At 58.9% G+C, this 56,984-nt stretch carries 49 protein-coding genes and 4 tRNA genes (2 of these 53 cut by a window edge); 18 read left to right on the top strand and 35 right to left on the bottom strand.

Annotated features, from left to right (window positions below):
• From typA to OJHNALOF_RS00790, 7 genes are all read left to right on the top strand, one after another.
• On the top strand, positions 1-935 hold the 3' portion of the coding sequence (gene typA / locus OJHNALOF_RS00820) for a translational GTPase TypA (protein ID WP_094200993.1). Its footprint begins 901 nt before the window's first position; 935 of the gene's 1,836 nt are visible here — the last part of the coding sequence; its start codon lies off the left edge, out of view; it ends in the stop codon at positions 933-935.
• 231 nt (positions 936-1,166) lie between these two features.
• Positions 1,167-1,688: a cytochrome b gene (locus OJHNALOF_RS00815; RefSeq protein ID WP_240919604.1), complete on the top strand. Its 522-nt coding sequence runs from the start codon at positions 1,167-1,169 to the stop codon at positions 1,686-1,688.
• A gap of 24 nt (positions 1,689-1,712) precedes the next feature.
• Positions 1,713-2,291, top strand: a complete 579-nt coding sequence (locus OJHNALOF_RS00810; protein ID WP_094200992.1) for a YceI family protein — start codon at positions 1,713-1,715, stop codon at positions 2,289-2,291.
• A 149-nt stretch (positions 2,292-2,440) separates the two neighbouring features.
• Positions 2,441-3,337 (top strand): virulence factor BrkB family protein, encoded by an 897-nt coding sequence (locus OJHNALOF_RS00805; RefSeq protein ID WP_094200991.1) that lies wholly within the window; start codon positions 2,441-2,443, stop codon positions 3,335-3,337.
• Complete coding sequence (gene pip, locus OJHNALOF_RS00800; RefSeq protein WP_165660852.1) at positions 3,337-4,296, top strand: prolyl aminopeptidase; 960 nt, start codon at positions 3,337-3,339, stop codon at positions 4,294-4,296. Before OJHNALOF_RS00805 ends, pip begins: the two co-directional genes overlap by 1 nt.
• The gene (gene dtd, locus OJHNALOF_RS00795) at positions 4,293-4,730 is read left to right on the top strand and encodes a D-aminoacyl-tRNA deacylase (RefSeq protein WP_165660851.1); all 438 of its coding nucleotides are present in this window, start codon (positions 4,293-4,295) and stop codon (positions 4,728-4,730) included. Before pip ends, dtd begins: the two co-directional genes overlap by 4 nt.
• 131 nt (positions 4,731-4,861) lie before the next feature.
• Entirely contained in the window at positions 4,862-5,752 is an 891-nt protein-coding gene (locus OJHNALOF_RS00790; RefSeq protein WP_094200988.1) for a bifunctional GNAT family N-acetyltransferase/hotdog fold thioesterase, read from the top strand.
• Positions 5,753-6,078: 326 nt separating this feature from the next.
• Here OJHNALOF_RS00790 and OJHNALOF_RS00785 read toward each other — a convergent pair whose 3' ends face one another.
• From OJHNALOF_RS00785 to OJHNALOF_RS00760, 6 genes are all read right to left on the bottom strand, one after another.
• On the bottom strand, positions 6,079-6,831 hold the full coding sequence (locus OJHNALOF_RS00785; protein ID WP_165660850.1) for an alpha/beta fold hydrolase: 753 nt from the start codon (positions 6,829-6,831) through the stop codon (positions 6,079-6,081).
• Between the two features lie 9 nt (positions 6,832-6,840).
• Complete coding sequence (locus OJHNALOF_RS00780; protein ID WP_165660849.1) at positions 6,841-8,142, bottom strand: TRAP transporter large permease; 1,302 nt, start codon at positions 8,140-8,142, stop codon at positions 6,841-6,843.
• Entirely contained in the window at positions 8,142-8,675 is a 534-nt protein-coding gene (locus OJHNALOF_RS00775) for a TRAP transporter small permease (protein ID WP_165660848.1), read from the bottom strand. The genes OJHNALOF_RS00780 and OJHNALOF_RS00775 overlap by 1 nt, the downstream gene beginning before the upstream one ends.
• A 36-nt stretch (positions 8,676-8,711) precedes the next feature.
• The gene (dctP, locus tag OJHNALOF_RS00770; protein WP_206063499.1) at positions 8,712-9,707 is read right to left on the bottom strand and encodes a TRAP transporter substrate-binding protein DctP; all 996 of its coding nucleotides are present in this window, start codon (positions 9,705-9,707) and stop codon (positions 8,712-8,714) included.
• 104 nt (positions 9,708-9,811) lie between these two features.
• Positions 9,812-11,125 (bottom strand): histidinol dehydrogenase, encoded by a 1,314-nt coding sequence (hisD, locus tag OJHNALOF_RS00765; protein WP_165660846.1) that lies wholly within the window; start codon positions 11,123-11,125, stop codon positions 9,812-9,814.
• A gap of 88 nt (positions 11,126-11,213) precedes the next feature.
• The gene (locus OJHNALOF_RS00760; RefSeq protein ID WP_165660845.1) at positions 11,214-12,224 is read right to left on the bottom strand and encodes a D-cysteine desulfhydrase; all 1,011 of its coding nucleotides are present in this window, start codon (positions 12,222-12,224) and stop codon (positions 11,214-11,216) included.
• A 154-nt stretch (positions 12,225-12,378) separates the two neighbouring features.
• Between OJHNALOF_RS00760 and OJHNALOF_RS00755 the strand changes: the two genes are divergently transcribed.
• On the top strand, positions 12,379-13,317 hold the full coding sequence (locus tag OJHNALOF_RS00755) for a LysR family transcriptional regulator (RefSeq protein WP_165660844.1): 939 nt from the start codon (positions 12,379-12,381) through the stop codon (positions 13,315-13,317).
• 7 nt (positions 13,318-13,324) lie between these two features.
• Here the strand turns inward: OJHNALOF_RS00755 and OJHNALOF_RS00750 are convergent, their stop codons facing one another.
• From OJHNALOF_RS00750 to OJHNALOF_RS00710, 9 genes are all read right to left on the bottom strand, one after another.
• Complete coding sequence (locus tag OJHNALOF_RS00750; RefSeq protein WP_165660843.1) at positions 13,325-15,355, bottom strand: AsmA-like C-terminal region-containing protein; 2,031 nt, start codon at positions 15,353-15,355, stop codon at positions 13,325-13,327.
• A gap of 86 nt (positions 15,356-15,441) precedes the next feature.
• Entirely contained in the window at positions 15,442-17,514 is a 2,073-nt protein-coding gene (gene recG, locus OJHNALOF_RS00745) for an ATP-dependent DNA helicase RecG (protein ID WP_165660842.1), read from the bottom strand.
• Between the two features lie 129 nt (positions 17,515-17,643).
• A complete protein-coding gene (gene pssA / locus OJHNALOF_RS00740; RefSeq protein ID WP_165660841.1) occupies positions 17,644-18,993 on the bottom strand; it encodes a CDP-diacylglycerol--serine O-phosphatidyltransferase in 1,350 nt (449 codons plus the stop codon).
• Positions 18,994-19,210: 217 nt separating this feature from the next.
• Positions 19,211-21,001 (bottom strand): aminopeptidase P family protein, encoded by a 1,791-nt coding sequence (locus OJHNALOF_RS00735; RefSeq protein WP_165660840.1) that lies wholly within the window; start codon positions 20,999-21,001, stop codon positions 19,211-19,213.
• A 79-nt stretch (positions 21,002-21,080) separates the two neighbouring features.
• Positions 21,081-21,989, bottom strand: a complete 909-nt coding sequence (locus OJHNALOF_RS00730) for a DMT family transporter (protein WP_094200975.1) — start codon at positions 21,987-21,989, stop codon at positions 21,081-21,083.
• A gap of 104 nt (positions 21,990-22,093) precedes the next feature.
• Positions 22,094-22,285 carry a hypothetical protein gene (locus OJHNALOF_RS00725; RefSeq protein ID WP_094200974.1) on the bottom strand — a complete coding sequence of 64 codons (192 nt, stop codon included), beginning with the start codon at positions 22,283-22,285 and terminating at the stop codon, positions 22,094-22,096.
• 93 nt (positions 22,286-22,378) lie between these two features.
• A complete protein-coding gene (locus OJHNALOF_RS00720; RefSeq protein WP_165660839.1) occupies positions 22,379-25,456 on the bottom strand; it encodes a multidrug efflux RND transporter permease subunit in 3,078 nt (1,025 codons plus the stop codon).
• Positions 25,457-25,468: 12 nt separating this feature from the next.
• Positions 25,469-26,590: an efflux RND transporter periplasmic adaptor subunit gene (locus OJHNALOF_RS00715; protein WP_165660838.1), complete on the bottom strand. Its 1,122-nt coding sequence runs from the start codon at positions 26,588-26,590 to the stop codon at positions 25,469-25,471.
• A 25-nt stretch (positions 26,591-26,615) separates the two neighbouring features.
• A complete protein-coding gene (locus OJHNALOF_RS00710) occupies positions 26,616-27,182 on the bottom strand; it encodes a TetR/AcrR family transcriptional regulator (RefSeq protein ID WP_094200971.1) in 567 nt (188 codons plus the stop codon).
• Between the two features lie 224 nt (positions 27,183-27,406).
• Between OJHNALOF_RS00710 and OJHNALOF_RS00705 the strand changes: the two genes are divergently transcribed.
• The 6 genes from OJHNALOF_RS00705 (at position 27,407) to OJHNALOF_RS00680 (ending at position 31,210) form a co-directional block, all read left to right on the top strand.
• A tRNA-Arg gene (locus OJHNALOF_RS00705) sits at positions 27,407-27,483 on the top strand.
• 29 nt (positions 27,484-27,512) lie between these two features.
• Positions 27,513-27,588: transfer RNA gene (locus OJHNALOF_RS00700), tRNA-His, on the top strand.
• A 32-nt stretch (positions 27,589-27,620) separates the two neighbouring features.
• Positions 27,621-27,706: transfer RNA gene (locus OJHNALOF_RS00695), tRNA-Leu, on the top strand.
• 33 nt (positions 27,707-27,739) lie between these two features.
• Positions 27,740-27,816: transfer RNA gene (locus OJHNALOF_RS00690), tRNA-Pro, on the top strand.
• Between the two features lie 756 nt (positions 27,817-28,572).
• Positions 28,573-30,024 carry a YfcC family protein gene (locus OJHNALOF_RS00685; protein WP_240919603.1) on the top strand — a complete coding sequence of 484 codons (1,452 nt, stop codon included), beginning with the start codon at positions 28,573-28,575 and terminating at the stop codon, positions 30,022-30,024.
• 355 nt (positions 30,025-30,379) lie between these two features.
• The gene (locus tag OJHNALOF_RS00680) at positions 30,380-31,210 is read left to right on the top strand and encodes an IclR family transcriptional regulator (protein WP_094200970.1); all 831 of its coding nucleotides are present in this window, start codon (positions 30,380-30,382) and stop codon (positions 31,208-31,210) included.
• Between the two features lie 191 nt (positions 31,211-31,401).
• Here the strand turns inward: OJHNALOF_RS00680 and OJHNALOF_RS00675 are convergent, their stop codons facing one another.
• From OJHNALOF_RS00675 to gcl, 6 genes are all read right to left on the bottom strand, one after another.
• Positions 31,402-32,640, bottom strand: coding sequence for a saccharopine dehydrogenase family protein (locus OJHNALOF_RS00675; protein WP_094200969.1), 1,239 nt, complete (start codon positions 32,638-32,640; stop codon positions 31,402-31,404).
• 52 nt (positions 32,641-32,692) lie between these two features.
• Complete coding sequence (locus OJHNALOF_RS00670; protein ID WP_206063498.1) at positions 32,693-33,805, bottom strand: carboxynorspermidine decarboxylase; 1,113 nt, start codon at positions 33,803-33,805, stop codon at positions 32,693-32,695.
• Positions 33,806-34,006: 201 nt separating this feature from the next.
• Complete coding sequence (locus tag OJHNALOF_RS00665) at positions 34,007-35,275, bottom strand: glycerate kinase (RefSeq protein ID WP_094200958.1); 1,269 nt, start codon at positions 35,273-35,275, stop codon at positions 34,007-34,009.
• Positions 35,276-35,461: 186 nt separating this feature from the next.
• Positions 35,462-36,358: a 2-hydroxy-3-oxopropionate reductase gene (locus tag OJHNALOF_RS00660; RefSeq protein WP_370462285.1), complete on the bottom strand. Its 897-nt coding sequence runs from the start codon at positions 36,356-36,358 to the stop codon at positions 35,462-35,464.
• A 60-nt stretch (positions 36,359-36,418) separates the two neighbouring features.
• On the bottom strand, positions 36,419-37,201 hold the full coding sequence (hyi, locus tag OJHNALOF_RS00655; RefSeq protein ID WP_094200956.1) for a hydroxypyruvate isomerase: 783 nt from the start codon (positions 37,199-37,201) through the stop codon (positions 36,419-36,421).
• Between the two features lie 68 nt (positions 37,202-37,269).
• Positions 37,270-39,045 carry a glyoxylate carboligase gene (gene gcl / locus OJHNALOF_RS00650; RefSeq protein ID WP_165660836.1) on the bottom strand — a complete coding sequence of 592 codons (1,776 nt, stop codon included), beginning with the start codon at positions 39,043-39,045 and terminating at the stop codon, positions 37,270-37,272.
• Positions 39,046-39,733: 688 nt separating this feature from the next.
• Here gcl and phaP point away from each other — a divergent pair.
• Entirely contained in the window at positions 39,734-40,375 is a 642-nt protein-coding gene (phaP, locus tag OJHNALOF_RS00645; RefSeq protein ID WP_165660835.1) for a TIGR01841 family phasin, read from the top strand.
• A gap of 136 nt (positions 40,376-40,511) precedes the next feature.
• Positions 40,512-40,994 (top strand): peptidylprolyl isomerase, encoded by a 483-nt coding sequence (locus OJHNALOF_RS00640; protein ID WP_094200952.1) that lies wholly within the window; start codon positions 40,512-40,514, stop codon positions 40,992-40,994.
• A gap of 170 nt (positions 40,995-41,164) precedes the next feature.
• On the opposite strand, the gene phaR is transcribed toward OJHNALOF_RS00640, so the two are convergent.
• The 13 genes from phaR to OJHNALOF_RS00575 all read right to left on the bottom strand — a co-directional run bounded on the left by phaR (position 41,165) and on the right by OJHNALOF_RS00575 (position 54,461).
• Positions 41,165-41,689 (bottom strand): polyhydroxyalkanoate synthesis repressor PhaR, encoded by a 525-nt coding sequence (gene phaR / locus OJHNALOF_RS00635; RefSeq protein ID WP_094200951.1) that lies wholly within the window; start codon positions 41,687-41,689, stop codon positions 41,165-41,167.
• Between the two features lie 95 nt (positions 41,690-41,784).
• The gene (locus OJHNALOF_RS00630) at positions 41,785-42,063 is read right to left on the bottom strand and encodes a DUF2218 domain-containing protein (protein ID WP_094200950.1); all 279 of its coding nucleotides are present in this window, start codon (positions 42,061-42,063) and stop codon (positions 41,785-41,787) included.
• Positions 42,056-42,850, bottom strand: coding sequence for an ABC transporter ATP-binding protein (locus OJHNALOF_RS00625; RefSeq protein WP_165660834.1), 795 nt, complete (start codon positions 42,848-42,850; stop codon positions 42,056-42,058). The genes OJHNALOF_RS00630 and OJHNALOF_RS00625 overlap by 8 nt, the downstream gene beginning before the upstream one ends.
• Complete coding sequence (locus OJHNALOF_RS00620; protein ID WP_165660833.1) at positions 42,850-43,926, bottom strand: iron ABC transporter permease; 1,077 nt, start codon at positions 43,924-43,926, stop codon at positions 42,850-42,852. The genes OJHNALOF_RS00625 and OJHNALOF_RS00620 overlap by 1 nt, the downstream gene beginning before the upstream one ends.
• 1 nt (position 43,927) lies before the next feature.
• Entirely contained in the window at positions 43,928-45,070 is a 1,143-nt protein-coding gene (locus OJHNALOF_RS00615; protein WP_165660832.1) for an ABC transporter substrate-binding protein, read from the bottom strand.
• Between the two features lie 52 nt (positions 45,071-45,122).
• On the bottom strand, positions 45,123-47,102 hold the full coding sequence (locus OJHNALOF_RS00610) for a TonB-dependent receptor domain-containing protein (RefSeq protein ID WP_370462283.1): 1,980 nt from the start codon (positions 47,100-47,102) through the stop codon (positions 45,123-45,125).
• A 119-nt stretch (positions 47,103-47,221) separates the two neighbouring features.
• Positions 47,222-48,571 carry a cell wall metabolism sensor histidine kinase WalK gene (locus OJHNALOF_RS00605; protein ID WP_165660831.1) on the bottom strand — a complete coding sequence of 450 codons (1,350 nt, stop codon included), beginning with the start codon at positions 48,569-48,571 and terminating at the stop codon, positions 47,222-47,224.
• Entirely contained in the window at positions 48,568-49,260 is a 693-nt protein-coding gene (locus OJHNALOF_RS00600) for a response regulator transcription factor (protein WP_165660830.1), read from the bottom strand. Before OJHNALOF_RS00600 ends, OJHNALOF_RS00605 begins: the two co-directional genes overlap by 4 nt.
• 233 nt (positions 49,261-49,493) lie before the next feature.
• Positions 49,494-49,949, bottom strand: coding sequence for an aminoacyl-tRNA deacylase (locus OJHNALOF_RS00595; protein WP_094200944.1), 456 nt, complete (start codon positions 49,947-49,949; stop codon positions 49,494-49,496).
• Positions 49,950-50,272: 323 nt separating this feature from the next.
• Positions 50,273-51,034: a malonate transporter subunit MadM gene (gene madM / locus OJHNALOF_RS00590; RefSeq protein WP_165660829.1), complete on the bottom strand. Its 762-nt coding sequence runs from the start codon at positions 51,032-51,034 to the stop codon at positions 50,273-50,275.
• A 14-nt stretch (positions 51,035-51,048) separates the two neighbouring features.
• Complete coding sequence (gene madL, locus OJHNALOF_RS00585; RefSeq protein WP_165660828.1) at positions 51,049-51,477, bottom strand: malonate transporter subunit MadL; 429 nt, start codon at positions 51,475-51,477, stop codon at positions 51,049-51,051.
• Between the two features lie 72 nt (positions 51,478-51,549).
• Positions 51,550-53,079 carry a malonyl-CoA synthase gene (locus OJHNALOF_RS00580; protein WP_165660827.1) on the bottom strand — a complete coding sequence of 510 codons (1,530 nt, stop codon included), beginning with the start codon at positions 53,077-53,079 and terminating at the stop codon, positions 51,550-51,552.
• A 35-nt stretch (positions 53,080-53,114) separates the two neighbouring features.
• Positions 53,115-54,461: a malonyl-CoA decarboxylase gene (locus tag OJHNALOF_RS00575; RefSeq protein WP_206063497.1), complete on the bottom strand. Its 1,347-nt coding sequence runs from the start codon at positions 54,459-54,461 to the stop codon at positions 53,115-53,117.
• Positions 54,462-54,656: 195 nt separating this feature from the next.
• Here OJHNALOF_RS00575 and OJHNALOF_RS00570 point away from each other — a divergent pair, with 195 nt between their 5' ends.
• Complete coding sequence (locus OJHNALOF_RS00570; RefSeq protein ID WP_165660826.1) at positions 54,657-55,319, top strand: GntR family transcriptional regulator; 663 nt, start codon at positions 54,657-54,659, stop codon at positions 55,317-55,319.
• A 47-nt stretch (positions 55,320-55,366) separates the two neighbouring features.
• Here the strand turns inward: OJHNALOF_RS00570 and gorA are convergent, their stop codons facing one another.
• On the bottom strand, positions 55,367-56,719 hold the full coding sequence (gene gorA / locus OJHNALOF_RS00565) for a glutathione-disulfide reductase (RefSeq protein WP_165660825.1): 1,353 nt from the start codon (positions 56,717-56,719) through the stop codon (positions 55,367-55,369).
• Between the two features lie 216 nt (positions 56,720-56,935).
• On the opposite strand from gorA, the gene prlC reads away from it, so the two are divergent.
• On the top strand, positions 56,936-56,984 hold the 5' end (the start) of the coding sequence (gene prlC, locus OJHNALOF_RS00560) for an oligopeptidase A (protein ID WP_165660824.1). 1,994 nt of this gene lie beyond the right edge of the window; only the first 49 of its 2,043 coding nucleotides appear in the window; it begins with the start codon at positions 56,936-56,938; its stop codon lies off the right edge, out of view.

Raw genomic sequence — 56,984 nt, 5'->3', positions numbered from 1 at the left:
CCGTGGAAGCGCTGCCGCCGCTGTCGGTAGACGAGCCCACCGTGACCATGACCTTCCAGGTCAACACCTCTCCCTTTGCCGGCCTCGACGGCAAGTTCGTGACCTCGCGCAACATTCTCGAGCGTCTGCAGCAGGAGCTGGTACACAACGTGGCCCTGCGGGTGGAAGAAACCGGTGATCCCGACAAATTCCGCGTATCCGGCCGGGGTGAGCTGCACCTGGGCATTCTGATCGAGAACATGCGTCGGGAAGGCTTTGAACTGGCGGTGTCTCGCCCGGAAGTTATTCTGAAGGAAGAAGACGGCCAGCTGATGGAACCGTTCGAAACCTTGACCGTGGACGTGGAAGAAGACTGCCAGGGCTCCATCATGGAGAAACTGGGTGAGCGCAAGGCCGAGATGACCGACATGGTGCCGGACGGCAAGGGCCGCGTGCGCATCGACTTCATCATTCCGGCTCGTGGCCTGATCGGCTTCCAGACCGAGTTCATGACCCTGACTTCCGGCTCCGGCCTGATGTACCACACCTTTGACCACTACGGTCCGCACAAGGGTGGCAACATTGGCCAGCGCAACAACGGCGTGCTGATCTCAAACGGCAAGGGCAAAGCCCTGGCCTACGCCCTGTTCAACCTGCAGGAGCGTGGCCGCCTGTTTATCGAGCACGCCACCGAGGTGTATGAGGGCATGGTGATCGGCATTCACAGCCGCTCCAACGACCTGACCGTAAACTGCCTCAAGGGCAAGCAGCTGACCAACATTCGTGCCGCCGGCACCGATGAGGCGCTGACCCTGGTGCCGCCGATCAAAATGACCCTGGAGCGCGCGCTGGAGTTCATTGACGACGACGAGCTGGTGGAAGTGACCCCCAACCACATTCGTATTCGCAAGAAGCTGCTGGCCGAAAACGATCGCAAGCGCGCCAGCCGCGCCTGATCGTCTTCACCCGCAGTATAAAAGGGGCGCCTCGGCGCCCCTTTTTCGATCGCGTGGCAGGCAAGACGGACAATGTCTCACCTCTCACGCCCCTCCTCACATTCAAATTATTTGAATTATTAGGCCAGTAAAGGTTGCTTTGATTTACCGGCAAAGGCATTAAACTTGAAACTGATAATCATGCACAGTTGCAAGCGCTGCTTTTTCAAGCGGCTGCGGGAGAGCCGTATTATGCAGAAATATTCAATCACGATGCGCCTGTTTCACTGGAGTACCGCCCTGCTGGTATTCGGCCTGTTTGGCGTGGGACTGTGGATGCGCAGCCTGGGCTATTATGATCCGCTCTATCAGGTGTTGCCCTACTGGCACAAGAGCGTGGGCTTTTTGCTGGCCGGGCTGGTGGTGATTCGCCTGCTGGGGCGCTGGTTGTTTACTCAGCCGGGACCGCTGGCCAGCCATCAGCCCTGGGAGCGCCGGCTGGCGCACCTGATGCACTGGCTGCTGTATGGTCTGCTGTTCGGGCTTTTTGTCAGCGGCTACCTGATCGCCACCGCCGACAACAGACCCGCGTCCTTTTTTGGCTGGTTCGACATTCCGGCCCTGTTTACCGCCTTTGACAACCAGGAAGATGTAGCCGGGCTGATCCACGAAATTTTTGCCTGGTCGCTGATCGGGCTGGTGGCGCTACACGCCCTGGCCGCCCTCAAGCACCACTGGCTTGATAAGGATGACACCCTTAAACGCATGCTCTGATTTTGTCCACCAAGGAGAGATGAAATGAAAAAAACCATGATTGCCGCCGCCCTGATGGCCGTGTCCGCGTCACCGGCCTTTGCCGCCGTGGAAAATTACACCGTCGACACCGACGGCATGCACGCCTCGGTTAACTTTAAAATCAATCACCTGGGTTACAGCTGGATCGTGGGCCGCTTCAACGACTTCAAGGGCAGCTTTGCCTTTGACGAGGACAATGCCGCCAATAACAGCGTGCAGGTGACCGTGAATACCGCCAGCGTCGACACCAATCACGGCGAGCGCGACCGCCACCTGCGCAGCGACGACTTTCTGGACGTGAGCAAATTTCCCGAAGCCAGCTTCAAGAGCACCAGCGTCACCAAAGACGACGACGAGGGGGAATATGTCGTGAAAGGGGATCTCACCCTGCACGGTGTGACCAAACCGGTAGAGTTTGAAATCGAGCAGGTAGGCGCCGGTGAGGACCCCTGGGGCGGTTTCCGTCGCGGCTTTGAAGGCGAGCTGGAGCTGAAGCTCGCCGATTTCGGCATCGACTACGATCTGGGCCCGGCCTCGGCCACCGTGTATCTGGAAATGCACCTGGAAGGCGTGCGTCAGTAAGACGCAGATGCCTGTCCCGTGAATACGCCGCCCGGGCTCAGGCTCGGGCGGCTTTTTTGTTTGAGTCCTTTTTGCGAGTGGTCGCGCTGGCCCCCGGGGCGTGAAATTTGCCACAATAACCATTCACTTGCCGTTACACAGGATGTGCCATGACCCAGATTGTCGCCCGCATCGGACACCGTTTGCGCTTTTTGCGCGACCATGGAGCGGACTTTGGCCGCTTTGTGCTGAAACGCGTGCAACAGGACCGGCTCAAGGTAACCGCCGGCTATCTTACCTACATCAGCCTGTTGTCGCTGGTGCCCATGCTGGCGGTGGTGTTTGCCATGATGTCGGCCTTTCCCATGTTTGCCGAGCTGCGCGATACCATTCAGAACTTTGTGTTCAGCAACTTTGTGCCGGCGGCGGGGGACGTGGTGCAGAAGAACATTCAGGGCTTTATCGACAATGCCTCAAAGACCACCGCCATCGGCGTGGCGGCGCTGGCGGTGACCGCCATGATGCTGATCTCGGCCATCGACGAGAACTTCAACCATATCTGGCGGGTTAGTCAGAAGCGGCGCTGGTCGGTGGCCTTTTCCACCTACTGGATGATCCTCACCCTGGGGCCGATTCTGGCCGGGGCCAGCCTGGCGATAACCTCCTACGTCACCTCGATGCGCATTTTCCAGGGCGACAGCTTCTTTGGCGTGGGCGCCGTGCTGCTGAGCCTGCTGCCGTTTCTGCTGTCTACCCTGATGTTCGTGGTGTTCTACATGGTGGTGCCCAACAAGCGGGTGCGCTTCGGCCACGCCATTGTCGGCGGCCTGGTGGCGGCGGTGCTGTTTGAAATCGCCAAGCGCGGCTTTGCCTTTTACATCACCCAGTTTCCGTCCTACCAGGCCATTTACGGCGCCCTGGCGACCGTACCCATCCTGTTTGTATGGGTCTATCTGAGTTGGATGATCGCCCTGTTCGGCGCCGAAATCACCGCCAGCCTGGGGGATTATGAGCACAGCCACGGGCTAAGCTTTGAAGACGACAACGACGACGAGGACCCGGCCTGATGCGCACCCTTTATCCGGCGATTGCCGCCAACCGGCAGCAGTGGTTGCAGGTGTCCGACCTGCATCGAATTTATGTGGAAGAGAGCGGCAATCCGCTGGGTATTCCGGTGGTGCTGGTGCATGGCGGGCCGGGGGCCGGCATCAGCCCCGAGCATCGGCGTTTTTTCGATCCGGAGTGTTACCGCATCATACTGTTCGACCAGCGCGGCACCGGCCAGTCGACCCCCCATGCCGAGCTGACCGACAACAGCACGCAGGCGCTGATCGCCGACATGGAGCACATTCGCACCACTCTGGGCATTGACCGCTGGCTGGTGTTTGGCGGCTCCTGGGGATCCACCCTGGCACTGTGCTATGCCATTGCGCATTCCGAGCGAGTACTGGGGCTGGTGCTGCGCGGCCTGTTTCTGGGGCGGCAGCAGGATCTGGACTGGCTCTATCAGCCCGAGGGCGGTGCCGCCCAGCTGTTTCCCGACTATTACCGGGAGTTTCTGGCGCCCCTGGACGGCGATGCCCGGGATCTGCTCAACCGCTATTACCGGTTGCTGACCAGCGACAATGAGCTGGCCCGGCTCAATGCCGCCCGGGCCTGGGCCATTTGGGAGGGGCGCATCTCCACCCTGTTGCCGAGAAACGATGCCGACAGCCATTACGGCGAGGCCCACAGTGCCCTGGCGCTGGCCCGGCTGGAGTGTCACTACTTCGTCAATCACTGTTTCTTTGAGGAAAATCACATCATCAAGGCCATTGAACGAGTGCGTTCGCTGCCCGCCATTCTGGTGCACGGCCGTTATGATGCCATCTGCAAGCCCGCCGCCGCCCTTGCCCTGGCCGATCACTTGCCCGAACTGCGCCTGCAAATTGTGCCCGGCGCCGGACATTCGGCCTTTGAACCGGGTATTATGGACGCCTTGGTCAAGGCGACCGATCATATGGCGAAGGAGCTCAACAAGACATGATAGCCCTGATACAGCGGGTGACCGAGGCAAGGGTCACCGTGAGCGGCGAGCAGGTGGGCGCCATTGGCCCCGGCCTGCTGGTGCTGCTGGGGGTGGAACGGGAAGACGATCAGGCCAAAGCCGACAAGCTGCTGGCCAAGGTGCTCGGTTATCGCGTGTTTTCCGATGAAAATGGTAAAATGAACCTCAATCTGCGCCAGGCCGGCGGTAGCCTGCTGGTGGTGTCCCAGTTTACCCTGGCCGCCGATACCAACAGTGGCCTGCGCCCCAGCTTTTCCCGCGGTGCGGCACCGGCCGACGCCGAGCGCTGGTACGATTATTTCGTGATGGCAGCCCGGGATCAGGGCGTGGCCACCGAGGCCGGCCGTTTTGCCGCCGACATGCAGGTCAGCCTGACCAACGACGGCCCCGTCACCTTCTGGCTGCAGGTTTAGCCAACGGCCATTTGAGTCGTTATTCACCAGGGCGGGGGCGAGAAATACGCCTGCCGCCGATATGCCTTTCCATTGCACTCTGTCGCCGCGGGCGGCAGGATAGTCATAGATAACCCTAACAGGAGCAGACCATGTATCGTGTGGTCACCCCGCAGACGGAAGCGGAACTGGAAGCCTACTATCAGCTGCGTTGGCAGCTGTTGCGCAAACCCTGGCAGCAACCCAAGGGCTCGGAACGCGACGAGTTCGACGAATATGCCCATCATCGCATGATGGTGGACGACAGCGGCCGACTGGTGGCGGTGGGGCGCCTCTATGTCAGCGGCGATGAAGCCCAAATCCGCTTTATGGCGGTGATCCCCGATTGCCGTGACCAGCGCCTGGGCACCCGCATGGTGCAGGCCCTGGAACAGGTGGCTCGGCAGGAAGGGGTACGCCGGCTGGTGATGAATGCCCGGGAAGAAGCGGTGGCCTTTTATACCCACTGCGGCTTTACCGTGGTGGGCGAGGGCCCCATCAGCTTTGGCAAGATTCCCCACCGGCAGATGATCAAGGCGCTGACTCCCATGCATCGCATCAGTCACCGGCCCGAGCTGTGCGACGAGCTGCAGCGGCAATGGCACAGACGCATTCCCATCAGCGAAAAGATGGGCGTGAAAATCATTCAGTACACCGGCAGCAAGTTTCGTACCCAGGCCAATCTGACCGCCAATCTCAACCTGCACGAGTCCATGTTTGCCGGCAGCATCTACAGCCAGTGCGTGCTCACCGGCTGGGGGCTTATCTGGCTGCAAATGCAGGAATACGGCCTGAGCGGTGACATTGTGCAGAGCAGCGGCGACATCAAGTACCTGACGCCGGTCTGGAGCGAGCCCACCGCCGAGGTGCAGGGTCGGCTGCGGGAGCAATTGCAGCCCCTGGCCCGGGGCGAGCGGGTCAAGGTGGAGCTGTCCATCACCCTCTACAGCGGCGACACCCGCGCCGCCCTGTTTACCGGACGCTATGTGATATTGTCCCATTAGAATAAAATACACACTCCCTCGTTCTGCGTGGGAGTGTGGATATGGATACTGTTACCTGAATTTGAATATTTCGAGTTGTTTTACTTCCATAAAGCCACTTGGCTAAAATGGAGTATAAACAAAATATGCTCGGTATATTATAAAGGGTTAAGAAGGTGTCATTGTTACTGACCCAACTCCTTTGGTTTAATATAGTTTACCTCTTAAGTTGTTGATATTCTTAGTTAAGTGGTAGGCTCTTCATTATGCCTAGAGGGCAAGGTCAGTAATAATGCCACATGATAAGCTGGATTAGGAAAAAAGGGAGGATGCTTCCTCCCTTTAATTTAATAATGTTCTATTAGGAAATCACTTACTATCATATTGAATAGCTCGCTCTTTTCCATGTGTATATTGTGAGCGCACTGTGGTAATACGGCTATTTCAGCGTCCTTGATACCACGCCATAAAGCATAAGGTTGCTCCCAAACATATGTGCGGTCTTTATTTCCCCAGACTATCAATGTCTGAGCAAGAATCTGATCCAGTCTGTCAGTGGAACTCCAACTTTTCATGGCTTTCAGGCCATTGATATAAGTCTGTGTAGAGACTTTCTGAGCTAACTCCAGGCTGGGCTGGTAATTAGGGTCTGCAGTTTCTTGAAGGAACCAGCTTTTAACCGAGTAAGTAGCTGCTTCCTTTGTTCCTTGGTGTTTTACCTTTTCTTGGCTAACTTCAAGTGGTTCAAACCTGCCAGGTAAGTTACCTACGGGCCCTGTACCATAGAGTACCAGTCGTTGTACTCTATGGTTTACTTTTAGTGCCACTTCTTGGGCGATCATTCCACCCATAGAGTGCCCAATAAGGTGAAAATCACCCACATTCAGTACATCCAGTATTTCAATCACATAATCAGCAAAGTCAGAGATGCTGTCAAGGCCAGTTTTCTCTGTACTATCGCCATAACCAAGAAGATCCATGGCTATAACGTCAAAGTGCTTTTTCAGATACTCTATTTGCTCGCTCCAATAAGAGTAGCCACTTAAAAAACCATGAATCAGTACTAGTGTTGGGCCATTTCCAGTTCGGATGTAATTCATTGCTTATACCTATTTAATTGCATTGGGTAGCCAAGTGGCTATATCTGGTAGCATTACCATCATACCAAGAAGAGCGATAAGTGCGCCGATGAATGGTAAGCACCCTATAATCACATCGCCGATAGTTACTTCTTTTCTGGCCAAGGCTTGAATTACATACAAGTTTAGCCCGACTGGTGGAGTAAGTACTGCTATCTCCATGGTGATGGTATAGATGACACCAAACCAAATCAGATCAAATCCAGCGGCTGACACCAATGGGTATAGTGTTGGTAATGTGATGAATGTCATTGATACTGGCTCTAGGAACATGCCAAGTATGACATAGAACACTATGATTGCAGCCAGAATCACATAAGGAGATAATTCCATCGCTGTAAATAGTGCTGTAAATTGCTGCGGTACCCTATAATAAGTCATTACAAAACCGAAAAGCACACCAGCTGACAAGAGCAGCCCAAGATACCCCATCGTTTTCATGGTTGCTCGAATTGCTTCTACAAAACCATCCCAGCGTAAACCGCCAACAGAAAATGCCATTATTATGGTGGCCACACAGGAAATTCCTGCTGCTTCTGTTGGTGTTGCAATGCCTGTGTAAATAGAGACGGTAATAATTAAACCAATGATAACAACTGGTAGTACGGCACTTAATGCAAGCCCCCAAGGGATTGGGTTACTATTGTCTCGCTCAGGAACTTCTTTGGGCTGCAGCCAGCCCCAGACACTGACAATAAGAATAAAAAGAGAAACCAGTATAACACCAGGTATAACTCCGGCAATAAACAAGTCACCTATAGACTGGTCGGTTACAATGCCGTAAAACAGCAAGATCAGGCTGGGGGGAATCAGAACGCTGAGTGTGCCACCCGCTGCCAAAACCCCACTGGACAGGCGCTTTCCATAACCCAGCTTAAGCATTTCAGGCAAGGCTACACCACCTATGGTGAGTGAGCCAACCATACTTGAGCCGCATACTGCACCAAAGCCAGCACAGGCACCAATGCTACCATAAGCAGCAGAGCCGCGGACTGGAACTTTACTGTGCATGAACCAGTAAAGATTCGGGCCTATTGCCGACCTTCCTATCAGCTCCCCCAATAAAACAAACAAGGGTACCGCCAACAGAATGTAATCAACCCAGACTCCCCAAAGCTTGAGTTCAGCAGTGATCAGTGAAGTAGATAAGGACTGAATGTTAAGCAAAAAAGGTAAAGAAGCTGCAGCCAACGCAAATGGAATTGGAAGGCCAATAGATATAAACAGGATTAATAGGCCAAGTAAGCCCAGGCCAACAACATACCATTCCATTATACTTCCTCCAGCTCTGTGTAATTTCTATCAAGAGGGTGCTGATAATTCAACAAGAGGACAAGTGCCAACAAGGTGAAAACAAAAAGTGAAATAGCCACGGGGATCCAGAAGTAGAATCTTGGCCAAAGTAAAATCTCAGATGCAGCGCCTGAATGAAAAGCCCGTACAGCAGCTTCGCCGGATGCAATGCTGAAAAATAATCCGGTTAAGGTCATAATTAAAAGGTTTACCCTGTCAATGACAGCCTGAACTTTTTTTGGCAGTATATCACGTAGTAAAGTCACCTTTGGATACGCATCCTTACTAAGTGCATACGCAAGTCCAAAAAATGCAACAGGTACTAACATGAGGGCTGTTGCTTCAGTGACCATACCATCCGGATTATCCATTACATAGCGCATGAACACACCGTAAGTGATCCAGGATGCCTGAATGAAAACAACAAGACCTCCGGAGTAAAGCAGAATGTTTGCTATTTTCTCCAAGATTCTCGTCACCTTTGATAGCGTTAAAGTCAATGCCTGTTGCATTTTGACATCTCCGTCCCTAAGTAAAGCTATTTAAATTTATTTGGCATGTTTGGCAAACAATTCACGAATGTCATTTGCTAAATCTTCACCACATGCTTCATTCACTTCATTATCCCATGAAGATTGAACGCTATTAATTAGTTCGTGTCTCTTTTCTTGAGAGATGGTGAAAGCAGAACCATTACCTTTCATAACGGCATTACCAACCCGTTGATCAATCCAGTCTTCATAGCGTGGTTTGAGCCAGGTCTCAGCCTCTTGCGCTGCTTCAAGGAGGGCGGTTTGGTTAGTTTCACTCAGAGAGTCAAATTTGTTCTTGTTCATCATATAAATGATATTGGCATAGAACAAGTTGGCATTAACCATGCTTGGCATGACGCTCCACAGTTTCCATGAGCTATAGGTTGCTACACCCATGTTTATACCATCAACAACGCCTCTCTCAGCTGACTGAAAAACTTCATTGGGTGATACAAAAACAGGCTTCCCACCCCAGGCTTCGATCATGCTGCTGACCAAAGGACCAATAGAGCGAACCATTTTTCCATCCAGGTTCCCGAGATCACTAACAGGCTCCTTAAACCACCATTCCTGATCATAAGAGTAGTTTGAGTTAATTAGCGGCATTAAACCAACTTTTTCTGCTTCAGCCCTAATTAAGTTGGAGTACTCTTTATCCAGCTCAATTTGATTTTCAAGGCTCACAGCGACGGGATATAAAGAGGTCACCCGATAACATGCAAGTCGTTTGTCGGAGGGGATCCAGCTGATATCAGACAACCCACCTTGTACCGCATCAACGCCCTCGCTCCAGCCATGTAATGTAGATGAAGGGAATATTTGTATATCTAAATCACCATTAGATTTTTCAGTGGCCAGCTCGGCAAACTTTTCAAAACCCTGATAACGAATGTCAGTCTCGTTAACATAAGTGGAAATGCGGATGGTTTCCTTAGCCTGAGCTGCCCCCATGGTCAGAGAAAGAGCAATAGATATACCAAGAGCAGTACGTAGCAGTTTATTTTTTTTCATTTTATTCTCCATGTTTAAAATGTCATTTGCTGTATTTTCATTAGGCTAAAATGTAAAAGATTTTTTTAATACCTACTTAAGGTGTTGTTCCCTCTGGTAATGCATTATTGATATTTCTTTTGTTCGTATACCGGAAAGTTCCACGTGATATCAGAAAAGTACTTACGCAGGCGCCAGTCACAGGCACGGGCGTGGCCTTCCATGCCCTCTGCACGGGAGATGCGGGAACCGGCGGCGCTGAACACCAGGTTGGCTTCTTCGCTCAGTTCCTGATAGGTCAGCACCTTCATGAACTTCTGCACGTTCAGGCCACCGCTGTAGCGGGCCGCCTTCTTGGTGGGCAGAATGTGGTTGGTGCCGGAGCACTTGTCGCCGTGGGAAACGGTGCTGCCTTCACCCAGAAACAGGGAGCCGTAGTTGTTGAGGTTGGCTTTCCACCATTCCAGATCGTCCGCCAGCACCTGCAGGTGCTCACAGGCCCACTCGTCGCTGATTTTGGCGACTTCTTTCCGGCTGTCGCCGAGGATCACCACACCGTGATCGCGCCAGGCCGCTTCGCACACATCGGCATTGGGCATGTCGGCAATCACATGGGGCATGATCTCCAGTACCTTCTCGCCCAGCTCGCGGCTGTCGGTAAACAGCCAGACCGGGGAGTTGGGACCGTGCTCGGCCTGGGACACCAGGTCAACGGCAATGGTCATGGGGTCGGCATTCTTGTCGGCGATAATGGCCGACTCGGTCGGGCCGGCAAACACATCGATACCCACTTCGCCGAACAGCATGCGCTTGGCTTCGGCCACGTAGGCGTTGCCCGGACCCACCAGAATGTCGGCAGGGCGGCCGGTAAACAGACCATAGGCCATGGTGGCCACGGCGTGTACGCCGCCCATTTCCAGGATCATATCGGCACCGGCCACATGCATGGCATAGGCCACGGCCGGGTTGATGCTGTCGCCCCGGGGCGGTGAACAGGCCACGATAAAGGGTACGCCGGCGGCCTTGGCGGTGGCCACGCTCATCAGCGCAGAGGTGGCGTGGGCATAACGGCCACCGGGTACGTAACAGCCGGCACACTGCACCGGCAGTACCTGCTGACCCAGGCGTACGCCTTCTTCGGTTTCAATTTCAAAGGAGGTCAGGCTGTCACGCTGGGCTTCGGCAAAGCGTTTGATCTGGCGATGGGCAAAGTCGATATCGTCCTTGACCTGCTGAGGCACCTGATCGATCAGGGCCTGCTTTTTCTGCTCGGTCAGCACGAAATCGCCCTGCCAGTTATCAAACTGTCTGGCGTATTCACGCACCGCGGTTTCACCGTTGCGGCGAATATTGGCCAGCATGTCCTTGACCACGCCCTGAATGCATTCATCTCTCAGTACGACGTCACTGTTTGCCGCTGCCTCTTTGAGATATTCCATGGTATATCACCTGTTAAAAAGACGAGCCAACTGGCTGATAACAGAGTTCGTTGGTTATGAGCGGCCATAGTGTGGCCGCCCGAATCAATCAGTAGTATTTGGCAAAGCCAAAGGCATCACGGTAGCCGAACAGCGCCTGTGCGCCACCGGTGTGCAGGAACACCACGTTTTCACCTTTCTTGAAGTGGCCCTTGCGGATCAGGTCGATCAGGCCGGCGCCGCCCTTGCCGGAGTAAACCGGGTCCAGCAGAATGCCTTCGTGGCGGGCAAACAGCTCGATGGCTTCCAGGGTGCTGGGGGCGGGAATGCCGTAGCCTTCACCCACGTAGTCGCAGTTGGCAACCACGTCTTCACGTTTGACGGCGCCGGGGATGCCCAGCTTCTCGGCGGTGCGCTCGGCCAGACGGAACACGTTGGCTTCCTGCTGCTCGCGGGGAACACGCACGCCAATGCCCAGCACCGGAATGCGGCTGTTGCTGCCGGACAGACCGGTGACCAGACCGGCCTGGGTGCCGGCGGAGCCGGTGGCGTGAACCACGTGGTCAATGCGCAGACCGGCGTCGTTGGCCTGGCCCAGCAGTTCCAGGGCACAGTTGACGTAACCCAGGGCGCCGATTTCGTTGGAGCCGCCACCGGGCACGATATAGGGCTTCTTGCCGCCCGCTTTCAGTTCGCTGGCCAGTTCTTCCATGGCCGCATTCATGTCGGTGCCGCCCGGATACTTGCGCAGTATGCCGCCGAACAGCTGATCCAGCATGACGTTGCCGTTGTAGTTGTAGTCGACGTCTTCGGAGGCGGTGCGGTCTTCCAGCAGAATGTGGCATTCCAGGCCCAGCTTGGTGGCGATGGCCACGGTCTGGCGGGCGTGGTTGGACTGGGTGGCACCCTGAGTGATGATGGTGTCGGCACCCTGCTCTAGGGCATCGGCCATCAGAAACTCGAGTTTACGGGTCTTGTTGCCGCCGCCGGCGAGACCGGTACAATCGTCACGCTTGATCCACAGGTTCGGACCATCCAGCAGCTTGGTCAGTTGATGCATCGGCTCCAGCGGAGTGGCCAGATGAGCGAAGTGCAGACGGGGATAACGAGCTAGATGCATTTTAACATTCCTCTTCGTTTTGAACATGTGCAATACATTTGGTTAACAACTGCATGGTGGAATAATCACCGCTGTACGACCAATGCTATATTGGCTTTGCCCGTGGTTACTTTTGGGCATAGGGCCGAAAATATACGGTAAGGAATTGTTTTTAATGGAATTGAAGTGGTTGAAGGACTTTGTGGCCCTGAGTGAACACGGCAGTTTCTCCAAGGCGGCAGAAGCCCGTTTTGTGACCCAGCCGGCATTTAGCCGGCGCATTCGCTCGCTGGAGAACTGGCTGGGGGTGGCGCTGGTGGATCGGGAGAAGCATCCCACCACCCTGACCAGCAGTGGCCTGGCGTTTGTAGAGGAAGCCAAACGGATGATCCACGACACCTACCGGGTGCGCAAGCGCCTGCAGGGGCAGGAGATTCAGAAAAGCCTGGTGTTTTTTGCCCAGCACTCGCCGGCGGTGTCGTTTTTTCCCCGCTGGATCCGTACCCTGGAACCGCTGGTGGGCAATACCCTGGTCAAGCTCAACACCGGCAACTTGCACGATCTGACCGAGTCATTTATGGCCGGCATGGGTGACTTTCTGCTGAGTTTTTCTTCTGCTGGCGACATGGGTCAGCTGTCCCGCAACGACACCACCTGCATTCAGGTGGGCACCGATCGGCTGGTGCCAGTGTCGGCGCTGACGCCGGAAGGTACGCCGGTGTTTTCGGTGAACGGAAATACGCAGCTCAAGTTACTGGCCTATCCGGAGGCGTCCTATCTGGGCAGTCTGGTGAAGGAGTTTTGTCTTAACAAGCTGCCGCCGGACTTTCAGTACACCATAGTGTGTGAAAACGCCCTGGCGGAAGGGCTCAAGGCCATGGCGCTGCAGGGCTATGGTGTGGCCTGGCTGCCCTACGGGCTGATCCAGAACGAGCTGACCCAGGGCCAGCTCACCGTGTTGCATGAAGGCTTTCATACCGTGGATTTGCGCATTCTGTTGTATCGCTTCCGGCATACGGTCAAGCCGGAAGTGGATGTGTTCTGGCGCTATCTGGTGGAGCTGTACAACCTCAGTTATGCCGAGCAGTTTCCCGGGATGCGGCCAGTGTCCTGACCCTTGCTCAGGGGGCGGGCAGTGCCCGCACCGCCTCGATCAGGCTGCCGGGCAGGCCGGCGGCGGGGTAGGGCACAGGCCCCGTATACCAGGGCCGGCACGGTGTGTTCAGTTCGGGCTGGTGCAGGCGCAGGCGGGGGGCGTGCCAGTCGCCGGTCAGCCTGATGGCCAGTTCCCGGCAGCCGGCATCGTTAATGGCGCCCAGGTCGAGATCAAGCCGGCCACCGGCGCCAATGTTCCCCCGCAGGGCCAGCAGGTGACGCACGCTCTGAACCGCGCTGCTGTCGAGTCGCCAGCGGCCATCGGTGACCGGGCCACGCAGATCCAGCCGGTAGAAAAAACCATCCTGTTGCATAAGATCCAGTGCCGCCAGGGTACTGTCTACCTGTTTGGGACTGGCGTAGTCTTCACCCAGGCGGTTGCGCAGCCAGGGATCCAGCCCCAGTTGCTCCACAAACACATCCTCTCCAGCAAGCGCCAGTTCACCTTGCCAGCTGGCGGGATTACCGGGTTCGCCGCTGAGGCTGACGCCGACGTCGAGATCGCCGGCAAAGCCCCGGTCGGCCTGCAGCCAGTTGCTGAGGTGACGCAGCTGCCAGTCTTTACCGGCAAGCGTAACCTGAGTGCGGTGAGGCGGATAGAGCCCCAGGCTGCCGGTGAGGGTGATGTTGCCGTCCAGCCAGTCGCCGCTGAGCTGGTCGAGCAGCCACTGTTCGTCGGTGAGGCGGGCACTGAAGCGGGCAGCGCGCGCGATCAGGCTGTTCCAGGCCAGCTCGCCCACGCGGCCTTCCAGCCGAGCCTGCTGGCTGAGTGGACGCCACAGTCCTGCCGACCAGGCCAGATCGGTGACAAACAGCTCCCCGTCAAACAGCGACAGCGGCAGTTCATCGTCCAGCGACAGCAACTCGGTGCGGCTCAGATTGAGCTTGTGAATGCGCACGTCGGGCAGGGGCCAGGCCATGTCCGGCTGCCACACCAGCTTGTTGCCGGCCAGTTGCAGTTCGTCGATATCCAGCCGGCCCTGTTTCGGGTACCAGCCCAGTTCGGCCTCAATGCTGCCCTCCCAGGCCCGGCCGCTCAGGGTGACGCCCTGGCGGTCGGCGTCACCCAACCAATGCAGCCGGTGGTTGTCCAGGCGCAGCCAGTCGAGGGTAGCTTCATCCGCCTGCCAGTCGCCTCGGCCTTCGGGCAGACCCCGGCCGCCCCACTCCAGATCCCGCAGCTCGCCGCGCATGCCGTTAACGGTGAGCGAAGCCGTGGTCAGGCTGACGTCGTCGAGCCGGGCCCGGCTCAGCAGCAGGCGCCAGCCCTCGGGCAGAGTGAGGGCGTCATGCAGTTGCAGTTTGACCTGGCTGAATTGCGGGCGTTCCAGGCGCAGCTCGCGCTCGGCGGGGTCCAGAGTCAGACTGCCGCTGACCAGGCCACCGGCCAGCCGGCCGCGCACATCGTCCAGCTCCAGCCGACCCTGGCGCAAATGACCGCTGATATCCAGTCGCGACAGCTCTAGGGCCGAATGAGACAGCTGGCGTACGCGAGCGCTCAGGCCGGCGTCGGCCCACCATTGCCACTGGCCTTGCCGCCGGGGCTGCCAGTCGTTGATATGAAGCTCAATGCCGCCGGCCTCCCAGTCCTGGCCGGTCAGGGCGAGGTTGCGGGTATTGAGCTCGGCAATATGAATATCGGCCAGGTTGGCGGGTAGGGCGGGAGCCTGGGCCTGGGGCAGGTTGATACTGCCGTCGATGATATCGAGAATGGCCACCTCGGTGCGCCCCGCCAGGGGAGCCAGCTGCGCCAGCTCGAGATAGACTTGCCGGGCGCTGAACCAGTCACCCAGCCGTACGTCTTCCGCCAGCAGCTTGTAGGGGGAGAGAGGGTTGAACTCCAGCCTGCCCACGCTGAGTCCCAGCTCGGTATTTTCATTCAGCCAGGTCAGTACCGGTTTTTTCAGCCGGTTCACGTCCAGCAAATTCAGCAGCAACCAGCCGCCGAGCAACAGCACCAGCAGCCCCGTCAAACCTCTTCTGGCCAGTTTTTTCATGAATTTAACCCTTTAAAATCCGCTGTTTGTATCATACATAGGCAGGACTTCGCCGGAAACCGGTGAGGAGTTAGGTGTGAGGAGAATTACACCTTGCCGTAGTGATCCCGGGTACCGAGCCAGCGGCGGATCAGCGGGTCGACACAGTCGGGGTAGCGGTCGGCGAGATAGCGGGCCAGCCGCTGCACTTCCGGCAACAGGGCCTGATCCCGCACCAGATCGGCGATTTTCAGATCCGCCAGGCCGGTCTGGCGGGTGCCCAGCAGCTCGCCCGGGCCACGAATTTCCAGATCCTTCTGGGCGATGATAAAGCCGTCGTTGGTGTCGCGCAGCACCCCCAGCCGCTGGGTGGCGGTTTTCGACAGGGGGGCGTGATAGAGCAGCACGCAGTGAGAAGCGGTGGCACCCCGGCCCACCCGGCCGCGCAGCTGGTGCAACTGGGCCAGGCCCAGGCGTTCGGGGTTTTCGATGATCATCAGCGAGGCGTTGGGTACATCCACCCCCACCTCAATCACGGTGGTGGCCACCAGCAGGTCCAGCCTGCCGTCCTTGAAGTCGGCCATTACCGCCTGCTTTTCCGTCGCCTTCATGCGGCCGTGCACCAGCCCCACCTTAAGCTCTTTCAGCCGTTCTGAAAGGGCGGCGGCGGTGTCTTCCGCCGCCTGGCACTCCAGCACGTCCGACTCGTCAATCAGGGTGCACACCCAGTAGGCCTGGCGGCCCTCTTCACGGCACACTTGCCGCACCCGCTCGATCACTTCGTCGCGCCGAGTATCGGGAATGGCGACCGTGGTGACCGGGGTGCGCCCCGGGGGCAGTTCGTCGATGACCGAGGTGTCGAGATCGGCATAGGCGGTCATGGCCAGGGTGCGGGGAATGGGGGTGGCGGTCATGATCAGCTGGTGCGGATAGTACTCACCCTGGCTGCCTTTTTCCCGCAGGGCCAGGCGCTGGTGCACGCCAAAGCGGTGCTGTTCGTCGATGACCACCAGCTCCAGGGCATTGAACTGCACCTGCTCCTGAAACAGCGCGTGGGTACCCACTATCATCGCCAGTTCGCCACTGGCCAGCCGCTCCAGCTGTTCGGTGCGGGCCTTGCCCTTGACCTTGCCCGCCAGCCAGCCCACGTTAATGCCCAACGGCTCCAGCCAAGCGGCAAAGTTGGCGGCGTGCTGCTCCGCCAGCAGCTCGGTGGGGGCCATCAGCGCTACCTGGCCCTGATTTCCGATCACCTGCAGGGCCGCCAGCGCCGCCACCAGGGTCTTGCCCGAGCCCACGTCGCCCTGCACCAGCCGCATCATGGGCACGTGTTTGTGCAGGTCGGCGCCGATTTCCGCCACCACCCGCTGCTGGGCACCGGTGGGGGAAAACGGCAACCGGGCCAGAAAGTCGTGCACCAGGGCTTCGGCGGCAGGCAGGGCCCGGGCCCGGTGGGCCTGGCCCTGCTCGCGCACCTGCAGTACCGACAGGTTGTGGGCCAGCAGCTCTTCCATCACCAGTCGCTGCTGGGCGGGATGCTGCCCGTGCTCGAGTTGATCCTGCGCCACATCCGGGGGCGGCCGGTGCAGCAGGTGCACGGCGTCGTTGAGGGGCATTTGCTGGCGATAAAGGCCGGCGGGCAACAGCTCGGTCAGCGGCTGTTGCTCAAGCCAAGCAAGGGCCTGATCGGTGAGCTGACGCAGGCTTATCTGGCGCAGCCCTTCTGTGGTGCCGTAAACCGGCGTCAGGCTGGTTTCCACGCTGATCGGGTTGTCGCCCTGCAGCAGGGTGTATTCGGGGTGAATGATCTCCAGGCCGTGATGACCGGGGCGAATTTCCCCAAAGGCGCGCAGCCGGGTGCCGGCGGTGAGGCTGTTTTTCTGGGCGGCGGCGAAGTTGAAAAAGCGCAGGGTGAGGGTGCCGCTGTCGTCCCGCAGCCGGCACAGCAGCATGCGCTTGCGGCCGTAACTGATGTGGCTGTCGACCACCTCGCCCACCACGGACACATGCATGCCCGGCCGCAGCTCGGCCACCGGGCAGATTTGGGTACGGTCTTCGTAGCGCAACGGCAGGTGAAACAGCAGATCCTGCACCGTTTCCAGCCCCAGCCGGTGCAGTTTTTCCTGCATTTTGTCACCCACGCCCTTGAGCAGGCTGAGGGGCATTTTGTCCAGATTCATGGCGGCCCTGCACTGTAAATATGTACAGAAGAATAGCAACAAGCGCCGAAAGCTGGAAGCGCGAAGCCGAAAGCAGGGTTAGCGCAGTGGCGGCAGTTTCCTTGCCTTCTGCGTACCCCTCATTGTCATTCAGAGCAGGCGTTTCAGCAGCACATTGGCCTGGGTGCGCTGCACCCGCTTGAGCAGCCGCTGCACCGGCTCAGGATAGTCGCCGAGCTGCTCGATTTCGGTGAAATGGGTCAGCCGCCGGCAGTGTTGCAGAATGTTGGCCTTTTCTTCCTCAAAGGTGGCCCGCAGACGGTGCTCCGGATCCTGCAGCAGCAGGCCGTTTTCCAGATCCAGCCCCCAGGCGCGGGGGTTGAGATTGTTGCCGGTGATCATGGCCAGGTCGTCATCCACAAACAGTCCCTTGAGGTGATAGGAGTTGTGGTCGTGCCGCCAGAGCATGATGTGGAGTTTGCCCTGGTAGATAAAGGTTTGGTTGGATCGGGCAAAGCGGCGCAGGTTGGCTTCATACAGGTAGGGTAACCCGCCTATGGTGCGAAAGGGCTCGTCGGGCGGAATATAAAAGTCGTTGGCGGTCTTGTCGCCAATCACCAGGGTGACTTCCCGGCCCTTTTTGAGCTGGCTGCGAATGTCCCGGGCCAGGGACTTGGGCAGGTTGAAGTAGGGGGTGCAGACAAACAACTTCTCTTTGGTGCCCCGTACCATGGTGCGAATGGCCCGGTTAAGCTTGTTGCCGCGCTTGCCCAGTCCGGCCAGCGGGGTGACCGCCACCTCGCCGGGCTGGCGGGGCTGGTGCTCGAACTGATACTGGCCCCGGCGCAGCCGATGACGAAACTGGCGAATGGGCTGGCGCAGCCGGCGCGCGGTGGGGATCTCGGGCTGGTTCAGGGCCGGCACCGTCGGGTTGTGGGCAAACAGCCGGTCAACATAATCCAGCATGGCGTCTGCGAGGCCGGCGTCGGTGATTTCGTGGTAGCGATCAAAGCGGTAGCGGCCGTTCTGATGCAGGTAAATGTCGTTGATGCTGGCGCCGGAATAGAGCAGGGTGTCGTCAAACACAAAGCCCTTGAGGTGCAGCACGCCGAGCAGCTCCCGGCCCTTGACCGGCACCCCGTGAATGGCGATGGGATGTTCGTAGCGTTCGGCGAATTCCTGATACATCAGGTGGTTGCCGCCCTGCCCGGCATGACCGATAAGCCCGCGCTGGGCCCGGTGAAAGTCGACGTAAAGGCGTACGTCCAGCGTCGGATTGGCCTGCTTGGCCTGGTGCAGGGCGGTGAGAATTTCCCGGCCGGCGTCGTCGTCCTGCAGATAGAGTGCCACCAGGCAGATGCGGGTTTGTGCCGTGGCGATAAGCGTCAGCAGCCGCTCTCGAAAGGCGGCGGCGGAGTGCAGCGCGCGCACCTTGTCGGCATCCACCGACAGGGCCGGCAGGCGCTGCAGCAGGCTTCGGTAATAATTGGCTAGTTGCATAATGAACCTGATTAATGGCGTTGCCGCGTAAGACCATACTTAAACGGCAAGATTCGGTGCAGTTTACCGAATTAGGGCAAAGGGCAGCAAATTAGAGCAGGAACCGGGAATTAGGAGTAGGTTGTGATGAGCGAAGCGAACCACAACACGCAGCCGGCTGTGAATTGTTGGAATTCGCTGCGCTCATTCCAACCTACCATCCCTGCTCCCCTGTTTCTCAGAGCGGCCGGGTCGCCCGCTCCAGCCAGGTGAGGTCGCCGCCGGTCAGCTGCGGACTGATCTTTTCCCATACCCCGGCGTGATAGTCGTTGAGCCAGTCAATGTGTCGGGCTTCCAGCCAGGTAGTGTCGATCAGGCGGCGATCAAAGGGCACCTGGGTGAGGTGCTCAAATTCAAATACCGGAATATCACCGTCGGTGTTGGCGGGCTGCACCACTTCCAGGTTTTCACAACGAATGCCAAAGGCGTTTTCCCGGTAATAGCCGGGCTCGTTGGAGACGATCATGCCGGTGGTCAGGGGCACCGTGCTGCCCTTGGGGGAAATGCGCTGGGGGCCTTCGTGCACGCTGAGGTAGTGGCCCACGCCGTGGCCGGTGCCGTGATCGAAGTTGTAGCCTTGTTGCCACAGCGGCATGCGCGCCAGGGCGTCCAGCTGCAGGCCGCCGGTGCCGGCGGGGAAACGGGCACAGGCCAGATCGATATGGCCGCGCAGCACCAGGGTGAACAGTTTGCGCATTTCATCATTGGGTTCGCCCACCGCCACGGTGCGGGTAATGTCGGTGGTGCCGTCCAGATACTGGCCGCCGGAGTCCACCAGGTAGATGGCGTCCTGCCCCAGTGTGCGTGGGGTGCCGTTGCCATGATGGTAGTGGCACATGGCGGCGTTGGGGCCCAGCGCCGAGATGGTGCTGAAGCTGGCTTCTACAAACTCGGGGGCTTGCGCCCGCAGCGCCTGCAGCCGGTCGGCCAGGGTGCCTTCGTCTTCCCGCTCCGGGTGAGGCTCGGCGAGGCGGCGATCGAGCCATGCCAGAAAGCGGCACACGGCGGCGCCGTCACGCAGGTGGGCGGCACGGCTGCCCTGCACTTCCACCGGGTTTTTGCAGGCCTTGGGCAGCATGCAGGGGTCGTCGGCAAACACCAGCTCGGCGCCGGCCTGCTCCAGCACCAGGCTGCTCCAGGCGTTGGCGGTGGCGGGGTCGAGTTGTACCCGGGCACCCTGCTGGCCCAGTGCACACAGGGCGCTTTCCAGCTCGCAGATGGGGGCCAGGGTGACGTTATGGCCACTGTGGCCGGCGAGATCCAGGCCGTTGAACTTGGCGGGCTCGGCAAACAGCTGCACGGCGCCGTCGTTGTGCAGCAGGGCAAAGCTCAGCACCGCCGGCAGGCAGGGAATATCGCGACCGCGAATATTGAGCAGCCAGTTGATGGGCTCGGCCTGGGTCAGTAACTGGGCATCTATGTTGTTGGCGGCCAGCCGTTCGGCAATACGGTTGCGCTTGGCCTCGCTGTGCTGGCCGCTGTAGTCCTGATCGAGCAGCAGCGCCGGGTGAATTTCCGGCTCGGGCCTGTCGTGCCAGTGCTTGTCGATGGGGTTGACGCCGACCGGCACCAGCTTCAGGTCGCGGGCGGCCAGTTTCTTGTTGGCGGCATCAAACCAGCCCCGGCTGTGCAGGCGCGGATCAAAGCCCACCCGGGAACCGGCGGCCAGCTCGCTCAGCACATAGTCGAGCACCGGCTCCTGGATTAAATGGCGGTATTCGAACAGGCCGGCGTCGCACTGGTGGCGTACCTGCACGGTATAGCGGCCATCCACAAATACCGCCGCCTTGCCGGTCAGCACCACGGCGGCGCCGGCAGAGCCGGTAAAGCCGGTGAGCCAGGCCAGGCGTTCGGCATAGGGAGGAATGTATTCACCCAGATGCTCGTCGTCGTGGGGCACGATAAAGGCGTCCAGTTGCTGCAGCCGCATGTCGTCACGAACATTCGCAAGGCGTTGGGCGTGGGTCATGTTGATTCCTTAACAAGGTCTTTTAAATGTGGAATGGCACCGGCCGGCGTGAGCGTGCTTTCGCCGCGTTTCGCTCACTCTACTCCGCGCTTGAGGGCTTGGCAAACCGCCCCCGGGGGCGCCATTGCTGGATCAGCAGGGCGGTAACTATCATCACCAGGCCCACCAGGGTGGCGGGGTAGATTTGCTCGCCCACCAGCAGCCGCAGCAGCACCAGAGAGGCAAAGGGCGAGATAAAAATCAGGTTGGAAATGCGGGCGGTGTTTTCGGCGTGGCGCAGGGCCAGCAGCCACATCACAAAGGCAAAGCCCATCTCAAACAGACCCACATAGATGGCACCTACCCAGCCCTGCCAGGCGGTGAGGGCGAAGTCCGACAGCCAGGCGGTGGCCAGCACGATCACCGGCAGTCCCAGCAAAAAGCTTAAGGTAAGGGTCACCAGGGGATCGGCCTGGTTGCGGGTGTTGAGGATCCAGTAGCCGGCCCACAGCAGGGTGGAGCCCAGCGCCAGGGCCACACCCAGCGGGCTTTCGAAATTCAGGCTGAGCAAATTGCCCTTGGTGGCGATCACCATGGCGCCCAGGTAGCCGAGCACGATGGCTACCCAGTCCTGGCGGCGAATGGTCTGGCCCAGAAAGGGCACTGCCAGCAGGGTGAGGGTGATGGCCCAGGTATAATTGAGGGTCTGGGCCTGCTGGGCCGGCAGCAGGTCGTAGGCCTGAAACAGCACCAGGTAGTAGAGCGCCGGGTTAATCAGCCCCAGCAGGGCGTAGTAGCCGGGGCGCTGTTTCAGGGTGCGCCCCAGCAGGTGCAGCTTGCCCTGGCGTGCCAGCAGGCCGAGCAGTAGCAGCAAGGAGCTGCTCGTCGCCACCAGCAACAGCTGGGCCGGATCAAAATAATCGAGCGAAAGTTTAAAGGCACTGGCCACGGTAGACCAGCAGGCCACCGCTCCCAGCCCGAACAGGTAGGCTTTTTTCTGATTCTTCATAGGATCGTCCCGCGCAATGAGACAGGCAGTGTAGGCAGCCGGTTTGAGCGGAGCAAGGGGCCTGATCACAGCTTCTCATGACTGGAACGGTGCAAGGGAGACGGTCACAGCTCTTCAAAGGGGCGGCGTTTTTCCTTTTCCAGCACCAGCTTCTCCAGGGTGGTAATGCGTTCCAGCAGCCGGCGCTGTTCGGCCTGCAGTTGTTCCACCCGGTTTTCCAGTTCGTTTTGGGCCCGGTTCTGGCCGAGCACCAGCACCAGGCCAATACCCAGCGCCAGCAATATCCAAAGCGTCATTCTTTTCTCCCTGTTGGCGGCATTGCCCTTACAGCATGGTCCATAAACAAAAAGGGCTGCGTGATGCAGCCCTTTTGCGGATTACAGGTTGGCTTAGTGGCCGGCCAGCGCCTTGGGTGCCTGGGTTTCGTCAAACTCCGGCAGCGGACGGTGGCGTGAGGCCAGGAAGGTGTAGATCACCGGCAGCACGAATAGGGTAAACAGGGTACCTATGCTCAGGCCGGAGACGATGACGATGCCCATGCCAAAGCGCGAGAAGGCACCGGCACCCGCCGCAAACAGCAGCGGAATCAGGCCGGCCACCATGGCGGCGGTGGTCATCAGAATGGCGCGCAGACGAATGCGGGCCGCCACGCGAATGGCTTCGGTGCGATCCCGGCCTCGGTGCAGCTGCTCTTCCTTGGCCACTTCACACATCAGAATGCCGTGCTTGGTGATGATGCCTACCAGGGTGATCAGACCCACCTGGGTGTAGATGTTCATGGTTGCCAGGCCCCAGGCCAGGGCCACCAGGGCGCCGGAAATGGCCAGGGGCACCGATACCATGATCACCAGCGGATCGCGCACACTTTCAAACTGGGACGCCAGTACCAGGAAAATGATGAACAGCGCCAGCAGGAAGGTCATGTACAGGGCGTTACCCTCGGTCACGAACTGGCGGGCGGCACCCAGGTAGTCGTGGTTATAGCCGTTGGGCAGCTCGGCGGTGACGCTTTGCTCCAGAAACCCGATGGCATCGCCCATGGACACGCCCGGCGTAAGCACGGCACCTATGGTGGCCGAGTTCAGCTGGTTGTAATGGGGCAGGGAGCGGGGCTGGGCCTCCATGGTGATCGACACCAGGTTGGCCAGGGGCACCATGTCGCCATTGTGGGCGCGCACATAGTAGTCGCGAATGGAATCCGGGTTGAGCCGGTCGGCCCGGGCCACCTGAGGAATAACCTCGTAGCTGCGGCCGTCCAGATCCACCCGGTTGACGTAGGCGTCGCTCATCATGGTGGACAGGGTGATGGCGATGTCCTGCATGGTCACGCCATAGGCGCCGGCCTTGTCCCGGTTGACCTGAATTTTCATGGTGCCGGAGTCAAAGGCCAGATCCAGCTCGCTGTACACAAACAGCGGGCTCTGGCTGACCGTTTGAAGCACCTCGGCGGCCACTTCATACAGGCTTTCAAAGTTGTTGGGGGTGGTCAGCACATATTGCACCGGCAGGCCACTGGACGCGCCGGGCAGTTCGGGAAATTCAAAGGCGCTGATGGCCACCGCCGGAATGCCCTGCAACGGCGGCGTCAGCCGCTCGATCACCGCTTTTTGCGCATCCCGCTGACTCCAGGGTTTGAGCACCGCTACCGCCAGACCCTGGTTGGCGCTGGGTACGCCGGCAATGGTCAGCGAGGTGGACAGGGCGTCGTCCTTGTTGAGCACTTCCACCGCCTTGCGCATGTTGTTCTCGATGTAATCGAGGTTGGCGGTGTTGGGGGCCTTGGCCATCATCAGGAAGGCCCCTTTGTCTTCACTCGGCGCCAGCTCGCTGGGAATGAAGCTGAACAGCACCGGCATGGAGCCGAACACCAGCAGGGCAAAAGCGATCACCACGGGGCGCTTGGCCAGCACCGCGTCCAGCATGCGGCTGTAGTCGTCGGTCAGTCGCTCCAGGGTGTTCTCCACGCCCTGCTCAAAGCGGTTGGGATTGACATGGGGCTTGAGCAGCTTGGAGCACATCATGGGTGACAGGGTCAGCGCCACCACGCCGGAAATAAACACGGCGCCGGCCAGGGTCAGGGCGAATTCCTTGAACAGGGAGCCGGTAATGCCGCCCATCAGGGCGATGGGAGCGTATACCGCCGCCAGGGTGATGGTCATGGTGATCACCGGTACCGCGATTTCCCGGGTGCCGAGAATGGCGGCCCGGTAGGGCGATTCGCCGGCCTTGATGTGCCGGTCGACGTTTTCCACCACCACGATGGCGTCGTCCACCACCAGGCCGATGGCCAGCACCATGGCCAGCAGCGTCATCAGGTTGATGCTGAAGCCGAACATGCTCATCAGGATCGCCACCCCGATCAACGACAGCGGAATGGTGATAATGGGGATCAGCACGGCGCGCAGCGAGCCCAGGAACAGGGTGATCACCACCACCACGATAAGGGACGCTTCCAGAATGGTTTTCACCACCTCGTGAATGGACTCGTTGATGGCGTCGGTGGCGTCATACAACAGTTCCATCTTGATGGTGTCGGGCATGTTGCGCTCGAGATCCGGCAGCATGTTGCGCACGTTCTCGGCCACATTCAGCGGGTTGGCGGACGGCGTGGGGTCAACCCCGATGATCACCGCCGACTGGCCGTCGGCCAGGGCACGTACCACATCGTGGCTCTTTTCCAGCGACACCTTGGCCACGTCGCGCAGGCGCACCACGGCGTCATTGCGGGTGGCCACCACCAGGGACTCCAGCTCTTCGGCGGTTTCAATCTGGGTATTGATATCGCTGTTGTAGAGCATGTAATAGCCGGTGGACTGGCCGGCGGCGGCCTGGTAGTTGTTGGACTGCAGCACCGACAGCACCTCGGCGGCGGTCAGTTGCTGGGCCGCCAGCCGCAGCGGATCCAGCCAGATGCGCAGGGCAAACTTGGCGCCGCCGAACAGGTTGAGCTTGGCTACCCCGTCCACCGAGTAGAACTGGGGCCGCACTACCCGCTCCAGGTAGTCGTTAATCTGGGGCGAGTTCAGTTGCTCACTGCTGAAGGCGATATACATGATGGAGGTAGAGGCCCCCGTGGTCATCTCCAGGCTGGGATCCTCCGCCTCCCGGGGCAGCTGGGAGCGCACCGAGTTGACCCGGGCCAGAATGTCCGACAGGGCCGCGTTGGGGTCGGTGTTCAGCTTCATCTGCACCGTGATGCTGGAGCTGCCGTTGCTGCTCGACGAGGTCATAAAGTCGATATTGTCGGCTTGGGCAATGGCCTGCTCCAGCGGCTGGGTAATAAAGCCCTGAATCAGGTCGGCGCTGGCGCCGTAATAGCTGGTACTGACGGTGACCACGGTATTGGTCATTTCCGGGTATTCGCGTACCTGCATTTTCTGCAGGGCCTGCAGCCCTAGCAGCACGATCAGCAGGCTGATCGAAACGGCCAGCACCGGCCGTTTTATGAAGATATCGGTAAAACGCATGAAAGTCTCCGCTTACAGCAGGGGGGCCGATTCTGGAGTGTCGAGGGCGTCGCTTTCCACCGGGTTGACCCGGCTGCCGTTGGACAGGCGCACCTGGCCGGACGTGACGATGGTTTCACCTGCTTCCAGGCCCTTCACCACCCGGGCGAAATCGGCTTCCCGCTCGGCCACTTCAATCACCCGCTGTTGCGCTACCCGCACGGTCTCGCCGTCGTCGGCCTGTTCTTCTTTCACCACATACACGGTCTGGCCGTAAAGGGTGAAATTGATGGCGTGCTGGGGCACCAGGATCTGGTCGGCTTTCACCGGCAGCTGCACGTCCAGCTTGGCGAACATGCCCGAGCGCAGTTTGCCGCCCTGATTGGGAATGCTGGCCTGCACCTGCACCACGCCCGATTCCGGGTTGATCTGCGGCTCAATGGCGGTGATCTCGCCTTCAAACGGCGTGTCCGGATAGGCGTCTACCAGAATGTTCAGGGCCTGGCCCACGCGAATGTCGGCGATGCGGGTCTGGGGAATGGTAAAGCGAATGCGGAACTGGCTGATGTCTTCCAGCCGGGCAATGTCGGTGCCGGCGTTCAGATACTGGCCGAGAAAGGCGTTGCGAATACCCATGACGCCGTCAAAGGGCGCGCGAATGGTGCGCCGTTCAATGGTGGCCTGAAGGGAGTCGATTTGGCCTTGCAGTTCCCGGTAGCTGGCTTCGGCGTCATCGAGCTGACCCTGGGAGACGGAGCCGCGCTGGAATAGCTGACGCATGCGCGTGAGGTTGGCACGAACCGCCGGCAGCCGGCCTTCGGAGCTGCGCAGGTTGGCTTTTTCCACGTCGGCGTCGAGCTCCACCAGCACCTCACCGGCCTTGACCTGCTGGCCCGACTCAAAGTGAATGGCACGCACGATGCCGGCAGACTCGTTGCTGACATTGATGCCCTGAATCGGCTCGATAAAACCGATGGCGGCGATGCGTGGTGTCCAGTCTACCGGAGTGATCTCGGTCACGGTGACCGGAAAGCTGGGCACCGGCTGATTGGCGAAATACTGGGCCATCATTTTTTGCTTGAACAGGTTAAAACCAATGACGCTGCCGAAGATCAGGATCACCAGCAGCAGCATGGACAGGGTCCATTTTTTCATCGAAGTCACTCCCGCGACGTGGTTGTTAGCGTTTTAAAATGGCGTTCCAGGCCGCATCCATCAGCTCGTCAAAGACGGCCTCGTTCATCTGAATACAGCCCCGGGCGTGCCTCTGGGTTAACAGCATCAGATTTTCCAGCGCCAGGAATCCCAGCAGGTCTGATGGCAGATCCCGAAACAGGCCGATGTCCCGGCCGCGTTCGAAAAACTCGAACACCGGTTTGAAATAGCGTTCATCCATGCGTTCTTCCTCTTCTCTGCTGAACAGGGGAGAGGCTTCGTACTGCACGCGGTACAACAGACAGTCGGGGTTGCTCAGCAGGTAATGCAGGCAGTTCTGCCACAGCAGTCGAAACTGCGCCAGGCTGGGGTCCTGCGTGTTGACGCCCTGCAGCAGGGCCACAGACACCTCCTGCATTCGCTCTTCATGTACACAGCGCAGCAGGCTTTCCTTGTCCCTGAAATAGCGATAAATGGTGCCGGTGGCCACACCGGCTTCCCGGGCGACCAGCTGCATCGACATGCCCTGAAAGCCGAGGTTGGCGATCAGGTGTTCCGCCGCATTGAGAATGCGCTCGCGCTTGTTTGTCATCTGTTCTCTGTCTGAAGTCTGAACCATAAATGAATGAACGTTCATTCGACTGCTGATTCTAGGCCATCGTCACTTCAAGTCAATCGCCGCAGTGTGGCCCTTTCTTCACTTTAGTTAAAAAAAACGCCATTCTGCCGACAAAACCGGCAGATGGCCGGTAAAGACAAAAAAGTGCTGGACAAGGGCGGGGGCTGACCTTAGTATTCGCAGCGTCCAAATATAGAGCGCCCGTAGCTCAGCTGGATAGAGCGCTGCCCTCCGGAGGCAGAGGTCACAGGTTCGAATCCTGTCGGGCGCGCCATTCGGTAGTTGGACAACAATTTGATTATGGTGACCGTAGCTCAGTTGGTAGAGTCCCGGATTGTGATTCCGGTTGTCGCGGGTTCGAGCCCCGTCGGTCACCCCAGTTTCAGGCCAAGGCCTGAAAGCAGTAAACATGCGAGGGTGGCGGAATTGGTAGACGCGCTAGCTTCAGGTGTTAGTGTCCTTCGGACGTGGGGGTTCAAGTCCCCCCCTTCGCACCACTGCTTTCAAACAGTTTCGCAAGAGAACAGTTTCGGCGTTTAGCGCAGCCTGGTAGCGCATCTGGTTTGGGACCAGAGGGTCGCAGGTTCGAATCCTGCAACGCCGACCAGAATTAACCGACCTAGTGTCGGTTTTTTTATGCCCGCACTCGTGCCGCCCGTTTGGGGCGTCGACTCGAATACTGAAACACCGCAAGGGCGATCCCAAGTAAACCGACCACAGCGTCGGTTTTTTTGTGCCCGGCGATTCATCATGGGATTACCGTGCCTTCTTGAGGTGTTCACCAGTCTGTGTTTTTACCCTGTGTCATTGCCTTTATTACCTGACGCGTGCCGGCAATCGCACGCACCTTTACGGTCCATCCGTTTAATGAAATGGAAAGGACCGGCGCAGGGGAATCAATAAGATGTATTCATTCGAATTCTTTTTGTTTTTATATGAAGCTTTATGGTGCAGACGAATTGTACAAGTTGTTTATATTATGTTTTTGTTGTTGTTTATTTTTGAAGTCAGGTTTTATCTATATTGTCTAATTGATTGAGTTAGTTAATGCGCCAAAATAAAAACAATAATGTTCACAATTTGTTCCTTGTTATTTTCGATAAAAAACCAATATAAAACAGATTATTACAGTCACTTTCGTTCATTTGTTAGTGATTCTGCTTTTTTCTTTAAATAAAAATTTCCGCAATGTGGAATTGGTTTTTAAAACTGGTTGCCTGCCGGTTAATGAATGGTTAATAATGGTTGGGAGGTTCGCAAGGATTAGCCATACGACTCTTGATGTTGAAATGACACCGCGACCTTGGAAACACGCTAGCCAGCGTAAATGGATTTAATCAGTTGTTGTAAAAAGGGAGAGGTCATGAGTCTCATGTCTAAAGCCAATGAACTTTCTTCTACCGACGCAGGTAAAAAGAAAAAGTCTTTCGAGATGCCTCATATTTATGTCATCTTGTTTATATTCAGCGCCATTGCCGCGGTGCTGACCTATATTGTTCCCGCCGGGCAATACGACCGGGTACCCGGTCCTAATGGCCGAACCACCATTGACCCCAACTCCTACCAGGTGGTCGAGTCCACCCCGGTCGGCCCCGTGGATTTTATGCTTGCCATTCCCAAAGGACTGATGGATGCGGGTACTGTGGTGTTCTTCACCTTTATCATCGGTGGCATGTTCATGGTGCTGCGCCGTACCGGCATTATCGAGATTGGGGTAGACAAGCTGACCCGTCGGTTCGCTCATAACACCATAGTGATCATTCCCGTCCTGATGACCACCTTTGCCGTGATCGCGACCCTGATAGGTACTCAGGAGCTGGCGTTGGTGTATGTGCCCGTTATTCTGCCCCTGATGCTGGCGTTGCGCTTTGACTCCGTCACCGCCGCCGCCGTGGCGCTGTGCGCCACCACTGCCGGTTTTACCTCTGGTGTGCTCAATCCCATCAACACCGGCCTGGGCCAGCAGCTGGCTGATTTGCCTGTGTATTCAGGCATGGGACTGCGTGCGCTGGTATTTGCCGCCATCCTGGTGCCCGGCATTTTCTATGTCACCCGTTACGCCCTGAAGGTAAAAAACAATCCTGCCCTGAGCCTGATGGAAGGCGATACCAAGGAGCTGGAGAAGCGCAAGCACTATCAGCATGCCGACGATGAAGGCGCCCTGACCGCCACTTCCCGTCAGAAGTGGGCGTCGCTTGCGGCCTTTGGTTTCTTTGCCACCCTGGTATGGGGCGTGATGACCCAGGGCTGGTTCATGATGGAAATGGCGGGGCTGTTTATCATCATGGGCGTAGTGGTCGGCATGATTGCGGGCCTGAAGACTTCGGACATTTGCGATGGCTTTAACGAAGGTTTCCGCGACGTCCTGGTGGGTGCCATGATCTGCGGTATTGCCCGTGCCGTTGCCGTGGTGCTGGAAGAAGGCCAGATCATGGATACCCTGGTATTCGGTCTTGGCAACCTGGTTGGCGAGTTCCCGCCGATCTTTTCTGCCATCGGTATGTACCTTTCTCAGTTGGGCTTCAACTTTGTGGTACCGTCGGGCAGTGGCCAGGCGCTGGTGACCATGCCGATCATGGCGCCGCTGGCTGATCTGGTTGGCGTAACCCGTCAAACCGCCGTGCTGGCATACCAGCTGGGCGATGGCATCGGTAACATTCTGTATCCGACCTCGGGTTACTTTATGGCTACGCTGGCACTGGCGGGTGTCAGCTGGAACAAATGGGTCAAGTTTTTCCTGCCTTTGTTCGGTACCTGGGTGGCCATCTCCATGGGCTTCCTGATCTTCGCCCAGTTCACTCAGTGGACAGGCTGATCCCCTGACGGGGTGTTCAAGTATCATGCGGGGCCTCCTTTGGAAGGCCCCTTTTCTATGCGATAGGGCAATTCTGCCCGAAAGGCATCTTAAATAAGCAGGTTGCCGGTATGCGGCCGCGGCGCCATTCGTGCGGCTCGGTTCCCGCTGTCAGGGAGCGGGAACCAAGCCGGAATAGCGCCACGTAGCATGGTGCATCAACGCCTTTAAGCGATATAACCGGTGCTCGTTCGGTGAGGTGTCAGCCGTTGCACCCAGGTGAAGGTAATTGCCAGGCTCGCCGGATTGGGCGGGACTTAATCGGCGATAAACAATACAATAACATTCTTTGATTTCCGTCTTGCTCAGGTTTTCCATGGTCGAGCCAATAAAACAGCCAAAAGCAAAAACCACCAAGCCGGCCGGCGCCACCCAGGTGCAGTCCCTGTCCCGGGCACTGCTACTGCTGGAGCGGCTGGCCGCCTCCGACATGGGCATGTCGCTCACCGACGTGGCCGGCAGCCTGGGACTGGCGCCGTCCACCGCCCACCGCCTGCTCAACAGTCTGCGCAGCCATGACTTTGTGGATCTGGATGAAAGCCAGGGGTTGTGGAGCATTGGCGTGCACGCCTTCTCCATTGGCAATGCCTACCTCAAAAAGCGCGACTTTATCGCTCAGGCGCGGCCGCACATGAAACGGCTGGTGGCGGAAACCGGCGAAACTTCCAACCTGGCGATCCTGGAGCAGGGCAGTGTGGTGTATGTGGGCCAGGTGGAGTCGCCCCAGACCATGCGCATGGTGGTGTCTTTGGGCAGCCGTTCGCCGGTGCATGCCGCCGGCGTGGGCAAGGCGCTGTTGTCGGCGCTGCCGATGAAAGAAGCGTTGGAGCTGGTGCGCAAGAACGGCATGAAGGCCTATACCGAGCACACCATTATTCATCCCAGCCAGTTCGAGCTGGAGCTGCACAAAATCGCCCAGCAGGGCTATTCCCTCGATGACGAAGAGCAGTTTGAAGGCCTGCGCTGCATTGCCGCCAACATCTATAACGAACACGGTGAAGCGGTGGCCGCCATTTCCATTTCCGGCCCGGCGGTACGAGTGAAATGGGAACGCATTCCCCAGCTCAGCGCCCTGGTAATGGACGCCGCCCGAAAAGTGACCCAGGCCATCGGCGGCAAGGCGCCCAGCACCAGTCGCAAGCCATAAGCTGAAGCCTGTAGATTGGCGATGGGCGCAGCGAATTTACAACATTTCGCAGCCGGCTTCATGTTGGAATTCGCTGCGCTCATTCGCAACCTACTACTGATTGACTGAATACAGTCAATCCCGCTGTTGCTTCGCGTTGGACACAAAAAAGGCCTGTCTTTTGACAGGCCTTTTGCATTCGCGAACTAAGCTCAGAAGCTCAGCGGGCGGTCGCCCTGCTCGTCCTTGATACGGGTCGGCAGACCCATTTCATTGAGCAGGTTGATGAAGGGCTTGGGATCCAGCTCTTCGATGTTGGCCATTTTCTTCACGTCCCATTCACCGCTGGCGATCAGCAGGGCGGCGGCCACCGGCGGCACCCCGGCGGTGTAGGAAATGCCCTGGCTGCCCACTTCGGCATAGGCGTCGGCGTGGTCGGCCACGTTATAGATGAACACTTCCTTGTCCTTGCCGTCCTTCTTGCCCTTCACCTGGTCACCGATGCAGGTCTTGCCGGTGTAGTCCGGGGCCAGGGAAGACGGATCGGGCAGCACGGCCTTGACCACCTTGAGCGGTACCACTTCCAGGCCTTCGGCGGTTTTCACCGGCTGCTCGGACAGCAGGCCCAGATTCTTGAGCACGGTGAACACATTGATGTAATGCTCGCCAAAGCCCATCCAGAAGCGCACATTGGGCACGCCCAGGTTCTGGGACAGGGAGTGCACTTCGTCGTGGCCGGTCATGTAGCTGGTCTGCATGCCCACTACCGGCAGGTCGTCGGTGCGCTTGTGCTCGAACATTTGGTTCTGCACCCACTCGTTGTTCTGCCAGGACCAGACGCGGCCGGTGAACTCGCGGAAGTTGATTTCCGGATCGAAGTTGGTGGCAAAGTAACGACCGTGGCTGCCGGCGTTGATGTCGATGATGTCGATGGAGTCGACGCTGTCGAAGTATTCGTTCACCGCCACCGCGGCGTAGGCGTTGACCACACCCGGGTCAAAGCCGGCACCCAGAATGGCGGTGATGCCTTTCTCTTCGCAGATGGCCTTGCGCTTCCACTCATAGTTGGCGTACCAGGGCGGATTTTCGCAGATCTTGGTGGGATCTTCGTGAATGGCGGTGTCGAGGTAGGCGGCGCCGGTCTCGATACAGGCCTGCAGCACCGACATATTGATGAAAGCCGATCCGACATTGATCACCAGTTGCGACTGTGTTTTGTCAATCAACGCCTTGGTGGCTTCGATATCGAGCGCATCCAGGGCATGGGCTTGCAATTCACCGGCAACCTTGAGGCTGCCCTTTTCCCGTACGCTGTCGACGATTTGCTGACATTTCTCGACAGTGCGCGAGGCGATGTGAATGTTACCCAGAACATCGTTATGTTGCGCACATTTGTGGGCAACAACCTGGGCGACACCACCGGCACCAATAATCAGAACGTTTTTCTTCATTTTTTTCCTCTGGAGCCTCCTTGAAAGGCTGCGTTGTGGTTTACTCCATGCCTCAGGAGAGGCTGTCTACAAAGTCGTCAAAGGTAAATCCCCTGACCAGGTTTACGCTGCCGTCGAGTTCACGCACGGCGATGGCGGGCATCTGCACGCCGTTGAACCAGTTCTTCTTCACCATGGTGTAGCCGGCGGCATCGATAAAGGATAGCCGATCCCCTACCTGCAGCGGCCGGTCGAAGTTGAATTCGCCGAATATGTCGCCGGCCAGACAGGACTTGCCGCACACCATGTACCGATGTTCGCCGTCGTTGGGCGCCATCTTGGCGGTCTCCCGGTAGATCAGCAGGTCGAGCATATGGGCTTCAATGGAGCTGTCCACTATGGCCAGTTGCTTGCCGTTGAACAGTGTGTCGAGCACGGTCACTTCCAGCGAGGTACTCATGGTGATGGAGGCCTCGCCGGGCTCCAGATACACCTGCACGCCAAAGCGCTCTGAAAAGGCCTTGAGCCGGGCACAGAAGCGGTCTACCGGGTAGTCTTCACCGGTGAAGTGAATGCCGCCGCCCAGGCTTACCCAGGTGATTTGCGGCCGGCTCAGCAGGCCGCCGAATTTGTCTTCAATCTCACCCAGCATGCGATCAAACAGGTCAAAGTCGCTGTTTTCGCAGTTGTTGTGAATCATGAAGCCGGAGATTTTGGCCATCACCGCTTCCACCTTGGCGGCGTCCCACTCACCCAGACGGCTGAAGGGACGGGACGGGTCGGCGATCAGAAACTCGGAGCTGGACACCCCCGGGTTCAGGCGCAGACCGCGCACGTGGCTGGCGGAGGCTTGTTCAAAACGCTCAAGCTGGCCGATGGTGTTGAAGATTACCTTGTCGGAGTGAGTCAGCACTTCTTCAATTTCGTCGTCGCCATAGGCCACGCTGTAGGCATGGGTTTCGCCGCCGAATTTCTGTTTGCCGAGCTTCACTTCGTTGAGGGAGGAAGAGGTGGTGCCGTCCATGTACTGGCTCATCAGGTCAAATACCGACCAGGTGGCAAAGCATTTCAGGGCCAGCAGCGCCTTGGCGCCGGAGTGCTCGCGAACATAGGCGATTTTCTCCATGTTGCGCAGCAGCTTGCTCTTGTCGATGAGATAGTAAGGCGTCTTGATCACTAGGGTCATACCTCCAGGCTGTGAACACCACCCGCTTAGGGAATTTTAAAGCGCGTGATTATAGAGGAAAGGTGGTCATGCTTCGAGCAAAAAGTGTGACGAGCCAGTCAAGCCGGCATGAAAAAAGACCGGCGCGAATGACCGGTCTTGCTGAGGAAAATAAAGCCGCCGCCGGCGGCTTAAAATATTGTTGTTATTTGAATTCGAGGCTTACTTCGGCAGCACCAGAATGGCACGGAAGTCATTGACGTTGGTGCGGGTTGGACCGGTTTCCACCAGGGCTTCCAGCTGGGAGAAAAAACCGTAGCTGTCGTTGTTGGCCAGGTAGTCTTCGGCTTTCAGGCCGGCGGCTTCCGCTCGTGCGAACAGCTCGGGAGTGATCAGGGCGCCGGCGTTGTCTTCCACGCCGTCAATGCCGTCGGTGTCGGCGGCCAGGGCATACACGCCGGCCTGACCCTTGAGCTCGTTGAACAGGCTGAGCATAAATTCGCTGTTGCGGCCGCCCCGGCCGTTGCCCTTGATGGTGACCGTGGTTTCACCGCCGGACAGGATCACGCAGGGCGCCTGAACGGGCTGGCCGCACTTGAGGATCTGCTTGGCGATGGCGGCGTGTACCTTGGCCACTTCGCGGGACTCACCCTCAATGCAGTCACCCAGCACCAGCGGCGCCAGGCCCTTGGAGCGTGCCAGGTGGGCGGCGGCGTCCAGAGCATCCTGAGGGGTGGCGATCATGTGGAACTCGGCCTTGCTCAGGCGCTCGTCACCGGGCTTGACGGTTTCGGACTCGGGGCTTTCCAGCCAGGCACGCACGTGGGCACCCACTTCGATGCCGTAGCTGTCGAGAATGGCCAGGGCCTGGGCGGAGGTGGTCGGATCCGCCACGGTCGGACCGGACGCGATCACGGTGGCTTCGTCGCCGGGCACGTCGGAGATACCTAGGGCAATCAGGCGGGCCGGATAGGCGGCGGCGGCCAGGCGGCCACCCTTGATGCCGGACAGGTGCTTGCGCACGCAGTTCATTTCATCAATGGCGGCGCCGGACTTGAGCAGGGCCTTGTTGATGGCCTGCTTGTCGGACAGGGTCAGGCCCGGGGCCGGCAGGCTCAGCAGGGAAGAACCACCGCCGGACAACAGGCAGATCACCAGATCGTCTTCACCCAGGCCTTGCACCAGCTCGAGAATGCGGCGGCCCACGCGCTCACCGGCATCATCCGGCACCGGGTGGGCGGCTTCAATCACCTCAATGCGCTCACAGGGGGCGCCGTGGTCGTAGCGGGTGACCACCACGCCGGACAGTTCCCCTTCCCAGATGGCGTCCAACTCGGCGGCCATGGAGGCGGCGGCCTTGCCGGCACCGATAACAACGGCTTTTTGACGAGTATCCTTGGGCAGGTATTCGGCCAGGTTACCCTTGGGCAGGGCGGCGGCCACGGCGCTGTCGAATAACTGCTGTAACAACTCCTTGGGTTGGATATCCATTGCAAATACTCCTGAAAAAACGGCTGTCTTGGTGCTGTTGTTGATTCAAAACGGGGTGGGGCAGAACGACCGGCGACCAGTGTCTAACACAAAGCCCCCTGAGTGAAAGTCATCTTTTCACCGACGTTCGCCCCGAGGTGTCCCGAACGGCGGCTGAAGCCTCAACGCCGCCGTTCGGTTCAGGACTTACTCGCCCCGAATGTTGTGGTTGGCCAGGTGCTCCAGCGCCTTGACCATGCCGGAGTGATCCCAGCCGGCACCGCCCAGGGCGTTACAGGTGTTGAACAGCTCCTGTGCGCCGGCGGTGTTGGGCAGGGAAACGCCCAGCTCGCGGGCACCGCTCAGGGCCAGGTTCAGATCCTTCTGGTGCAGGGCGATACGGAAGCCCGGATCGAAGGTGCCTTTTACCATGCGCTCACCGTGCACTTCCAGGATCTTGGAAGAGGCGAAGCCACCCATCAGTGCTTCACGTACCTTGGCCGGATCGGCGCCTGCCTTGGAGGCAAACACCAGGGCTTCGGCAACGGCTTCAATGTTCAGGGCCACGATGATCTGGTTTGCCACCTTGGTGGTCTGGCCGTCACCGTTACCGCCTACCAGGGTGATGTTCTTGCCCATGATGTCGAACAGCGGCTTGATCTTGTCGAACACGGCCTGTTCACCGCCTACCATGATGGTCAGGGTGGCGTTGATGGCGCCTACTTCACCGCCGGAGACCGGGGCATCCAGGAAGTCGGCACCGGTTTCGTTAACACGCTTGGCGATTTCCTTGGTGGCGATGGGAGAGATGGAAGACATGTCCACCACTACCTTGCCGGCAGACAGGCCCAGGGCCGCGCCGTTTTCGCCGAACAGTACGGCCTCAACCTGCGGGGTGTTGGGTACCATGGTGATGATCACGTCGGCGGCTTCGGCCACGGCCTTGGGGTTGGCCAGGGCGATACCATTGTCACCCAGCAGATCTTCCGGGGCCTTGTTGTAGTGCTCGGAGAAGTACAGGGTGTGACCGGCTTTTTGCAGGTTCTGAGCCATGGGCTTGCCCATGATACCGGTGCCAATAAAACCAATTTTCATGTTCGTTATCCTTTTGTCTGAAGACGCCGGCGTACCGGCCTCGTGGAAAACCGAATTGAGTGAAAAACCTCAGACCACGCCGTGGGTCTTGAGCCAGCCCAGGCCGGCTTCGGTGGTGGTGGCCGGCTTGTACTCGGCTCCGATCCAGCCGTCGTAGCCCACCTTGTCCAGGAAGGCGAAGATGTTGTGGTAGTTCAGTTCGCCGGTGCCCGGCTCGTGACGACCCGGGTTATCAGCCAGCTGAATGTGGTTGATGATGCTCAGGTTCTTCTCCATGGTCGGGATGATGTCCCCTTCCATGATCTGCATGTGGTAGATGTCATACTGGAAGGCCAGGTTGTCGGAGCCCACCTTCTCGATGATATCCAGCGCCTGCTGAGTGTTGTTCAGGAAGAAGCCGGGAATGTCGCGGGTGTTGATGGCCTCGGCGATCAGCTTGATGCCGGCATCCTTCAGTTTGTCGGCGGCATACTTGAGGTTGGCCACGAAGGTCGCTTCCGCTTCTTCGTAAGCCACACCGGCAGGCTGAATACCGGCCAGACAGTTCACCTGGGTGTTGCCCAGTACCTTGGCGTATTCGATGGCCTTGTCGACGCCGGCCTTGAATTCTTCAACCCGATCCGGGTGACAGGCGATACCGCGCTCGCCACCGTTCCAGTCACCGGCGGGCAGGTTGAACAGTACCTGGGTCAGGCCGTTGGCCTCGAGCCTTGCCTTGATGTCGCCGGCGGCGAAATCATAGGGAAACAGGTATTCAACACCCTTGAAGCCGGCCTTGGCGGCGGCGTCGAAACGATCCAGGAAGTCGACTTCGGTAAACAGCATCGACAGGTTGGCAGCTAATTTCGGCATTGCGATGTCCTTTGTTCAGTTGGGGGCAAAGTCAGGATGGGGCCCGTGAGCCCCATCGCTGTCATCAATCAGTCCAGCAGAGAGATGGCGGTGGGGGCGTCTTCACCCTTTTCGGCCAGCTCTTCGAACTCGTTGACGGCGTCGATTTCAACACCCATGGAGATGTTGGTGACGCGCTCCAGAATCACTTCAACCACTACCGGTACGGAGTGCTCGGCCATCAGCTTCTTGGCTTCTTCAAAGGCGGGAGCAATGTCTTCCGGCTTGAATACGCGGATAGCTTTACAGCCCAGGCCTTCAACCACGGCCTTGTGGTCAACACCGTACTCGCCCAGCTCCGGCGCGTTGATGTTTTCAAAGGACAGCTGTACGCAGTAGTCCATGTCGAAGCCGCGCTGAGACTGACGGATCAGGCCCAGGTAGGAGTTGTTCACCAGCACGTGAATGTAGGGCAGTTTGAACTGGGCACCTACGGCCAGCTCCTCGATCATGAACTGGAAGTCGTAGTCACCGGACAGAGCAACCACGTTGCGGCCCGGCTCGGCGGCGCACACACCCAGGGCGGCCGGAATGGTCCAGCCCAGAGGGCCGGCCTGACCACAGTTGATCCAATTACGCTCTTTGTACACGTGCAGGAACTGGGCGGCGGCGATCTGGGACAGACCGATAGTGGACACGTAGGTGGTGTCGCGGCCGAAGGCCTTGTTCATTTCTTCGTATACACGCTGCGGCTTCACCGGAGTGTTGTCGAAGTGGGTCTTGCGCTGCAGGGTGCGCTTGCGCTCCTGACACTCGGCAACCCAGGCGCTGCGATCTTTCAGTTTACCGGCCGCTTTCCACTCCTTGGCGACTTCAACGAACAGCTCCAGCGCAGCCTTGGCGTCGGACACGATGCCCAGGTCCGGACCGAATACACGACCGATCTGAGTGGGTTCGATGTCAACGTGAACGAACTTACGACCCTTGGTGTAAACCTCTACGGAACCGGTGTGACGGTTGGCCCAACGGTTACCTACACCCAGTACGAAGTCGGAAGCCAGCAGGTTGGCGTTACCGTAACGGTGAGAGGTCTGCAGACCGCACATACCCGCCATCAGGCCGTGGTCGTCGGGAATGGTGCCCCAGCCCATCAGGGTCGGGATAACCGGCACGTTCAGCACTTCGGCGAACTCGGTCAGCAGGGCAGCAGCGTCGGCGTTGATAACACCACCACCGGAAACCAGTAGCGGCTTGTCGGCGGCGTTCAGCATGGTCAGGGCCTTTTCAACCTGAATGCGGGTCGCGGCCGGTTTGTAGGGAGTCATCGGCTGGTAGGCTTCCGGATCGAACTCGATCTCGGCCATTTGCACGTCGAACGGCAGGTCGATCAGCACGGGGCCGGGACGACCGGAGCGCATGATGTGGAAGGCCTGTTGGAACACACCGGGAACCTGGCCCGGCTCCAGTACGGTGGTGGCCCACTTGGCAACCGGCTTGGCGATGGACTCGATGTCTACGGCCTGGAAGTCTTCCTTGTGCATACGGGCACGCGGCGCCTGGCCGGTGATGCACAGAATCGGAATGGAGTCGGCGGAAGCGGAATACAGGCCGGTGATCATGTCGGTGCCGGCAGGGCCGGAAGTACCGATACACACACCAATGTTGCCCGGGTTGGCACGGGTGTAGCCTTCGGCCATGTGAGACGCGCCTTCAACGTGGCGGGCCAGTACGTGGCTGATGGAGCCGAGACCCTTGAGCGCGGCGTAGAAGGGGTTGATGGCGGCGCCGGGAACGCCAAAGGCTTTGGTGACACCTTCCAGCTCCAGGATTTTAGCGGCCGCTTCGATTGCTTTCATTTTAGCCATGATGTGTATCCATTCATCTGAGGTGCTCTCGGCACCGTGTTGTTGTACGTCATAAGTAATGCAGTGGTGCGCAGACCGGCCTGGTGAGGACCCTTAACATCTACGCAACCCATACTCTGATGATACGAAAAAAAATGTGACGATCAACAAGTTTTGGAAATGATTTTTATAATGTGGAAATGATGACTGGTGGGGCAATCGTGATGCATTGGTCAGGAAGAATCACAAGATGTTGTTTTTAATGGTATCAGATCGATTTTTATGAGGCGGATGTCGACATGTCGGTTTTTGTTTCTTTTTTTGGAATCGCTTTCCTTATTTATAAGGAAGATGATCCGGCATCGCTTGAAACCTACAAATGCTTAACAAGGCTCACTGTGTGGCAAGTATAGTACAAACTGGTAGTGATATTGTGTTCATTTAATCAAAACAAAGCGGCTGGCATATTGCACCGCAATGACCAGGTGCCGTCGGCGGACCCGAATGGTCACAAGGTCAGAACTCATGGGCCTGAAGAGGGGAATGATGAAGGTGATATGAAGTTTTTGCGGCGCACAAAATATTCCTTGAAAAAGTTTTTTGTGCGGTGCAATAATAATCCTGCGCGCCAAATCCGGTTCAGAGGTAAAGGGGTTTGCTGGCGTGCCGGGCCACGGGCCCCATACCCATTCATCAGGAGACGCCAACTATGTCATGGTTTGATATTGCCAAACTGCAGAAAGCACAACAGGACAACCTGGCCCTGGTCCAGGGCCTCGGTACCAGCCTGCTGGCCGGTGCGGAAAAGCTGGGTCAGCTGCAGCTGAAGGCGCTGACCGAGCTCAGCACCGCCCAGTTCGACTACACCGGCAAGCTGCTGGCCGTGCGCGATGCCAAGAGCCTGGCCGAGCTGAACCACACCGTATTCGGTCCCAGCGCCCTGCTAGAGCGCCAGCTGGACTTCAACCGCGAAGTCTTCTCCCTGCTGGCCGACGCCCAGCAGCAGCTCGGTAACTACGGCGAGCAGCAATGGGCCGCCGGCAGCAAGCAGGTTGACGAGTGGGTTGAGCAGTTCGCCGCCCACGCCCCGGCCGGCTCCGAATCTGCCGTGAGCGCCATCAAGCAGGCGGTGAGTCAGGCCAATGAGGCCCGCGAAGGCGCCCAGAAGGCCGCCAAAGACGCCGCCGAGATCGCCGACAAGGTGATCAAGCAGGCCGCCGAGCAGTCTGAAAAGGCCGCCCGTCAGGTAGCCGAAGCTACCGAAAAGGGCATCAGCGCCGTGACCGCCGCTGCCGCCAACAACGGCTCCACCGCTAAAAACAGCCGTGCTGCCGCCGCCAAGGCAAACTGAGACTAATACCAATAAACAGAGCTGTTATCTCGTTTGGACGGCAGGGGGAAACCCCGCCGTCTTTTTGTGTTTGTGAGCCTGCGTATCGCATCTGGTATGATGACTGGGTTTCTAGACACGACGAACAGGACAACCAATGCAAATCGCAAACGATACCGTGGTGCAGTTCAACTACACCCTGAAAGACGAGCAGGGCGAGGTGATGGACACCAACGAAGGCAAGGCCCCCCTGGCCTACCTGCACGGTCACAACAACATGCTGGAAGGGCTGGAAAAGGCGCTGGACGGCAAGAGCGAAGGCGACAGCTTCAGCGTGACCCTGGCGCCGGCCGATGCCTATGGTGAGCGGGACGAAAGCCTGATCCAGCGTATTTCCGTGCGCCATCTGCAGGGTGCCAAGCGCTGGGAGCCGGGCATGGTGGCCATGGTGCATACCGAGAATGGCCCGCGCCAGGTGGTGGTGGTCAAGGTGGGTCGTTTTATGGCCGACGTGGATCTCAACCACCTGCTGGCCGGCCGCACCCTGACCTTTGATCTGGACGTGGTATCGGTACGTGCCGCCACCGAGGAAGAGCTGGAGCACGGCCACGCCCACGGCGAAGGCGGTCATCAGCACTGAGCTGGTTTATGGAGCGCGGGCGGCTCGCCCGTGCTCCACTAACGCCATGCAAGCTTGTAGGTTGCTGATGAGCGAAGCGAATCGCAACACGAAGGCGGCTGTGGAATGTTGGAATTCGCGGGGCTCATTCCAACCTACCTGATCGGCGTGCTTTCCAGGACGGCGGGGAGTTACTCCTCGCCGTCTTTTTTGTCCTTGTCGTTTTGCTCCGGGCCGCCACCGAGGCCACCGAACAGGCCAAACATGTTCTGGGTGTTGAGGTAGAGCTGGCGGGACTGTTCCACATACTGGCGCATCATTTCCTGCATCATGGGTACCTGACCCTGCATGAAATCGGTCCATGCCTTGGTGGACTGCATGCCGGCCTGGGTCTGTACCTCTATCATCGACTGAATGCTTTCATCCAGATAGCTGCCCAGCACCCCCTGAAAGGGGCCGTAAAAGCGAATGATGTTTTTCAGCATGTCACTGGAGAAAATGGGGTCGCCACCGCTTTCCGCTTCCTGAATGATCTGCAGCAGAATGCTGCGGGTAATGTCCTCGCCGGTTTTGGCGTCCACCACCTGAAAGGGCTCTTCTTCCTGCACCAGCCGGCGAATGTCGGCCAGGGTCACGTGACTGCTGGTGTGGCTGTCGTACAGGCGGCGGTTGGGGTATTTTTTGATGGTGCGAAGACTGTCCTGGGATTTTGACATGCGACACTGGCCCTGAAAAAGATTAACCGCCAGTGTATCCCAATCGTGCAGGTCGCTCAATTTAACGGCGGGGCCGGGCGGCCCCGCCGGGACGATTACAGCCAGGTCAGCGTCAGCCCATCCCGCACCGCAAAACGATCGAAGTGGGACCTGACCGTCTCGGCCACGGCTGCCAGATCGGCCTCATTGTCCGCCGTGCAGCACACCGCCAGTTGGGTGTCGGTGGCGTTCAGCTCGCAGCGGCCCATGGCAAACTGCACATGACCCTGCTGCCCCTGCCACTCGGCCTCCACCTTTTGTGCGAAGTGAATGCAGAGTTTCTTGAGGTAACCCAGCCCGTTGGGGGTGTCGATAACTGCTGAACAATCAGCCATGATGTTCTCCTTGATGAGTTGAATGAGGCAGCGCCTGGTCGCACAGCACGATGGGCAGGCCGCGGGAGCAGGTTTCCACTCGGCCTTCCACGCCGTAGGCGGCGCGCAGCACCGCCGGGGTCAGCACTTCCCGGGCCGGCCCCTCCGCCAGCAGCCGGCCGTCGCCCAGTACCCAGAGCTGGTCGCAAAAACGCAGCGCCAGGTTGATGTCGTGAATGGCCACCAGCGACAGCGTGCCCCGCTCGCGGCTGAACTGCTGCACGCATTGCAGCACGTTCAGCTGCCAGTGCAGATCCAGGGCGCTGGTGGGCTCGTCCAGCAGCAGCATCTCGGGCTGGCGAACCAGCACCTGGGCCAAGCCAATCATCTGGCGCTGGCCGCCGGAGAGTTGATCCAGCCGGCGCAGGGCCAGCTCGCGAATCCCCAGCCGGTCAAATACTCGCTCCATGTTCTGCTCCAGCTGCGCCTTGTCCAGACCACCGTGCACCGCCCGGCAGGCGCTGAACACGGTCTCGTAGGCGAGCAGCGAGCTGGCTTGAGGCAGGCTCTGGGGCAGATAGCCCAGCGTGCGGGCACGGCGGCTGAAGTCCAGCGGCGCCCCGTTGAACAGCACTCGGCCATCGCTCGGCAGCAGTCCGGCGATGGTCTTCAGCAGGGTCGACTTGCCGGCGCCATTACGGCCGATCACCCCCACCAGGGTGCCCGGGGCGACCGGCCGCGGACTCAGGCCGTTCAGCACCGGGCGGCGGGCGTAGCCGACCCTGAGGTTCTCAATGTGCAGTGTCATCAGTGCTCCCGTCCGCGGCCAATGATAAGGGCGATAAACAACGGAATACCCACCAGGGCGGTCACCATGCCCACCGGCAGCAGAATGCCCGGCACCAGGGTCTTGCTGGCAATGGAGGCCAGTGACAGCAGCAGGGCGCCGGCCAGGGCGCTGCCGGGCAGCAGCAGGCGATGATCTTCTCCCAGCAGCAGGCGGGCGATATGGGGGCCGACCAGGCCGATAAAGCCGATTTCGCCGACAAAGGCCATGGCGGTGGCGGTGAGCAGGCTGACCCGCAGCAGCACCAGCAACCGCAGCCGCTCCACGCGAATGCCCAGGCTGCGGGCCTGCTCCTCGCCGCTGCGCAGCGTGGTCATGGCCCAGGCCTGACGCAGGGAAAACGGCAGGCAAAAGGCCAGCACCAGGGCCACCACGGCCACCTGCTGCAGCTCGGCCCGGGCCAGGCTGCCCATGGTCCAGAACACGATTTGCTGCAGGGCATCAAAGTCGGCCACAAACTGCAGCAGCCCCACCAGGGCGTTAAAGCCAAACAGCAGCGCAATGCCAAACAGCACCACGGTATGCACGCCGGCACCAAAGCGGCGCGACAGCAGCAAAATCAGCAGGGCGGCGCCGGCGGCAAACACAAAGGCCATCAGCGGCAGGGTCAGGGCTGCGCCCAGTCCGGGCAGGCTGAGCTTGAACACGATGGCCACGGCGGCACCCAGGGTGGCGGCGGCGCCTACTCCCAGGGTGTAAGGGCTGGCCAGGGGGTTGTTCAGTGCGGTCTGCATCTCGGCGCCGGCCAGCCCCAGGCTGGCCCCCACCACCAGCGCCATCAGGGCGTAGGGCAGACGCACCTCGTGAATAATGACCCGGGTGCCGGCGTCCAGGCTGTCGGGGTGCAGCAGGCCGTTCAGTACCGCCATGGGCCCCAGGGGCGCCGGACCGGTGGCGATGTCCCAGACAAACGACATCGCCAGTGCCACGGCCAGCCCCAGCAGCAGGGTCAGCCGGCGCCAGATAAAGCGGCGGTAGGCCTGGGCCAGTCCTGATGCGGCGGTTGCCTTGCCGGCGTCCAGTACGGTGTCGTTCATATCAGCCTCCGATCCAGTAGGTGCCATTCAGGGGCACCGGCTGAAAACGCTGATACAACGTGGTCAGGGTGTGTTGCGGATCCAGATCGGCAAAGGTATCCGGATAAAGCCAGCGGGCAAAGGCCTGCACCGCCACCACATTGAGGGGCGAATTGTAAAAGTGATGCCAGATGGCAAAGGCGCGGTGTTGCTGCACCGCCTGCAACTGGGCCAGCCCGGCATGGCTCAGGGCATGGCGCAGGCTGGCCTCGGCCTGCGCCGGCGCCACACCGGCTCCCAGGGCGATAATGCCCGGGTGGCTTTCAAGGGTATCGGTCGATCCCACGGCGGTGGCAATGTAGATATCCGGCTGCTCCAGCAGCAGGTATTCCAGGTTGTAGATGCCGGATACTCCGGGCACCCGCTCGGTGGCGATGTTGTCGGCGTTCAGCAGGCTCAGAAAGCGGCCCAGCATGCCGTTGGTCATGGTTTCGCAGCAGGCGTCCTGCAGGCCCACCCGGCTGTGCAGAAATACGCTGGGCACATCCTCGGGGTTCAGGGTGTTCAGTCCGGCCTGCACGCGATCCAGTACCTGTCGGTAAAAGTCGATAAAGGCGTTGGCTTCGGCGTCGCGGTCGAGGGCTCGGCCCAGCAGCGTCATGCTTTGCAGGGTGTGGCTCAGGGGATCTTGGCGAAAGTCGATAAACAGCACGGTCACACCGGCCCGTTCCAGCCGGCCGACCAGCGATTCGTCCCGGGCAGAAGGGCCGTGGCCTTCGATGCCGAACACCGCCAGGTTGGCCCCCAGGCTCAGGGCTTGTTCAATGCTGAAACTGTCGGCGGTACTGCGCCCAAGGCGGGGCACGGTTTTCAGCTTGGGAAAGGCCTCGGCATACTGGCGATAACCGGCCGGATCCGCCAGTTCAAAGTCGGGCATGATACCCGCCAGTCTGTCGGTAAGCCGTTGCCCTTCGAGAATGGCCAGGGCCGGCAGAAAGCGGCCTTCCCCCAAAATGATGCCGGTCACCTGCTCGGGTAGCTCGACCTCGCGCCCGGCCATATCGGTCACGGTCTCGGCCGAGGCCGGTAGGGCGAACAGCAGAAACAATAAGGCGCCGACGGTGCGGCGCAGGAAAGTGTTATTTTGAATAAGAAGTGTAATCATTACTCTTTCTCGTTCTTGTAAACGCAAAAGGGGGCCGAAGCCCCCTGAATCATCAGAACTTGTAGCTGGCACTGACGCGAATATCACGTCCGGCCTCGGGCAGACCAGCAACAAAGTCGAAGCCTGGTATATGTCTGTAGTCGGCCACACTGGCGTGATCCCGGTATTGCTTGTCGAACAGGTTCAGCACGCTCAGGTTCAGGGTCAGGGTATCTTGCTGCAGCGGCAGCCACTCAACATAGACGTCATGCACCGCGTAGCCGGGCTTGTCCACATCGCCTGCGCTGGTCTCCAGGTCATCAATGCCCTCAACAAACTGGCCGCTCCAGCCAACGGTAATACTGTCGTTGACGGCGTAGTCCAGGCTGGCCACCCAGGTATCACCAATGGAGTTGCCCAGGCCATTGTGATCGTAGCCATTGAGGGGTTTGTCGTTCAAACGGGCGTCGTTATGGTGGAAGCTCAGACTGGCGTGCAGGGCATTCCATTGGGTGCCGGCGCTCAGCAGGTAGCCTTCCGACTCCATGAGTCCCACATTTTTGTAGACTCTGGCTGGCCAGTCGTCTTGCGGGTCGAGAATGGCATCCTTGATACGGGTGCGGTACACCTTACCATTGAGGTAGAAGGGGCCCGGATGATAATCAAAGCCTACTTCGGTATTGCTGGCCTGCTCCGGTTTCAGGTTGGGATCGTTGGTGACATTATCGGCAAATTTAAACGCATCTCGGGTCTGCACTCCACGAAATGCCTCGGCATAGCCGGCAAACAGGTTCAGATCCTCAATCACCTCGTAGTTCAGGCCCACGTTGGGACTGAAGCCGTCATCCTTGAATTCCTGCTGGGCATCATCGGTGAGTTCATAGCTGTCATAGCGCAGGCCGGCGCTCAGGGTGAGGGCGTTGGTAACCTTGAAATCATCCTGCACATAGAGACCCAGTACGCTGCCATCTTGCTGGAATTGCTTAACATTACTGGCACTACCGGCATTGGTGATGTCCTTGCGGTAGTCAACGCCATAGGTCAGCTCGTTACGGGCGAAGCGGCTGGTATTACGCAGATCCAGGCCGGTGCTTTGGGTTTCGCCGACGTAGGGCTCTGTTGCCTCCTCCACACTCAGATCGGACTGGGTGTGGTAAAGGGTGGTTTCAATATCCACCAGCTCATCGGCGGGGTTCCACTCATGGTTCAGGGTAAAAGTTTCGCGCTCAAGCTCCATGGGACGAATAGGGTTTCTTGTCCTAAAGTCATTTGGCATGAAAATCCATTGAGGGCGCATGGTTGGATTACCCTCTTCAGTGCGGTTTTCATAGCTCAAGCGGAGGGTCTGGGTGTCGGTCAGCTGACCCACCACCTTGGCAAAACCCACCTTCTGGCGGCTGTCGGTACCCACGATCTTATCGCCGTTGGCGTCCTCGTAATTGTCCTGATCCTGGTGAACGAAGGACGCCATGGCGCTCCAGTCATCGGTCATTCGGCCATAGAGGGTAGTGGAGGCCTTGTAGCCATCGGTATTGCTGAAGTAACCGGCCTTGATTAGGGCGCCAAAGTCCTGGCCTTCACGCAGCAGGTCGGTGGGATCCTTGGTCTCAAAGCGCAGGGCCCCACCCAGGGCACCGGCGCCTGAGGTAGCCTTGCCGGCGCCGGCTTCCACTTCTACTCGCTTGAGCAGCTCGGGCTCGATGGAAATGCGGCCGTTATGGTGGAACGCCTGGCCTCCCTGCACCGCGCCGTCGATGCTGACGTTTTGCTTGGTGTCTTCAATGCCGCGGGTATACAGCTTCTGGGCGAAGCTGGCCGAACCGCCGACAGCAACCTCGGGCTGCGTGCGAAACACGTCTTCCAGGTCGCTGGCCTGGCGACGATCCAGCTCTTCGGAGCTAACCACGCTGACGTTGTTGTCGAGGCGGGAGTCGGTAACAACTACCGAGTCAAGCTGAGTGATTTCTTCGGCGGCCAGGGGAGCGGAAATAATGCTCGCAATGGCAAGAGCCAGCAGGCTGGGCCGGCCGGGCATAGGGTGGCTGCTACGCACTGTGTCTACCTCATTAAACAAGAATTATTATCATATAAACTAGCGGGCGTATTCTTGTTCGATAAGTCGGCAAAGTGAACCGATTTTACAACCGTTACATTTTGTTGAAGGTGGTCGCCTTATTCGGGTCCCTGCTGCGGCAGCAGAATGCACATTCGCAGGCCGCCCCCAAGGCGGTTGCTCGCGGTGATTCGGCCGCCGGCCGCCTCCAGCTGCCGCCGGGCCAGCGCCAGCCCCAGGCCAAAGCTGCTGGTTTCGCTGCGGCGGGCGGCGTCTAGGCGAAAGAAAGGCTGAAAAATACGATCGAGGTGCTCGCCAGGTACGCCCGGCCCCTGGTCGTCAATGGTCAGGCAATAGCCCGAGTCCTGGTTGGCCAGGGTGATGGCCACCTCGTGACCCGGCGGGGTGTGGTCAAGGGCGTTGCGCAGCACGTTTTCAATGGCCTGGCCCAGGGCACGTTGGCTGCTGTTGCCCAAGGGGGCGTCATCGGGCAGGCTCGCTCGAATGCGATGGTGCGGAAACTCAAAGCGGGCATCGTCCAGCAGGCTGTCGAGCAGGTCGGTCAGGTCAAAGTCGTCGCCGTTCAGCCTGGGCCGCTCGTTTTCCAGCCAGGCCAGGGTCAGGGTGTCTTCCGCCAACTGCCGCATCAGGGCGCCGTCGCGGCGAATCCGGGTCAGCACCGTGGTGACGTCGGCGGTCTGCTCGGCGCGGTCTACCGCCATTTCAATGCGGGTGAGGGGCGTGCGTAACTCGTGGGACAGATCGGCAATCAGGTGGCGCTGGGACTGGATCAGCCCCTCGGTACGTGCGGCCATATGATCAAAGGTCTCGGCCAGCCGCGCCAGCTCGTCATTGCGTTTGCCCAGCGAAGCCCGCACTCGCACCCTGTGCTCGCCTTCGCTGAAGCGGCGGGTGGCCTTTTCCAGCTGGCGCAGGGGCTGCATCAGGTGGCGATAGAGCACCAGGCTCAGCAGCACCAGCAGCAGCAGCGGCAGCGCCAGTTGCAGCAGCACGCGAGTATGGGGCTGATACCCTCCCGGGCGCATGCGTTGAGGCAGCTGGATCAGGAAATGGGTATGACCACTGGCAAAGGTGACTTCCATGATGGGGTTTTCGGTAAAGTAGAGATGGATCATCCAGTCCACGCTGCGGCCCAGGCGAAAACCGTCCTGGAAGCGCTGGTTGATCACGCTGTTGGCTACCGGCTCCAGGTGGGAATGGAGCACCGCCGCCCAGGTTTGCTCCCGGCGTTGCAGTTCCGCCAGCCAGCGCGCCAGGGCCGCTTCGTCGCCGGCATTGTACAGTCGCTCTGCCTCGGCGCCGTAGTCCAGCAAGGTCTGGCGGTGCTTCCGATCGATGTGGCTCATGCTGGTCTCGGTGTGTTCCATCAGGTAGTTGAGCAGCGAGAACAGCGCCACCGTGCCCACGGCGATGGTGGCGCACAGTTTCCACAATAGCCGGCGGTTCATTTAAACAGATATCCGGTGCCGTGTACCGTTTGCAGGCAGGCACCACCCATGCCGGCCTCGTCCAGCTTGCGCCGTACTCGGCTCAGGTGCATGTCCAGGCTGCGGTCATAGCGGCTGAATTCCCGCTCCAGCACCTGCTGATACAGAAACGGTTTGCTCAGCACCTCCCCCCGGTTTTGCACCAGGGTCCAGAGCAGCTTGAACTGTATGGGGGTTAGATCCAGCGAGACCTGGCGAAATCCGGCCTGCTGCCGGCGACGATCCAGCCACAGCTCGTCGTGGGTCAGTTGCGTCAGATCGGCCGAAGGAATCATGCGGCCGCGGGCGCGGCGCAGCAGGGCCTCAATGCGCAGCACCAGTTCGGTAAAGCTGAAGGGCTTGGCCAGGTAGTCGTCGGCACCCTGGCTGAAGCCCTGAATACGTTCTTCTTCCGCGCCGCAGGCGGTGAGCATGATCACCGGAGTGTGCAGGCTCTGGCGCAGCAGCTTGAGCAGGGAAAACCCGTCCCTCACCGGCAGCAGCACGTCGAGCAGGATCAGCTCAACGGACGGATCCAGGGCGGCCAGTAGTCCCTGCTCGCCATCAAAACACTGGCTGACCTGATAGCCATGACCCTGCAACAGCTCGGCCAGTTGATCGTTAAGGGCGCGGTCGTCTTCAATCACAAGAATGCGGGCGGCGTGTTCCATGACGTGTTCTCGTTGAATCCATTGAGTGAGAATGAGTTTCAATATGATATTTACTTGTTGTCAGGAAATAAACCGCCGCCTAAGGCCGGGCATAAAAAAGCCGGGGCAGGCCCCGGCCGAACAATGCAGTATGGTTGCCGCAGCCGGGTGGCACATTACTCGGCCGCCGTCAGGGTCGCCCAGCCGGTCATTCAGGCCAGGACAATAAGCAGCAGTGGCATTACTGGCCCCGACTAGTGGGTTATTTCCTGAGGCTGAACCAGTCTCAGGTAGTCTTTCATCGGCAGGCTAAACAGCTCACGGTAACTGCCGGCACTGAAGACGATCTCTTCCTGCCGGGCGAGCTCGGTGTCTAGATACACCGGCATGTCATACAGGTTACCGAAGGGAGGCAGGGCACCCACTTCACAGTCGGGAAACTGTTCCCGAAAGTGGTTTTCATGCAGCAAGGTTGCTTCCTGCACCGACAGGGAACGGGCCAGGCTGTCGGGATGGATTATCTTGGGGGCGGGCACCACCACCATTGCCATTCGGCCATCCAGCGTCATGATCACGACCTTGGCCATCATCCTGCCCGGTATATGGGCGGTTTCCGCCACTTCCTGAGCGGTAAACGCCGGCGAGTGACTGATGACCCGGTATTTGACTTCCTGCTGGTCAAGGTATTGCTGCAATCGTTGAGCCGGCATGGTTTGATCCTCCTCGACAGCTACCGAACGTCGTTTGAAGTATAGGCCATAAGCGGAAGGCGCACGGCGGCCAGAAACGAAAAAGGCCGAGTGTTAACCCAGACTTTTGTTATTTATATCAGTTGCTTATCTCATTGTGACGAATTCTTCCGCCCCGGTGGGGTGTATGGCCACGCAGGCGTCGAAGTCGGCCTTGGTGGTTGCCTTCTTACCTGGACACGCCGCAACCCCTGTTCTGATTTGCTCGGGTCGTTATCTTGGTGCGCAGGCGTAAAAAGGCCGGAACTGACCCGGCCTTGTTGAGCTGTGTTACCCCGCAGATGTCAGAACAGGGCGGCAACGACCAGGTAGAGTACTGATGGTGCCAGCAAGGCGCCCAGGCCGGTATAGAAAGTGGCGGTCATGGCACCGTAGGGCACCAGCTTGGGATCGGTGGCAGCCAGACCGGCGGCGACCCCGCTGGTGGTGCCCATCAGACCGCCGAAGATCATGGCGGAGCGGGGGTTGTCCAGGCCGATATGGCGGGCCACCAGCGGGGTCATGATCATGGTCAGGATCGACTTGAACAGGCCGGCCGCAATGGACAATGCGATGATTTCCGAGCTGGCGCCGATGGCGGCTCCGGTCACGGGCCCAACGATGTAGGTGACGGTGCCAGCGCCTATGGTGGTGAGAATGACCGGATCGGTATAGCCGAAGCCAAGGGCGACTAGCACACCGGCGATAAAGGACACCACCACTCCGAGGAAGAGGGCGACGACACCACTTATTCCCGCCTCACGAATTTCTTTGAAGCGTACCCCGTAGGCGGTGGCGATGATGGCCAGGTCACGCAGCATGCCTCCGCCCATCAGGCCCAGCCCTGAGAACAGGCTGACATCGGCCAGGCCCTTGCTGCCTTCGGTATAGATACCGCCCAGATAGGCGAGGATCAGCCCCACCAGGATGGCGATGGCCGAACCATGTACCCGTCCTTTGGTGTACTTCTCGCTGATCCTGTAAGACAGGTAAGTGGTTACCCCGATCAGCGCAAAGGCGGCGATCAGGTGATACTTTTCAAACACCGCAATAATGGAATCCACCATGGCATTCTGCTCCTTCAGTGGGTGTTGTTGGTTATGGTGAGGGTGGCGCTAGCGGACGGCGGTGTTTCCTCCGCTTCCCGCTCCTCTCTGATAGGGCGTTCGCGGCCAAACAGGGGAACCAGGGCAAAACCCGCTACAACCGACAGCAGGCCGGCCAGCAGGGCGATCATTCCGCCGTCGAAGGCGGCTACCACGTTCTGACTGGCCGCCATGGCCACTACTATGGGAATGTACATGGCGTTCCAGAACTGGATGCCGCTTTCGGTGGAGGCTGGCATTTTGCCTTTATCCTTCAGGTAGCCGCCCACGAAGATCAGTAGCAGCATGGAGATCCCCACGCCGCCGACATTGGAACTGACGCCCAGCAACGTCCCCAGTAAGTCCCCGGCCACCAGGCCCGCCAGCATGCATCCTGCCAATAACGCTACACCGTAAATCACCATAAGATATCCCTTTCTTGTCAGGTTTAAGTCGGTTGCCGCGGATCTCGGTTATCCGCGGCAGAACGGTCGGCCTTAGGCGGTAGCCGTCTTGGCCCGATAAAGATCCTGGTACTGAGCGCGCAACTGGTTCTTCTGCACCTTGCCCATCACATTGCGGGGCAGGCTCTCCACCAGAAGGATGTGCTTCGGTTGCTTGTAGCGGGCCAGCCGGTCACTCAGCAGCTGACGGATCTCCGCTTCGTTTGGTGTCGCACCGGGTTTCGGTACCACCACGGCAGTCACTCCCTCACCCAGATCCGGATGAGGGACGCCGATAACGGCCGACTCACTGACGCCCGGCAATTCGTCTATCAATTGCTCTATTTCCTTGGGGTAGACGTTGTAGCCGCCGGAGATCACCAGATCCTTGTCCCGTCCCACTATATGCAGGTAACCCTCCTCGTCGACCCTGCCAAGATCACCGGTGATGAAAAAGCCGTCTGAGCGGAACTCTGCCTTGGTTTTCTCCGGCATACGCCAGTAACCCTTGAAAATGTTGGGACCCCGCAGTTCTATCATACCGGTCTCGCCTCGGGGCAGGGCGGCGCCGCTTTCCCTGTCGGTAATACGCAATTCGGTGCCCGGCAGGGGCTGGCCGACGGTGCCGGGTTTGCGCTCGCCATGGTAAGGGTTGGAGGTGTTCATGTTGGTTTCGGTCATGCCGTAGCGTTCGAGAATGGCGTGGCCGGTACGGGCTTTGAACTCGTCGTGGGTTTCCGACAGCAGGGGGGCGGAGCCGGAAACAAAGAGACGCATGTTGGCGACGGTGGTCTGGTTCAGCCGGGGTGATTGCAACAGCCGGGTATAAAAGGTTGGCACTCCCATCAGGACTGTGGCCCGTGGCATCAGGTCGAGCAGTTGTTCCGGATCCAGTTTGTCCAGAAAGGTCATGGAGGCGCCGGCCGTTAGCGTGATATTGCAAGCAACAAACAGTCCGTGGGTATGGAAAATGGGCAGAGCATGCAGCAGGTGATCTTCGGCACCGTAGTGCCAGCATTCTGTCAGGGCACGGCTGTTGGAGGCCAGGTTGCCGTGGGTCAGCATGGCGCCCTTGGAGCGACCGGTGGTGCCGGAAGTATAGAGAATGGCGGCCAGGTCGTCGGCGCCGACATCGGCGATTTCCTGCATTGGCTCGGCCAGCTCGGCCAGCTGTATCAGGCTGCCGTCGGCGTGGCTGCCCAGACTCTCGACCCGCCGGACTCCACATTGTCGGGCCAGTGTCCTGGCTTCGTTGATCGCATTCGGACGGCAGACGTACAGGGCTGGCTCACTGTCCTGCAGGAAATAGCTGATCTCCGCTTCGGTATAGGCGGTGTTGAGCGGCAGGTAAACGGCGCCCAGCTGCAGGCAGGCCAGGTAGAGCATGATGGCTTCGGGGCTTTTGTCGACCTGTACCGCGACCCGGTCACCTTTTGTGAGGCCGGCAGCGCTTAAGGCGCCGGCCAGACGACGGGCCTGGGCCTGGCTATCGTTATAGCGATAGACCTTGCCCTTGGGCGTATCGATAAAGGTTTTCTGCTGCTGAAAGTGCGGCTGAAACTGCAGGTAGAGATTGTGATTCATAACATCGTCCTTGTGTTGCATTTCATCGGTAAGGGTCAGGCGGTGGCAGGCTGGGCGAGCAGCCCCTGCGCGCGTTTGGCCAGTTTCCGGGTGTCCGAGGTGCAGATCACCTTGCCCTCCCGGCTCAGGGCTTCATGGTTCTGCTCAATGCGATCCAGCTCGTAAAGGTAATTCACCATGATGCCGTGGGACTGGCTCTGACCCTTGGCGGAGTTGTCCGCCAGCCAGTTCAGACGGTGCAGGCTGGCACCGTTGCCGAGGTGAAAACGGGCCACCGGATCCAGGGGTAAGCCTTGGCGGGATTTGGCTTCCGTCAGATAGTGCGCGGCCAGGGCTAGCAAATCGGGTTGCAGGGCGCTCTCCACCTCCTGACGTTGTGCCCAGTCGGCATGTGTGAGCTGCTCCAGCCGGCCGGCCAGGGCCGGTTGCAGCTGGCCTTCGTCTTGTTGTTTCAGCCAGCGGGCGAACCCGGGAACCGGGGACAGGGTGACAAACTGCTTCAGGCTTGGTAGCTCCCGGGACAGCTCTTGTACCACCTGTTTTATCAGGAAGTTACCGAAAGAAATGCCCTTGAGACCGCTTTGACAATTGCTGATGCTGTAAAATACCGCGGTATCGGCCTGCTCGGGGAGCACCTGGTTACCGCCTGCCAGAATGTGCTGCACATTGTCAGGAATGCCCTTGCACAGCGCGACTTCCACGAAGATCAGCGGTTCATCCCCGATGGCCGGGTGGAAAAAGGCATAGCAACGGCGGTCGTCCGGGTCCAGACGGCGGCGCAGGTCTTGCCAGTCCCGGATTTCATGCACCGCCTCGTAACGGATGATTTTTTCAAGGATGGCGGCGGGGGTGTTCCAGTCGATGCTTTCCAGTACCAGAAAGCCCCGGTTGAACCATGAGCCGAACAGGTGGATAAAATCCTCGTCCAGCGCGGCCAGCTCTGGTTCCTGCCGTATTAGGGCCAGCAGATCGGTGCGCATCTTGACCAGCTCGTAGGTGCCGCCAGGGCAGAGGTTAAGTTGTCTCAGCAACGACTGGCGCCGGGGTTCGCAGGCATGAAACAGGCGTTGCAGGTGCTGATTGTCTGGTTGCTTTTGATAAGCCTCGTGGGCATGCCGTATGGTGTTGGGGCATGCCGCATATTCACTGGCCAGGTGATGGAAGAACGCGGTCTTTTCAGTGGAGTCCAGGCCGGCATAATGTTGCAGGACCTCGTGGGCGCGAAGCACCAGCGAAGCTTCGCCGCTCTTGTGCATGAGGGCGGCACAGGCGGCCAGCAGGGGAGGGAGCCCTGTCTCGGTACCAACCCTATCGCCCTTGCCCCGTGAGTTAAGGGTGATATTTGATAACATTTTCTGCAGAAACTGGATGTTCAATTCCATGTAACACTCCTCGTCCTGGCCCAGTCCATCTGGGTCTGTAGTGTTGGCTCCCTATACAGATGGTGGGAACCGCGTGCTCCCTGTCGGTATACGCGGTATATCGGCAGGAGAAATGAATGTAAAATACTTGTTTATGTATTGTTATATATAACAAGTACATTCATAATATTTTTGTGTCAAGTGCGGGAGATTTGGATGGGAAAAATTTCGCAAGCACAGCGTCTCAGGGACTTGTTGGAGGATGCCATTATCAATGGCCGATACGTGCCTGGAGATAAGCTGGATCCGGAAGCCTTGGCAAAGGCGTATCAGTGTTCTCGGACCCCGATCCGCGAAGCCATTCAGCAGTTGGCCATGTGCGGAATGGTGGAGGTGCGTCCAAAAAAGGGCACCTTCGTGACCCGACTGGGAGTTGCCGAGCTAGTGGAGCGGTTCGAGGTTATGGCTGAACTGGAAGGTATGTGTGGTCGCCTGGCGGCTCGGCGAATCACCCATGGCGAATTGCAGGCCTTGTGGGAAGCCCATGAACTGTGCCGGGAACGGGCAGCCGCCGGAGATGCCAACGGCTATTACTACGAGAATGGTGTCTTTCACCACCGAATCTATGTTGCCAGTCACAACACCTTTTTGGCCCAGGAAGCCGAGCGATTGCATGCCATGCTCAAGCCATACCGGCGTATGCAGTTACATGTTCGGCATCGGCTGGAACATTCGTTAGCGGAGCATGAAGAGATAATCATTGCCATTGAGGCGGGTGATGAGCGCAAAGCCGAGACGCTGCTCAGGTCGCATGTAGAAATTCAGGGGGAGCGTTTTAACGATCTGGTGGCATCGGTGCGGCACTTGCAGAGCGCCTAGCCGATGTCTGAAGTGGCCCATTGGTGTGGGCCACTGTATTTATTGCCTCAGCGCATGGTCACGAATTCTTCCGCCCCGGTGGGGTGTATGGCCACGCAGGCGTCGAAGTCGGCCTTGGTGGCGCCCATCTTCACCGCCACCGCAAAGCCTTGCAGGATCTCGTCCATGCCAAAGCCGATGCCGTGAATACCCACCACCTTTTCGTTGTCGCCGGCACACACCAGCTTCATTTTGCAGGGCTGGCGGTGTTGAGTCACGGCGGTGTACATGGCGGTAAAGGAAGAGGTGTAGACCTTGACCTGATCGTCGCCGAAGCGCTCGCGGGCTTCCGGCTCGGTCAGGCCCATGGTGCCGATGGGCGGATGGCTGAACACCACGGTGGGCACCAGATCGTAGTCCATCTTCGCCTCGGGCTTGTTGTTGAACAGCCGCTCGGACAACTGGCGGCCGGCCTTGACCGCGACCGGGGTCAGCTCCACGTATCCGATATTGTCGCCCACGGCATACACGCCCTTGGCCGAAGTGTTCTGATATTCATCGACCTTGATGTAGCCCTTGGCATCCAGCTCGACACCGGCGCTGTCCAGGTTGAGCTTGTCGGTCAGCGGGCGGCGGCCGATGGCCCAGATCAGGCAGTCCACGGTGAGTGATTCGCCGTTTTCCAGGGTCAGGGTCAGGCTGCCGTCGGCGTGCTTTTCCACGCTCTGGGGCACGGAATGGGTGTGCAGGGTGGGGCCATCGGCGGCCATCACTTCCACCAGGGTATCGGTCAGCAGCGGATCGAAGTTGCGCAGCGGCGCGTGCTTGCGCACCAGCAGGTGGGTTTCGCTGCCAAGTGAATGCAGTACCCCGGCCAGCTCCACGGCAATGTAGCCGGCGCCCACCACGGCCACCCGCTTCGGTTGCGCGGTCAGCTCAAAGAAGCCATTGGAGTCGATACCGTGCTCGGCGCCGGGAATGTTCGGAATAATGGGCTCGCCGCCGGTGGCGATCAGAATATGGTCGGCGGTATATTGTTCTCCATTCACTTCCACGGTATGCGCGTCCTGGAAGCGGGCAAAGCCTTTGATTACCGTGACCTTGTTATTGCCCAGCACTCGGTCGTAAGACTGGTGAATACGGCCAATGTAGGCCTGGCGGCTCTCCACCAGGGTGCTCCAGTCATGACCTTTTAGCTCCACATCGAAACCGTAGTCGGCGGCATAAAGCTTGATGGCTTCGGCCACCTGGGCGCCGTGCCACATTACCTTCTTGGGCACACAGCCCACGTTGACGCAGGTGCCACCCAGATCTTTGGCCTCGATCAGGGCCACTTTCTTGCCGTACATGGCCGCCCGGTTGGCGGAGGCGATGCCGCCGCTGCCGCCGCCGATGGCGATATAGTCGAAATGCTGTGCCATAAGTTTGCTCCGTGGATGAAGGTTCATTCAAAGCCGTCGGCCGATTGTACCTCAAGTCGTGCCGGCTGGGGTGCTCAACAAATCGCCAGTTCGCCGGCCGTGAGCCGAGTGAGGGCACTAAAGGCTTGAACATTCTTGCCATTATCACCATGTTAGGGAGTATTCCCTCGGCTGCCGAATGCAGCGCGACGGCCAAACAACAAGAGGTAAAGGACCATGACGAATCCGCTTCTCACAATGGACGGCCTGCCGCCGTTCAGCCAAA

This window comes from Oceanimonas sp. MB9 (assembly GCF_011319775.1).
GTDB classification, from domain to species: Bacteria; Pseudomonadota; Gammaproteobacteria; order Enterobacterales; family Aeromonadaceae; genus Oceanimonas; species Oceanimonas doudoroffii.
Note: the sequence above shows the minus strand (reverse complement) of the source record. Positions and strands in the feature narration are given on the sequence as shown.

Excerpts from the sequence above, each read along its gene's own strand:
- OJHNALOF_RS00815 (WP_240919604.1), top strand. The coding sequence starts at position 1,167 with ATGCAGAAATATTCAATCACGATGCGCCTGTTTCACTGGAGTACCGCC.
- OJHNALOF_RS00810 (WP_094200992.1), top strand. The coding sequence starts at position 1,713 with ATGAAAAAAACCATGATTGCCGCCGCCCTGATGGCCGTGTCCGCGTCA.
- OJHNALOF_RS00805 (WP_094200991.1), top strand. The coding sequence starts at position 2,441 with ATGACCCAGATTGTCGCCCGCATCGGACACCGTTTGCGCTTTTTGCGC.
- pip (WP_165660852.1), top strand. The coding sequence starts at position 3,337 with ATGCGCACCCTTTATCCGGCGATTGCCGCCAACCGGCAGCAGTGGTTG.
- dtd (WP_165660851.1), top strand. The coding sequence starts at position 4,293 with ATGATAGCCCTGATACAGCGGGTGACCGAGGCAAGGGTCACCGTGAGC.
- OJHNALOF_RS00790 (WP_094200988.1), top strand. The coding sequence starts at position 4,862 with ATGTATCGTGTGGTCACCCCGCAGACGGAAGCGGAACTGGAAGCCTAC.
- OJHNALOF_RS00785 (WP_165660850.1), bottom strand. The coding sequence starts at position 6,831 with ATGAATTACATCCGAACTGGAAATGGCCCAACACTAGTACTGATTCAT.
- OJHNALOF_RS00780 (WP_165660849.1), bottom strand. The coding sequence starts at position 8,142 with ATGGAATGGTATGTTGTTGGCCTGGGCTTACTTGGCCTATTAATCCTG.
- OJHNALOF_RS00775 (WP_165660848.1), bottom strand. The coding sequence starts at position 8,675 with ATGCAACAGGCATTGACTTTAACGCTATCAAAGGTGACGAGAATCTTG.
- dctP (WP_206063499.1), bottom strand. The coding sequence starts at position 9,707 with ATGAAAAAAAATAAACTGCTACGTACTGCTCTTGGTATATCTATTGCT.
- hisD (WP_165660846.1), bottom strand. The coding sequence starts at position 11,125 with ATGGAATATCTCAAAGAGGCAGCGGCAAACAGTGACGTCGTACTGAGA.
- OJHNALOF_RS00760 (WP_165660845.1), bottom strand. The coding sequence starts at position 12,224 with ATGCATCTAGCTCGTTATCCCCGTCTGCACTTCGCTCATCTGGCCACT.
- OJHNALOF_RS00755 (WP_165660844.1), top strand. The coding sequence starts at position 12,379 with ATGGAATTGAAGTGGTTGAAGGACTTTGTGGCCCTGAGTGAACACGGC.
- OJHNALOF_RS00750 (WP_165660843.1), bottom strand. The coding sequence starts at position 15,355 with ATGAAAAAACTGGCCAGAAGAGGTTTGACGGGGCTGCTGGTGCTGTTG.
- recG (WP_165660842.1), bottom strand. The coding sequence starts at position 17,514 with ATGAATCTGGACAAAATGCCCCTCAGCCTGCTCAAGGGCGTGGGTGAC.
- pssA (WP_165660841.1), bottom strand. The coding sequence starts at position 18,993 with ATGCAACTAGCCAATTATTACCGAAGCCTGCTGCAGCGCCTGCCGGCC.
- OJHNALOF_RS00735 (WP_165660840.1), bottom strand. The coding sequence starts at position 21,001 with ATGACCCACGCCCAACGCCTTGCGAATGTTCGTGACGACATGCGGCTG.
- OJHNALOF_RS00730 (WP_094200975.1), bottom strand. The coding sequence starts at position 21,989 with ATGAAGAATCAGAAAAAAGCCTACCTGTTCGGGCTGGGAGCGGTGGCC.
- OJHNALOF_RS00725 (WP_094200974.1), bottom strand. The coding sequence starts at position 22,285 with ATGACGCTTTGGATATTGCTGGCGCTGGGTATTGGCCTGGTGCTGGTG.
- OJHNALOF_RS00720 (WP_165660839.1), bottom strand. The coding sequence starts at position 25,456 with ATGCGTTTTACCGATATCTTCATAAAACGGCCGGTGCTGGCCGTTTCG.
- OJHNALOF_RS00715 (WP_165660838.1), bottom strand. The coding sequence starts at position 26,590 with ATGAAAAAATGGACCCTGTCCATGCTGCTGCTGGTGATCCTGATCTTC.
- OJHNALOF_RS00710 (WP_094200971.1), bottom strand. The coding sequence starts at position 27,182 with ATGACAAACAAGCGCGAGCGCATTCTCAATGCGGCGGAACACCTGATC.
- OJHNALOF_RS00685 (WP_240919603.1), top strand. The coding sequence starts at position 28,573 with ATGAGTCTCATGTCTAAAGCCAATGAACTTTCTTCTACCGACGCAGGT.
- OJHNALOF_RS00680 (WP_094200970.1), top strand. The coding sequence starts at position 30,380 with ATGGTCGAGCCAATAAAACAGCCAAAAGCAAAAACCACCAAGCCGGCC.
- OJHNALOF_RS00675 (WP_094200969.1), bottom strand. The coding sequence starts at position 32,640 with ATGAAGAAAAACGTTCTGATTATTGGTGCCGGTGGTGTCGCCCAGGTT.
- OJHNALOF_RS00670 (WP_206063498.1), bottom strand. The coding sequence starts at position 33,805 with ATGACCCTAGTGATCAAGACGCCTTACTATCTCATCGACAAGAGCAAG.
- OJHNALOF_RS00665 (WP_094200958.1), bottom strand. The coding sequence starts at position 35,275 with ATGGATATCCAACCCAAGGAGTTGTTACAGCAGTTATTCGACAGCGCC.
- hyi (WP_094200956.1), bottom strand. The coding sequence starts at position 37,201 with ATGCCGAAATTAGCTGCCAACCTGTCGATGCTGTTTACCGAAGTCGAC.
- gcl (WP_165660836.1), bottom strand. The coding sequence starts at position 39,045 with ATGGCTAAAATGAAAGCAATCGAAGCGGCCGCTAAAATCCTGGAGCTG.
- phaP (WP_165660835.1), top strand. The coding sequence starts at position 39,734 with ATGTCATGGTTTGATATTGCCAAACTGCAGAAAGCACAACAGGACAAC.
- OJHNALOF_RS00640 (WP_094200952.1), top strand. The coding sequence starts at position 40,512 with ATGCAAATCGCAAACGATACCGTGGTGCAGTTCAACTACACCCTGAAA.
- phaR (WP_094200951.1), bottom strand. The coding sequence starts at position 41,689 with ATGTCAAAATCCCAGGACAGTCTTCGCACCATCAAAAAATACCCCAAC.
- OJHNALOF_RS00630 (WP_094200950.1), bottom strand. The coding sequence starts at position 42,063 with ATGGCTGATTGTTCAGCAGTTATCGACACCCCCAACGGGCTGGGTTAC.
- OJHNALOF_RS00625 (WP_165660834.1), bottom strand. The coding sequence starts at position 42,850 with ATGACACTGCACATTGAGAACCTCAGGGTCGGCTACGCCCGCCGCCCG.
- OJHNALOF_RS00620 (WP_165660833.1), bottom strand. The coding sequence starts at position 43,926 with ATGAACGACACCGTACTGGACGCCGGCAAGGCAACCGCCGCATCAGGA.
- OJHNALOF_RS00615 (WP_165660832.1), bottom strand. The coding sequence starts at position 45,070 with ATGATTACACTTCTTATTCAAAATAACACTTTCCTGCGCCGCACCGTC.
- OJHNALOF_RS00605 (WP_165660831.1), bottom strand. The coding sequence starts at position 48,571 with ATGAACCGCCGGCTATTGTGGAAACTGTGCGCCACCATCGCCGTGGGC.
- OJHNALOF_RS00600 (WP_165660830.1), bottom strand. The coding sequence starts at position 49,260 with ATGGAACACGCCGCCCGCATTCTTGTGATTGAAGACGACCGCGCCCTT.
- OJHNALOF_RS00595 (WP_094200944.1), bottom strand. The coding sequence starts at position 49,949 with ATGCCGGCTCAACGATTGCAGCAATACCTTGACCAGCAGGAAGTCAAA.
- madM (WP_165660829.1), bottom strand. The coding sequence starts at position 51,034 with ATGGTGGATTCCATTATTGCGGTGTTTGAAAAGTATCACCTGATCGCC.
- madL (WP_165660828.1), bottom strand. The coding sequence starts at position 51,477 with ATGGTGATTTACGGTGTAGCGTTATTGGCAGGATGCATGCTGGCGGGC.
- OJHNALOF_RS00580 (WP_165660827.1), bottom strand. The coding sequence starts at position 53,079 with ATGAATCACAATCTCTACCTGCAGTTTCAGCCGCACTTTCAGCAGCAG.
- OJHNALOF_RS00575 (WP_206063497.1), bottom strand. The coding sequence starts at position 54,461 with ATGGAATTGAACATCCAGTTTCTGCAGAAAATGTTATCAAATATCACC.
- OJHNALOF_RS00570 (WP_165660826.1), top strand. The coding sequence starts at position 54,657 with ATGGGAAAAATTTCGCAAGCACAGCGTCTCAGGGACTTGTTGGAGGAT.
- gorA (WP_165660825.1), bottom strand. The coding sequence starts at position 56,719 with ATGGCACAGCATTTCGACTATATCGCCATCGGCGGCGGCAGCGGCGGC.